Source organism: Psychrobacter sp. CX16, assembly GCF_057396245.1.
In genome coordinates this window covers 1-55441 of record NZ_JBXYJF010000022.1, presented here as the reverse complement: position 1 = coordinate 55441, position 55441 = coordinate 1, and the positions used below count along the sequence as shown (strand labels likewise).

Below are 55441 nucleotides of genomic sequence, written 5' to 3'. Positions count from 1 at the left end.
AGATGAGCTAAGAGTGCTCGTTGATGAGTCGGTTTATATTTATAATCATATGAGACCGCATTTAAGTTTGAATATGAGAACGCCTTTCGAGTTTCATCAAAGTTATGGGTGTTCTGCATAGAAAAAACCAGATACACGGGGTATCTGGCTTGTTTTAAATCATCAACCTATTTTAGGACGAGACATTTAAACAGCGATACTATGGTGTCATTTAATCAAAAGTCGGTAATCAGAAGTTAGAAAACAGAATTTAAAACAGAAGATAGGTAGGAGACGGTATGGCACACAAGAAAAAGAACGTCCGTAAAAAAGAATGTCCCATCTGCCAGCGTGAATTTAGCTGGAGCAAAAAGCTTGATAAAAACTGGGATAGTATGGTCTATTGTTCGGATAGATGCCGACGGGTGAAAACCTATGAGGGTGTTGAGAAGCCAGATTAGGGGTGTATAGTAGACAAATAAACCTAAAAAAATTTGCCGCGAAATATGCGACAACTTAAACGCTTAAAGACCATTAAATACTAGCCAATCAATCCTTGCCTCTATCTTGACGCACAAAGAAGTTTGCCACCAGCGCACCACTAAAGTTATGCCAAACGCTAAATAGCGCACTTGGTAGGCTAGCCGCAGGATTAAAGTAAGTGGCTGCTAGTGCCGCGCCAAGTCCAGAATTTTGCATACCCACTTCTACCATAATAGCGCGTCTTTGCGCTTCGCTAAAGCCACTTATGCGTGCGATCAAATAGCCTAAGGCGTAACCAATACAGTTATGCAGTGCCACTACAATAAAGACCAAAACGCCGCTGGTTAAGATCGTGTCTCTAGACACCGCTACTACTGCAGCAATAATTATCGCAATACCAACGACTGACACTGTTGGCAAGATATCATTTGCCATTTTAGCCTTGTTACCCAGTAACTTATGAAACAATAACCCCAGTATTATTGGAATAATAACCATCTTAGTGATAGATATCATCATGCTGGCTAGCTCTATCTCGATCAATTGTCCAGCAAAGATTTTAAGTAAAATAGGGGTAAGTATCGGGGCTAGCAGAGTAGAGATTGAAGTAATAGAGACGCTTAAAGCCACATCGCCCTTCGCCAAAAAGGTAATGACATTACTCGACGTACCCCCTGGACAACAACCGACCAGTATCACACCAACGGCAATTAAAGGGTCGAGATTAAAAGCGATGGTTAATAGATATGCGATTAACGGCATTAAAGTAAACTGAGCCAATAAGCCAACCAATACCAGCTTAGGACGCTTAACTATTTCAACGAAGTCGTCTGTCTTAAGCGTCGTTCCCATACCAAACATAATTATGCCCAAAATTGGCACTATGAATTTGGCTAATGATGCAAAAAACTCAGGGAATATAAAACCTAACACAGCACTAACCAGCGCCCATATTGCAAAGGTTTTCCCTATCCACTGCGAGGCTGCGGCAATTTTACTCAAAATCGACTCCTTTCAAAGTATCAGTCATTATTTTAATCATCGTCTCGTTAAAGATAGATAAAATTACCATATATTCAAAGCATAAGTCATAAAATATAGTTATATACAAAGTGAAGGTTAGCTTATTAGTTGCATACAGAGTAGATTTATTTGTTAAGCTATAGCAAAACAATAAAGTACTTATCCCAAAATGCCTAAAATGGTTTTAATCTCAATTCGTTTGTCAGGAATACAACGCTTGCATACTTCGCGATAGTTCAATTTTTACTCAGTAACTCAACAAAATCTCCTCGCTTAATAGGTCTAAATAGCCGCATAACCAGAGATAAAGTATGCCCTTTAAAAAAACCTCATCAAACATCAAACCGAATAAAAAGTTAAATAAAAGCAAGACTAAAACGTTTAACTATAAAAAAAAGACCCTCTTTGATTTCAAAAATAAAACATCATTTAAACCATGGTCTAATTCTTTATCTCAATCGCTATCTCAATCGTTATCTCAATCACTATCAAGTCGCTGGTCTAAAAAGGGTCAGGTTGCTAGCGATTTAAACGGCAATCACTTAAAAGCGATTAGCCAAAAGTCAAACGTTAAGCCTCAATCGTTTTTGTTAATTGTTATGGTTATTTTTGCGTCGTCGGGAATGGTATACAAGGCTTATGCTGACTGCGACTGTTTAATAACAGACGATAGAACGGCTGAACCGTTAGACACCCAAAGCAAGTTAAATATACAGGGCAATAACGGTGAAAAGGTTCACAACGAAGTATACGCATCAATACAAAAATATGCTGAGAAGGATCCCGTCCTTGTTCAACAGCACGTGGCGACCCAGCAAATATTTCATTCAGACACAACCACCGATGTTGATACAGGTGTCGCAACCTTTACAAAGCTTGCCAATGAAGGCGATGTGGGTATGCAATTTGCCCTTGGCATGATGTACAAAACGGGTAGTGGGGTCGAGCAAGACTATGACAAAGCACTACACTGGTTTAACAAAGCTGCCAATGAAGGCGATGCAGGCGCGCAACATTTCCTCGGCGTGATGTATCAAGAAGGGGAAGGCGTACCTCAAGACTATAGTAAGGCAAGGGAGTGGTACTACAAAGCGGCTATACAAAACGAAGGCATCTCTTTATACAACCTTGGTTTGATGTATTTAAACGGTGAAGGGGTCGCCCAGAATTATGACCATGCTATTGACTGGTTTGAAAAATCAGACAGCGTAGGTTATGTCGGTGCCCAATATAAATTAGGTGAGTTATATGAGCAAGGACTAGGCGTCCCTCAAAATTATGAGACGGCTATTCGCTATTATCAAAAAGCTGCCGATGATGACTACCCAGAAGCCGTCTACAGATTAGCTGAAATGCATGAGAAGGGTATTGGCGTCGCGCAGGATTATACCCTTGCCAAAAAGATGTATCAGCAAACGTGCGATATTCAATATGAAGCAGGATGCGCCAAGGTTGAAGCATTGGTAAATAAGGGATATTAGCGCTCTATTTATCTAATACCTTTTCTATAAAATACCCTATCCTTTTTAAGCTCGGTCAGGCTTACTGAACCTACTATTTGTAGGGTTTGATTTGTTTCGTTGGTAAAGGCCTACCTCGATAGGTTAATTTCTAGATTTGGCATAACTGGTTATGTAGCTAATCCTGCTATCCGCTACTATCAGGGCTGAACCGCACCTAAGGCAAGGTTCTATAACTGTTTAGCTGTCTGGTTTGCTCTTATAAATGGATAAAAAAATGGTGCGCGAGGCGCACCCTACATAAACTCTATTCGATTTGCTCCTAATTATCACTTTTTTTGAAAAAGTGTACGTTAGCCCTGCGTTATGTATATAATTAATCTTATTAAATTTGCTAAAAATTGAGGGTTTCTATGGGTTTATATATAATAATATTGTTAGTATCACTAGTAGTAGTTTGCTTTGTAACATACATGGTTTGTATAGCATTAGATAAATTTATCCCAATATTTAGCTTTTTATCCCCTTTAATTGCTGGCATTGTAATACCTATCTATGCACTATTATACGCATATATATACCAACTATTTGTATCATTACCTGAGAATCCTTATTCATATAGTAATTACGGCTTGGTGGGTTTTTCTATACTTCTTGTCCTTATGGGATTTACTGATAATAATACAAGAACAACAAAATCCGGAAAAGCTGATAAACGTTTCAAAGAGCAGTATGATAGTGAGGGGATGGCGGTAAGCCTATGGTGCTTTGTTGCAGGACTTTGTAGTTTAGGAGTTTCTTATGGAATTAATACATATTTAGATGGTTTAGGGGTTATTTTAAGTTAATATTTCACTTTTATTTAAATTTGTAAATTATTATTTAAGATTATTTAAAATTTTAATTTTTTATCTACTGTGCTTTAATCAAAGTTTTAATGTTAAGCCAAGTTACAAGCAATATGACAATTATAGTTCCAACTACATATTCATAATAAAATCTCTTGATTATCAAGATCTCTAAGTAACTATAATAAATTCAAAGCTTTCGATTTTAGTCAATTAATAGGGAAATACCCCTAAATTTAAAACACTAGATAAGTAGAACTAAGCTGCCATATTAAGTTTCTAAATCGGCGTAAAGCCACCATTACCCATATTGGGTCTCTCGTTATTATAGTGATTGATCCAAGCTTCAGCCTGCTGTCTCACTTGATCTAAACTTTCAAATAATTCCTGATTAAGCCAATCATAACGTACTGTTTATTAAAGCGCTCGACATAAGCATTTTGCTGAGGGATTACCAGGCTCGATATACTCGATAACGATACCTTGCTTAGTTGCCCAGTCCTTTAAATCATTGCTAATATATTCAGGACCATTATCACATCTGATTTGATCAGGTTTACCACGGCATTCTATCAGCTGATTTAAACTGCGTATCACTCTTTGATCGGGTAGTGAGAAGTCGACTTCTATGGTTAATGCTTCACGATTAAAGTCATCAATGACATTAAAGAGTCTAATAGACCGACCATCGGTTAAGGCATCGTGTATAAAGTCCATACTCCAGCTTTGATTGACGCAAGTGAGTACAGCAGGCTTTTTTGGTTTGTCTCGTTTAATACGGCGGCGAGGCTTGATTCTCAGGTTTAATTCAAGCTCACGGTAGATACGATAAACACGCTTATGGTTGTAAGGTAATCTGAGTACATTTCTTAAGTATAGAAAGCATAGCTTAAAGCCCCAGTTTTTATGGTCGTTTGTCAGATCAATCAATAGCTTGGCTATCTGCTCATTATCATCCGCTGTCTTTGGCTGATAGTAATAGCAGGTTATGCTGATGTTAAAGATCAGACAGGCTAAGCGTACGCTAATGGCTCTGGCTTTGATGTAATGCTGATCAAGCTCTTTGCGCCTAGAGGGCGCTACCACTTTTTGACATAGCATCCTGTAAGATGTCTGATTTAAGCCTTTCCTCGGCGTACATCTTCTTTAAGCGAGCGTTCTCAGCTTCTAATTCTTTAAGACGGGTAATCAGTGAGGCGTCCATATTTGCTTCGAATTTCGCTATCGCTACGTCTTGCATCGCTAAAACAGTCTCCCAGACTGTTTCTTAACGTTCCTCATTATAAAAGTGCTCTGACTTATATTACTACGAGCATAGCTCTTCGTCTTGCACTTCGGGTTACTGTCCACTGGACAGTAACTTATCCTCGCTCATCACGAAGTATGTCACTGACTGGTACGCCTTGTTCTGCCTGTTTGAGAATATTAACGATCTGAGTGTCGGTAAATCTTGATTTTTTCATGTCGAAATCTCTTGCTAGTATTTTAGCAGTTAGTTTCTACTTTTACGTGTTATTATTTTTTGGGGTGATTACCGAAGTTTTCACAGATTGGTGAAAGAGGGCAGTTATCCAACGGATTGGGAGCGGAAAGGTTGAGTTTCCCAAAAGTTTTGCGACAAGTTTAGAGTAAGGGGTAGGGTGCGCCGTGCGCACCATTTAAGGTATGATTGGTGCGCGAGGAGCGCCCTACGGGGGCTACAGTAATATCGTTAAGAATTAAGTATTTACAATAATGTTAAAAGATATACAGATAGAAGGAATGTACTATGAATACAGATACAGTTGATATGATAGTTGAATCAACAAAAGGTTTTTATAAGGATCTGCAAGAAGACCCAAATGGTAGATATCGTTCTTGGGAACATTGTTATTATGATTTTTATCATGCTCGTGGAAACAAAATTGCAGATATTGACCATCTGAGCCTTCAACTTGCTTTTTATCTTGCCAGTTGGGGAATGTATCGTGGGTCATCGTTTTTATTATGGAAAGACTATAAAGTTCACACACCAGTTGTTGAGGAAATATTGAAAGAAAAATATGATCCTTTAATGGGAATAAAGAGTGTAGTACTAAAAGAAGCTTACAATCAAAATTTACTTAGTAAATTGTATGACTTTATAAATGATTATTATAAAAATATTAGAGAAACTATAAAAGAGGGGGTGAAAAGCGATGTTTCACCTATTCTTATTACAAAAGTATTAATGGGAACAATGGGGTGTGTTCCAGCATACGATAGGTTTTTTATTGCTGGAATAAAAAATCAAAAAGTGGCATCAGGAAACTACAATCTTAAATCTGTTTTACAGCTGGTTGACTTTTATGAAGAAAATAAATCTATACTAGAACCTGTTAGAACTGAAATGAAAGTAGATGATGGTTTACTATACCCACAAATGAAACTGTTGGATATGGGATTTTGGAAGATTGGCATTGGTTTAGAGGTTAATAAAGGCACGGAAATACCCCCAAATTTAAAACACTAAATAAGTAGAACTAAGCTGCTATATTAAGTTTCTGAATCGGCGTAAAGCCACCATTACCCATATTGGGTCTCTCGTTATTATAGTGATTGAGCCAAGTTTGGGCTTGCTGTCTCACTTGATCTAAACTATCAAACAACTCCTGATTAAGCCAATCATAACGTACTGTCTTATTAAAGCGCTCAACATAGGCGTTTTGCTGAGGATTACTAGGCTCGATATACTTGATGATAATCTCTTGTTTATCAGCCCAGTCCTTTAAGTCATTGCTGATATACTCAGGACCATTATCACACCTGATTTGATCAGACTTACCGCGACTTGCTATTTGGATTTAACTTTAACGACCCTATTAGGTAAAGCAAGTTAATTTAGATTATAAAGTTCGCTATACGCGATTATTTATTTGCAAATAGCGAATAAAAATAGTTGACATAATCTTTTTTATATCTATAATTAGCTGTGTTAGTTGATGTATAGACGAATAACTCATCATGAATACTAGGTAAGATTTTTACCTGCGGAGAATTAATTTTCTCTACCTCTTACTGGGCTCATGCGTTCTCGACTCGACGTATCATAATAGCTCGGTATATAGTGCTTACTTGCGATGAGTGCTAGCAAGCACTCTGTAAGGATTGACCGCTGATTAAGTCTATCTTTCTAGTTACGATGAGGATGCTAGTAATTCCACTAGCATTAACTAGGAGAAGCTTATATGAAGAAATCAACTAATAATCAGCACCCGCCTAAGAAAAGCAAAAAATGGTCAAAAAGATTTCCCTTTTGGTTAATAGAAGCTTTTAAGGTTATTTCAAGTATCCTCAATATCTTTAAGTTTATTGAAAGATTCTTTGACGAATAGCCCTTAGGCGTTGTCCTTAACAGTTTTGTTATGGAGTCTAATATGCTTAGTAATGCGTTAAAAAAAATACGTTTGTTTCATAACATGAAACAAAATGAACTTTCTCAACAGCTAAATATCTCTAACTCTTATCTTTCTGAAATTGAAAACGGAAAAAAATCTCCAAGCATCGAACTCTTACAGAGTTACGCGACAGTTTTTGATATACCTGTTTCCTCTCTTATATATTTCTCAGAACAGCTAGAGAATGAAGGTAAAATCTCTAAAAGCTTTAGAATAAAATCGGCAGGATTTGTCTTAAAGCTATTAGATTGGAGCATTAAAAATGAGCAAAAGGAAACTAAAAGTAAAAGCTAATAAAACGTATCCTTTAAATCAATGCAGGCTATATAAGGTTACAAGCTTAAGAAAACTTTGTTCAATTCTGGAAATAACTAAAGAAGAGTTACTTTCATTGATAGCAGATTCTGAAAAAAATGATTTCTATAACTGCTATAACAATAAAGAAGGACGCCTAATTCAAGAACCTAGAAAATTGATGTATCGTGTGCATAATCGAATAGCTAACTTATTATCACGGGTTGAAACACCAGGATATATTCATTATTCAAAAAAGGGTTACTCTCATATCAGTAATGCAGAAGTACATCTAAATTCGAATCAACTTATGACATTTGATATTAAATCTTATTATCCAAGTATTAGTCTTGAGTCAATAAGAAAGTTTTTTAGACATCAGCTTAAGTGTGAGCAGGATATCGCTTACCTTTTATCCAAGTTATGCACTCTTGATGGTTCATTACCGACAGGTAGTCAAATTAGTGTTTATCTATGTAATTTAGTTAATTTAGATATGTTCGATGAAATGAAACTACAATGTGAAAGGTTTAATCACAAATTTACAGTTTATGCGGATGATATTACGATATCAGGAGAGTCTGTAGATGAAAGCCATTACAATGTAATGAGGAAAATTCTAGAGCGTTATGGTTATAAGATTAAAGATAGCAAAACCAAACGATATACCTCAAACCAAATCCCGATAGTTACAGGTATAGCGCTCACAGAAAAACTAGATGTAAAGAATGATTTTTATATGGAATTAAGGCAGTTATGCGAAAGTATTAATTTTAATATAGATAATACGTCTTATGCCCAACTTAAGGACGAATATTACTCTCTTAAAGGCAAAGCTCAGTATGTGAAGCAATTAAAACAAAAAGTCCCAGGTTTTGTATTTGAGACTCAAAAGAAGTTGGAAAAGATACTAGAAGGACAGCTTTGACTTTAACCTATTAAAATTAATGATATAGATTTCAATATACTAGCTTATAAATAAAAAAGCAGGATTAGCTACAAAAACCAATCCCGCTTCAAAAATAGGATAGAAAAATCTAACTGACACCTAAGCTAAATTCGGATTTAACCACTTCTCAGCCGTCTTCATATCCCAATCCTTGCGTTTGGCATAGTCCTCTAACTGATCACGGTCAATTTTACCAACATTGAAATACACACTTTCAGGATGCGAGTAATAGAAGCCACTAACCGAAGATGCTGGCCACATCGCATAGCTCTCAGTCAGATAAGTGCCGATGGCGTTTTGGGTATCGAGCCAATCAAATAGCTTACCCTTTTCGGTGTGTTCAGGGCAGGCAGGATAGCCGGGGGCAGGGCGGATGCCGACGTATTTCTCTTTAATCAGCTCTTCATTGGTCAGCTGTTCTTGTGGCTGATAGCCCCAGTATTGGGTACGAATCAATTCATGCAGATGCTCAGCAAAGGCTTCTGCAAGGCGGTCACATAAAGCCTGAACCATAATGGCGTTGTAGTCATCACCCGCTTCCTTAAAGCTGTCAGATAGCTCTTGAGCACCTTCAATAGAGACGGTAAATCCACCCAAATAGTCGGTGTGATCATCCAAAGGAGAGATAAAGTCTGCTAAGCTAAAGTTCGGTTTGCCACTGGCTTTGTCAGACTGTTGGCGTAAGTGCTCGAACACATGAGTCGGCTTACCTCCCTCAGATATTGGTTTATCATACACGGTGACGGTATCAGGTGCGGTACGCTTGGCCGGCATGATTTTAAACACGCCTTTTGCGGTGACCAATCCCTCATCAATAAAGCGTTCGAGTAATTCTTTGGCATTGCCAAATAGGTCTTTGGCCTCGGCGCCTACGACATCATCGTCAAAGATTTTGGGATATTTACCGACCAAGCCCCATGAGATAAAGAAGGGCGTCCAGTCAATATAAGACAGTAGGTTGTCGATAGGGTAGTCGTCTAGGATGACTTGCCCTTGCTGGTTTGGTGTGGGCGGCGTGTAGTCTGCCCAATCAAACTGAAAGCCTTGTTCAATCGCTTCCGCATAGCTTAATTTGGCTGCTTTAGGTTTGCGATTTGCCAGACGTTGACGTACTTTTTCATACTCTTCACGGGTCTCTTTAATCAAATCGACTCGGTGTTCTTTTGACAGCAGTTTGGTGACGACACCAACAGAGCGTGAGGCATCGGTGACGTATATCACCGCATCATTTTGATAATGGGGTTCGATTTTGACCGCGGTATGGGCTTTAGAAGTGGTGGCACCACCAATCATTAGCGGCAGGGTCATGCCACGCTCTTGCATTTGTTTGGCGACATACACCATTTCATCAAGGCTTGGGGTAATCAGCCCAGATAAACCAATGATATCGGCTTTTTCCGCTATGGCCGTGTCGAGGATTTTATCGCAAGGCACCATCACCCCAAGGTCGACAACGTCATAGCCGTTACAGCCAAGTACCACGCCGACGATGTTTTTTCCGATATCGTGTACGTCGCCTTTGACGGTCGCCATGACCACCTTACCTTTGACCTCACCTTCCACTTTTTCAGCTTCGATATAGGGGTTTAACACCGCCACTGAGCGTTTCATCACACGGGCGGATTTGACCACTTGCGGTAGGAACATTTTACCGGCACCAAATAAGTCACCGACCACGTTCATGCCGTCCATCAAGGGGCCTTCGATGACCTCTAACGGCTTGGCATATTTTTGTCGGGCTTCTTCGGTATCTTCATCAATATAGGTGGTAATACCTTTTACTAGCGCATGTTCAATCCGTTTTTCAACTGACTGCTCACGCCACGATAAGTCAACGGTGCCATCATTCTTTTTGCCGCCAGCCACATAGCCTTCGGCGACGGTCATTAAGCGTTCGGTGGCATCTTGTCCGCTGTCACCTTGATTGCGGTTGAGCATCACATCTTCGATGGCATCACGGGCTTCTTTTGGTATTTCGTCATACACCTCTAGCATGGCAGGATTGACGATACCCATGGTAAGGCCCGCCTTAATGGCGTGATATAAGAACACGGCATTGATGGCTTCACGAATTGGGTTGCCTCGGAAGCTAAACGAGACGTTTGACACACCCCCTGATACCATCGCATTAGGGAGGTTATCCGTGATCCATTTGGTGGCATTAATAAAGTCAGCGCCGTAGTTGTTATGCTCAACGATACCTGTGGCGACGGCAAAAATATTCGGGTCAAAAATGATATCTTCACTAGGAAAGCCGACTTCATCGACTAAAATGTCATAACTTCGCTTACAGATATCAATTTTGCGCTCATACGTATCGGCCTGACCCTCTTCATCAAATGCCATAACAATGACCGCGGCACCATAGCGCATACATAGCTTGGCACGTTCGACAAACTCTTCATACCCTTCTTTTAAGGAAATTGAGTTGACGACTGCTTTACCCTGAGTGCGTTTTAAGCCCTCTTCAATGATATCCCATTTTGAGGAGTCAATCATTAGTGGTACACGGCTGATATCAGGCTCGCCAGCGACTAAGTTTAAGAAGTGAATCATCGCCCCTTTGGAGTCGAGCATGCCCTCATCCATGTTGATATCGACGATTTGAGCGCCGCCTTCCACTTGGTTTAAGGCGACTTCTAATGCTTCGGTAAATTCGCCCGTTTTAATGAGGCGTAGGAATTTTTTTGAACCTGTTACATTGGTACGCTCACCAACGTTGACAAACAAGCTGTCTTGATTGATAGTAAAAGGCTCTAAGCCAGATAGACGGCAGGCAGGGGGAATGGTTGGGATTTCACGCGGCTTATACTGCTGCATCACATCATGAATGGCTTTGATGTGCTCAGGGCGAGTACCACAACAGCCCCCGACGATATTAAGCAGTCCTGATTTACCAAAGCCATCAAGCAGGGCAGCGGTCTCCTCAGGCGTCTCATCATATTCACCAAATTCGTTCGGCAAGCCCGCATTGGGGTGAGCAGACACATAAGTGTCGGCAATATCCGATAAGGTTTGGATATGTGGCTTAAGGGCATCGGCACCTAACGCACAGTTAAAACCGACGGATAAAGGCTTGGCATGGCGAATCGAGTTATAAAACGCTTCGGCAGTTTGTCCAGATAGCGTACGCCCAGAGGCATCGGTAATCGTACCCGATATCATAATCGGCAACTCAAACCCGATAGTTTCGAACACACCGGTTACAGCAAATATAGCGGCTTTGGCGTTTAGGGTATCGAAAATGGTCTCGATTAAAACCAAATCAATACCGCCTTCAATTAGGGCGTATAACGCTTCAGTATAGTTATCGACCAGTTCATCAAAGGTCACATTTCGATAGGCAGGGTCATTCACATCAGGTGAGAGTGAGCAGGTGCGAGACGTGGGGCCAATAACACCCGCGACAAATCTGGGTTTATCAGGATTTTCAGCCGTGAATTCATCGGCAACCGAGCGGGCAAGGCGCGCCGCTTCTCGGTTAATCTCTGGGACCAAGTGCTCCATGGCATAATCCGCCATAGAAATCTGGGTAGCATTGAAAGTATTGGTCTCGATGATATCGGCACCGGCAGTCAAATGATCACGGTGAATACTTTTGATAATATCAGGCTGAGTTAGTACCAATAAATCGTTATTACCCTGTACATCTTGCTCAATATCAGCAAATCGCTCACCACGATAATCCGTCTCTTGTAGCTTAAAGGTTTGGATTTGTGTACCCATTGCGCCATCAAGCATCAAAATACGCTGTGCCAATTGCTCAGTGATACGGTCACGAACGGTGAGCTGTTGCTCTTTAAAGGGGAACTCTGAAGGTGGCACTAGATTAAAATTATCAGGATTGTGTTCTTTTTTCTCAGGTGCGTCTGAGTTGGCATTTTGGGTATTGGGCTTTTCGTTATGTTCGGGGTGTGAGCAATTCATGGGTTAGATTTCTTATACAAGTAGGTGAAGTACAGTGGGTTAGATTTTAGGTGATTAGATGCTATATTAGCAAATTAGGCGAGCGTTCAAGTCGTACGCTTGGGTCACTGTCGCTCTATATAAGTCTGAGCAATTCTGAGCAATAATGTGCCACGCCTTATTAATCATCAGAATGGACACAGGATATTTGTTATGACAAAAAGTGCTAAAGGACTGTCACTGTTAGCAATGGCAATGACCTCATTGCTATCGGCAGGGTGTCAAAGTGCCCCGCAAGCAGCCGATAATAACAACACCCAATCAGTGTTGACGAGTACCAATACTCAAACGACCACAAAGCCAAAAACTACGGCCAATCAAGGGATAGCGCGAGGCGGTGCGACTCATATTGTTAGTAATAAATCAACAGTCCAATCGGCTACAGCGGTCAATACGCAATACGCGTCAATGAGTGCACTGGATATGGCACGGATGGATCCAAATTTATCTATTTTGGTAGAAGCGGTTGAGGCGTCTGGTATCGCAGGTATGCTAAGATTTGCTGGCAATGATTATACCATCTTTGCTCCAAGCAATGCGGCGTTTGAGGATCTGTTCAGCGAGACCACCTTGACCAAGCAGAAGCTATTAGCCGATAAGTCTCTCATCCGGTTGCTATTAGCTTATCACGTGATTAAGACCAACGATCCACTACTGGCCTCACAATTACCCAAAGGTAAGGTAACAACTTATGGCAAACGAGTTTTAACGGTGACCCCACAAGGCAGTTTACTTGATGGTAAAGGACGTACCGCGCATATTATTTATCCCAATGTGATGACTAAAAACGGCTCGGTGCATGTGATTGATAAGGTGATGTTCCCACCCAATCCTTCTTGATTCCAAACGGTCTAGTTCTTTTAAATTAGGGCAGGATTGCTCTACCATTATTAATCATGACGCACAAAAAAACCGATAGCCTAAGCTATCGGTTTTTTATAGATATTGAGGTTAGTTAATAACTATTTAACATCAATATCTTTTTTAGCTTTTAAGCTGTCTTGATGACACTCTTCCCAGTAAGTAGCACCTTTAATGCCAAACTTAGCAGGATCAAACACAAACCGCTTAGCGGTTGTACCACCGCCCGCTTTAAGCTGAGCTTCGTAGTCTTTAAGGATATCAAGTGCAGGACGCGCCACGAAGAATACGATGATAATACCAACGATGTTCAACCATGCCATCAGACCAACACCAACGTCGCCAAGGCCCCAGATATAACCTGAGCTGTTCAATGCGCCGTAAGCAACCATAATCATAATGACCACTTTAACGGCAAACAGACCAACTTTACTAATACTACGGCCCATAAAGCGGGTTAAGTAAGCAATGTTCACTTCAGCGATGTAGTAGTAAGCCAAGATAGTCGTGAATGCGAAGAAGAATACAGCGATAGCGATGAACGAATCACCGAAGGTACCGTATACTGATTCCATAGCCATCTGAGTGAACGATGGTGAGCTAATAGCAACATCAGCAGCAACGTTTTGTACGATGAATTGACCGTCAGGCAGTGTACCCTGAATGTTGTACATGCCAGTTGATAAAATCATGAATGCTGTTGCAGAACAAACCAATAACGTATCAACGTATACTGAGAATGCCTGTACTAAACCCTGCTGTGCAGGATGGTCAACGGCAGCAGCAGCTGCTGCGTGAGGACCTGTACCTTGACCGGCTTCGTTAGAGTAAACACCACGTTTAACACCCCAACCGATAGCTGCACCAAAGCCTGCTTGAGCCGTAAAGGCATCACCAATAATCATACCAAATACTTCAGGTACTTTACTAAAGTTAGTGAACATGATCAGTAGGGCTAGGATAATATAACCCAGTGCCATGAATGGAACAGCATATTCAGTGAAATTTGCAATACGCTTAATACCACCAAAGATAATAAAGCCAAGTACCGCTAGAATGATAACCAAAGCGATTAGACGGGTTGAACCCACGTCCATGCCTAGGAAGTTCATTACTGAGCCTTCACCTGCGACCTGCGCTACAGCGTTAACAACACCGTTGGCCTGTACACCGGGTAAGAAGACACCACAAGCGATAATGGATGAGATGGCAAATAAGATGCCGTACCATTTTTGACCCAATGCTTTTTCGAAGTAGTACGCAGGGCCACCACGGTATTCGCCGGTTAAGGTGTCACGTTCTTTATAAATCTGACCCAGTGTTGATTCTACATAGGCGGTTGACGCGCCCAAGAAGGCCACAATCCACATCCAGAATACAGCGCCAGGGCCACCAAAGCCGATAGCAGCGGCAACACCAGCGATGTTACCCATACCGACACGGCCGGCAAGTGAAACAGCTAGAGCCTGGAATGACGAAATACCATCATTATCTGGCTTGCCTTTAAATAGCAATCTGATCATTTCACCAAATAGGCGAACTTGAACGAAACGGGTTAAAATTGAATAGAATAAACCTGCGCCCAAGCAGAGATAAATAAGCGCAGGGCTCCAAATTATATTGTTTAAAGCGCTAACAATGCCTTCCATAGTGTACTTTCCTGATTTTCAGTAATACTGAATCGGTTTACCTGTTATATTGTGTCACTAAATACATGTCACTTAAAATCTTAGGCTGTGTACAGTGCTTATTTAATTAATGGGTAGGCATGCAAGCAAATCTGACCGCGACAATTAAATAAGTACAAACACCTGAACAGACTTTACGAGAGTTCAACTGTAATGCAGCTTAGTTAAATGTTACACAATCGTATGTCTTAGTAACTGCAATTTGCCACAAAAAAAGATAAATTGCTAGATTATTTTTTATGATTTTTTTAATTATCAATCCTAAGGCAGGGGTAATTGCAGCCGATTTATCACAAAATTTAGTTAAATTATTATTGTTATTCTGGTTGTAATTAGGTAACAATAAATTGTATTAATTATGCTTTAGCCTCATACACCAGTACAATTGCAGACATTCAGCATTTAATTTTAATCACTCTAAATTTGTTGACTTGTGGCGCCTATGGTCTTTGTTATTAGCAGTTAAAAATAGGCGTAATTGTATAGTCATATTTTTTTAGGAACCTTGGAGCACATATCTATGTCACGCAAATCAATAGCGAAACCTATTTTATTATCGATGGTTTTAGCGACCTCAACAGTCGGTTTATCAGGCTGCGGTTACAACAACCTACAAGCTCAAGATGAGCAAGTGACCGCTGCTTGGTCAGAGGTCGTGAACCAATATCAGCGCCGTGACGATTTGGTACCAAACTTAGTACAGGTTGTGAAGCAGTATGCGCAGCAAGAGCAAGATGTGTTCACTCAAGTGGCAGAAGCACGCTCAAGAGCGGGCAGCATTCAGCTAACGCCTGAGGTGTTAAATGACCCAGAAGCGATGGAGAACTATCAAGCAGCGCAGGCTGAAATGACCGGTGCTTTATCTCGCTTAATGGCAGTCTCTGAGCGTTATCCTGAGCTTAAATCAGACCGTTTGTTCCAAGATTTACAAGCGCAGTTAGAGGGTACTGAAAATCGTATTGCTGTGGCGCGTAACCGTTATATTCAAGAAGTGCAGAGCTATAACACTTCGGTACGCCAGTTCCCAACAAATATTACTGCCAAAGTATTCGGTCTAGATCCGAAGCCAAACTTTAGCGTTGAGAACGAAGATAAGATTTCAACGGCGCCAGAAGTTAACTTTGGTGACTAGTTCTTTAACACCAACAACTAACGACTAACGACGCTAACCGTGATGGATTAATTAGCCTAGTATGTTCGCCTTAACAGTTCAGGTTAAGGCGACCTTTATTTCATAAGTGAATCAGAATAAGTGGTGATGATGCACATGCAAAACTTAAAACGTAGCTTGTCAGCAGTTTCGATAATAGGGGCTAGCTTGTTAGCCATGCCTATAAGCTTTGCGGCTACCGACGAGGCCAGCAGTGCAGCATCCACTCAGTCAGCGCAGCGCTTTACCGACTCGAGCGTTGAAGATATGGTAGCGATTGCTAAAGCCGGACAGCAAAATGAAGCGATTAACGATGCGGTCTTAGGTAATGAGGCAATTCGTGATAATTTACCGAATATTGGTGAAGCCAGTGCCGATGATGAAGCACAGAACGGCCAATCTCAAACCGGTTCAGTTGCTAGCGCACCGCCACGTCAATCTACGGCGGAAGCGGTTGAATCAGATAAGCTGATATTAAATTCGCCCGTGGTAGACCAAGCCAATGTATTAACCCCACAAGAAAAGCAAATGCTTAGCCAAAGGCTGCGTCATATTTATGACCAAGGCTTGGCACAGGCAGCACTGGTATTGGTACCAAGTACCAATGGTATGGATATTTTCCAGTATAGCTTAGAGGTTGCTGAGCGTTGGGAGCTAGGTGAGGCGGATACCGATGATGGTTTGCTCATTTTAGTCGCCGTGAATGACCGCAATATGTATATTCTCTCAGGTTACGGCCTAGAGGGCGTGCTACCTGATGCGGTATTAAACCGTATTATCGATACCGAAATTATGCCGTCATTCAAGCAAGGCGATTACGCCGGCGGCTTAATTAAAGGTATCAATCGTATTGAGGAGCGTTTGGTCGCTGACCCCGATATCCTTGCTCAGTCTGATGCCGCTGCTGAGAAACGTAGCCAAAATCAGTCGGCCGATGCAGAAGCACCGTCACTGTTCGGAACTTTCTTAATTGCGCTAATTTTTGGTATGTTTATCACGGCGGTGCTTGGGCGTATCTTAGGCTCTCTAGTTGCGACCGGTGGTTTTGTTTTATTATCACTTGGTAGCGGTGGCAGCTTTATTATGACGCTGTTCATGGCAGTATTCTTGTGGCTGTTCCTTATCTCACGCGGCGGTGGCGGCGGTAAAGGTAAGGGCGGCGGCCGTGGTGGACGTCGTGGCGGTGTTGTCTTCTTCCCTGGTGGAGGATTTGGCGGCGGTGGAGGCGGCGGCTTCGGTGGTGGTGGATTTGGCGGCGGCGGTTTCGGCGGTGGGGGCGGCGGCTTCGGTGGCGGCGGCGCTGGCGGCTCTTGGTAGACGGTTGATAGTGGGCTGATTTTTAATATAAGTATACGGTTTGAGGTAAGATATCTATGCAACACCAAGCGAAGCCTGACATGATACCTGAGCATCCCAACACTGCCGAGGGTCATACCAATAGCAGCCAGCCTAGCTTTGCTAGATTGTGGCGTCAGGCTATTTTTATTCCTATTTTGCACAATCGTTGGCTAAACGATGCAGTGACCGACCGCTTAACTCAAAGGGTTACTGAAGCCGAGAAGGGGCATCGCGGTGAAGTATTCTTAGTGATTGAGAACCATCTGCCGATTAATATTGCTTACCATGTGGGCAGCCGTGAGCGGGCGATTGATTTATTCAGTACCTACCGTGTTTGGGATACCGAAGAGAATACCGGCGTACTTGTCTATGTCAACGTTTGCGAACATACGCTTGAGATTGTCGCTGACCGCGGTATTAACTCACACGTCAGCCATACTGTTTGGCGTGCTATGTGTGATAAAGCCTTAGCCGGCATGTCAAAAGGTAAAATGGAGCAAAGCTTGTCAGATTTATTAGATGAAATTGGACAATTGCTGCGTCAACATTATTATCTGGAGCATGATCCAGAAGGTAACGAGCTGTCTGATACGGTGGTATTTTTAAAATAGCGCACTCATATTCTTATTGATCAAATATAAGTCAATAAAAAAGCCAAACTTTAAGAGTTTGGCTTTTTTATTATAGACTTAAGCGTGTAATTAGTAGTCTGCTACAGACAATTGACTCAGTTAATTGATTAGTGAATCAGCCAGTTTGGGTAATAGTTCACCGGCCTTCCCTTCTAAAACCACATCAATGAAACTGGACTGTGTGGGATTTAAATTAACCTCAATAATATGTGCGCCGTTTTGTTCGGCCAATTGTGCCAATCCTGCCGCAGGATAGACCAAACTTGAGGTGCCAATACTGAAAAACACATCACAAGTCGCTGCGGCCGTCTCCGCATATTGCCATGCACCTTGCGGCAACATCTCTCCAAACCACACAATATCAGGACGAATATAACCATCACACTGCGGGCAATGTAATAACTGCTGCTGCGTATAGTCGATGGCCTCGTTATACGCCGCCGCACACTGACTGCATTTATTTTCCCATAGATGGCCATGCAAATGCGTCGCCATACTGCCAGCTTGCTCGTGCAAATCATCAACATTTTGGGTAATAAGGCTCAGCGTTTTACCTTGCTTATCTGCCCATTGCTGCAGCTGCGTTAATGCATGGTGAGCAGGGTTTGGCTGTTTGTCTTTGACCAAGCCGCGTCGCCATTGATACCAAGACCAAACCATCTTTGGATCACGCTCAAACGCATCAATACTTGCCAAATCCTCAGCACGATAATTCTCCCAAAGCCCTGTTTGCTTATCCCGAAAAGTAGGAATGTCGCTTTCAGCTGAGATGCCAGCACCGGTCAAGATACAGATATGTTCAGCATCTTTAAGTAGCTCAATAGCCTGAGTCATGGCAGAGTCTAAAGCATTTAAATCAGTCATCATGCATTGTCCAATAATTGTTATTTGCAAAGTGTCTTAATGATTAAACAGACGTAATCTCTCTATCAGTATTATAGATTATGTATCATAATACAATATCAAGCCTAGGAGGATATATGAATCAGACGATAAGTGGCACCGTGCTGCTGGCAGCGGTTGTGTTGTGTGTACTGGTATTATTTATGATTAGTTTTATCAAAAAGCCAAAGGTAGCAGATGCCAAAAAAGGTAGCAAGCCATCAAGACTGGGTAAAGGACGTAATGCAACCGACACAGCAAAGCCGAAGTTCAACAGTAAGCATGGCGCCTTTAGTGGTAAACCAAACAGTCAAATTAGTAAGCTTAAAGAGTGTATCTCAAAGCACTTTCCTGACTTTACGGCTATTGCACGCGAGAATCATTTGATATTAGAGCGCAATGCCAGAAAAGTAGCCATGCTCACTTTGGATACCAATGCCGCTCTGGGTCGACGTCGTCTTGGTGATGTGGCGGTGATTAACTTTCATCAATTACCCAGCGTGGAAGAATTAAGAATCGAGTTAAGCGGTGTATAATAAAAGTATATAAAATAAGTCTTTTATTCAAAATATTTGCACATGCCTTGACTCGCGTGGGTTTGACTTTATAAAAGATGTGTGGCTAGATTCAGGATTAATAATAGAGTGTAATTGTTATTGTTAATGGCTCTGTTATGTGTACGTCTTTATATACGCTCTTATTGATGGATTGATGCTGATTGTGACAGCAGGGCGTTTGAAACTCGACTTTTTCTTTATTATCAAACAAATGGATTTATTATGGAGTGGCAAGATGAAACTACTTTTCAGGACGTTAAATCAAGAAATGAGAACAGACCTGATACAGGTTTCTTATCTTGGTCAAATTATATCAAGCAGTACAGAGATGATCCTGCCATGCGTTTTGAGGCCGCACAAGAGTTTTTACCTTGGCCACTAGGATTTAAAGAGTCTATTTTGGCATTACGTGCAATTATCCGTGATAAAAAGAAAGACAATGTCGATTTTGAGCCAGAGCTGCAAGCCCTCTATAAACTAGCGGCTTGGGATTCCTTTTGTCCAAAGCAGTCACAGCGAACAGGCGAGACAGGATTTAAAGTCTTCGATACCATTCCAGGTGGTAATGTTGCGAGTCTAGAAATTGATTATGACAAGCTTGGCTATAAGGAGCTTAAGCTGCTTAATAAAACTGATGCAAAGCTTTTAGTACAATATTATGGCGAACCACAGCAGCATACGACTTTAAATCATCTGTATCTAGATAACTGGCAAAAAGCCGAAGATCGATATCTTGAGCAGCAATCCGTACAAGCACCTGATGACTCAAAAGAAGAATCGAATGCTCATGTAAGTGCATCGGTTGAATCTGAGCTAGGTCAGGAGTCTGATTCTGGTTTAAGTAGTGCATCGACCCCTGCACCCGGTCAGCCTGCCAAAGTACTCAGCTATGATTCGAAAAGGCAGCGTTCAGATGATAGCCAGTCAGCAAATAAACAGTATTCTGTAATGGCTGTATCTCAAAAACGAGCAAAGGCGCAGCGAGTGGCTGGATTTGTAAAGCAACTATTGCAAGACAAAGTGCTTAGTAAAGCGGCACGTGGCATTAAGCGCCTATCTTATAAAAAGAAGCTTTGGGCTATTCTTAGTGTGGGCTGTCTGGTGGTCGCAAAGAGGGTGGGGGCGAAGTAAAGCATTAATACTTTTATAGAGCCTTAGAATATGAGAGGCGTGGTAAGATAATATAGAGCCAAGAAATAATGGTGCGCTTGGCGGGAATCGAACCCACGACCCTCGGCTTCGGAAACCGATACTCTATCCAACTGAGCTACAAGCGCATATATTGAACGGTTAAATCACACGAACCATCCCGTGTAGCTGCCTAGATTTAGATAGACGGTTAGCGATGGTTCAAGCCCGCTAGTCTAGCAAAATCCACCAAAAAAACCAATGCTATTGACTTTAATAAATGGCATAGGCGGCTGTAATTTGATACATTACTGTTTATTAACCGACATAAAATTGCAATAAATAGCTAAAAACAGGTCATTTGTCGTAATAGTCACTATTCAAGCATGGCTTTTAGTCCCTGTTTTCCCCTATAATATCAGGGAAAAGAATTTCCTACTAATTTTATATTGCTAAATTAGAACAATTCAATCAATCATACACGACGGCTTAAGCCTTCTTAGCCATTATTACGCCATAGAAGCCTGGGTACGTCGCTCTAATAAGAGATTGTGACGCATGAAAAAAATCGTGATGTTATCCGCTGCCGCCATCCTTGGTCTATCAAGCATTTCTTTTAGCCAAGCCGAAGACGTCATTGATGCAGCCGCTGAAGGCGATGCTGTAGAACAAATAGCTGCCACAAGTGATGACGCTGCCACCGACGAGGCAGCCACTGATGAAGATGCTGCTACAGAAGACGGCGCTGAAGCCGAAGAGGGTGCCGAAGGTGAAGAGGCTGAAACAGCCGCCGCACCTGCTGCAGAAGAAGAGCCTATTCCACAAGATACGCCGCAAGTTCAGAAGCTTATCGCTTTATACCCTAAGCTGGTTCAGCGTATTCAGCCTTACGGGCAGGTTTGTTTTGACGGCGAAGAGTGTGATATTACATTGACTGCATCTGGCGCTTCAGCTGATGGTGAGCCACGTGATGGTAAAGCAGTTTATGATGCGATTTGTCATACTTGCCATGCCTCTGGTCTATTAGGCGCACCAACAGTGGGTGACGCTGGCGCATGGGGTGCTCGTATCGGTAAAGGTAAAGAGACCTTATATAACCATGCTATTAACGGCTTTAATGCAATGCCTGCAAAAGGTGGTGCTGATATCCCTGATGAAGAAGTACACAACGCTGTTGATTACATGGTAGAGCAATCTAGCTAATCTGACTTTATGTAACCAAACGCTTTACTTAGTTAATTAGATACTCTCAAAGAAAAGACGCTTACCGCAAGGTGAGCGTTTTTTGTTGTTTTTATTTTAACTATTAACCTGCGCTGATAAGCCACTACGCTTAACCAGTTCAGTTATCAAGCCAACAATTAAAGCCAATCAGTTAACTGATTTATTGTCGCTAGAATTGTCTGGGTTTAATTATCAGATTTTGTCGCCATATAAGGAGTCAGATTTCTGTAATATAAACAGCCACTGGAGCAGACGTCTACTCATTACCTACAACTAATGGGATTGGCGCTGCTTTCATGTTAATAAAATGTGATTTTATGACAAATTCAACGCCTGCGTTACACATCGAAAATCTCTCTAAAGTCTATGATAATGGGTTTGCTGCCTTAAAAAATGTCAATCTGACTGTTCCTCAAGGCGGATTTTTCGCTTTGCTTGGGCCAAATGGTGCCGGTAAATCCACCATGATTGGTATTATCAGCTCTTTATTTAAACCAACAGAGGGCAGTGTACAAATTTTTGGCACCGACTTATTAGCCAACCCCTCTATTGCCAAGCAGTACCTAGGTATTGTGCCGCAAGAGTTTAATTTTAACCAGTTTGAGAAGGTGCAAGACATTTTAATCACTCAAGCTGGTTATTTTGGTATTCCAGAAAAAGACTCTAAACCACGTGCCAAAAAGCTACTGACTGCGCTGGGTCTTTGGGATAAGCGTAATAATAAGGCACGAGAGCTGTCCGGTGGTATGAAGCGCCGCCTGATGATTGCAAGGGCGCTGATTCATAAGCCAAGATTATTGATATTAGATGAGCCAACGGCAGGGGTCGATATTGAGCTGCGCCGCTCGATGTGGGAGTTTATGCAGCAGATTAATGAGGAAGAGAACACCACTATTATTCTGACCACTCACTATCTAGAAGAAGCAGAGCAGTTGTGCCGCTATATCGCCATTTTGGATCATGGCGAAATTCGCATTAATACTGAAATGAAAGAGCTGTTGGCGCAGTTGTCTATAGAAACATTTGTGTTTGATTTAGAACAGCCGGTGGATGATCTGCTACAGATTACAGGTGTGACCTCAGTATCACAGCCTGATAATCAGACGCTAGAGATTACATTAACTGAAGGCGAGTCGCTCAATGGCGTGTTTGAGCAGTTAAGCAAGCAAGGCATCGAGGTCTCTAGTATGCGCAACAAAGCCAACCGCCTAGAAGAGCTGTTTATGCGCTTAGTGGAGCAAGGTATAGAGACCAAAAATACAATGAAGGAGGCTGGCTTATGAGTACGTATCTAAACGAACAAAGCAAACGACCAGTTTCTCATCACGATGGCCTGACCTTGGCGCAAAAGTGGATTGCGTTTCGCACCATTTTAATTAAAGAGATACGCCGTATCTTACGTATCTGGCCGCAGACCTTACTGCCACCGGTGATTACTATGAGCCTTTATTTTGTCATCTTCGGTAAGATGATAGGCTCGCGTGTGGGCGAGATGGGCGGCGTGCCTTATATGCAGTTTATTGTGCCAGGTTTGATTATGATGTCGGTCATTACCAACAGCTATTCGAACGTGGTCTCAAGCTTTTTTAGTGCCAAATTTACCTCAAGTATTGAAGAGCTTTTAGTATCGCCAGTCTCTAAGCATTCTATCTTGCTTGGTTATATTAGTGGTGGCGTGTTCCGCGGGCTGATGATTGCAGTTATCGTCTCGATAGTAGCGCAGTTCTTTACCAGCTTAGGTATTGCTCACTTTTTTGTGATGTTATTCACGGTATTGGGTACATCTATTTTATTTTCATTGGGCGGTTTTATTAATGCGGTATTCGCGCGCTCATTTGATGATATCTCGATTATTCCAAGCTTTGTGTTAACACCGCTGACGTATTTGGGCGGCGTGTTTTATTCGCTCGAAAACCTATCACCATTTTGGCAAAACGTATCGTTATTGAATCCTATCGTATATATGGTTAACTCGTTCCGTTACGGTATTTTGGGATATTCGGACGTGAACGTCTGGTATTCGATGGTGGCGATATTTGTTTTTTGTGTAATTTTCTACAGTATTGCTTATCGCTTACTACAAAATGGCTCACGTCTAAGACTGTAATAGATTAAGGTCAATAGTTTAGGCAGCTTTAAGCCATAGAATTAAAACACAGCAACAAAATAAGCTAAAGCCGTAGCATGAGCGCTTTACGATAAATGAGGTAAGAGATTATGAGTATTCACGGAGTATTAGGCGAGACTACCAGTTATCCAAAAACCTACCAACCTGATACCTTGTATGCGATTCCGCGTCAATTAGGACGTGATGCCATTGGCTGGCAGGACGAGAAGCTTCAGGTCGGTGTGGATTGGTGGCACGCGTTTGAGGTGTCTTGGTTAAATCCACAAGGCATTTCACAAATGGCGATTGCTCGTTTTTCTGTGCCAGCAAGCTCATCAAATATTGTTGAGTCAAAATCTCTCAAGCTGTATTTGAATAGCTTGAATTTTACCGAGTTTGAGAGCAAGCAAGCCGTTGAGCAGACCATTAACAAGGATTTATCAGCTTGTGTGGGCGCTGAGGTCAGCGTTGAGCTGTTTGATTTAGATGCGATTAGTTCAGGCGCTGCTGCTGAGTCAGGTTTTATGATTTCACATCCACAAGGTCTATGTATTGATCAGGCGTTACAGAGCTCAGGCATTAAAGTGGCGCCAGTCGAGCACCCTGATGCCAGTTTGCTAGCGCAAGGTCAAGGTGATTCGGATGCCACTAATAATATAGAGCAAGACTATCAGCTGTATTCCAATCTATTACGCAGTAATTGCCCAGTTACCAATCAACCAGATTGGGGTACTTTATCTATTGAGATGACCACAAATGTGCCAGTCAATGAAACTAATTTATTGACCTATATTTTAAGCTTCCGTCAGCATAATGGCTTTCATGAGCAATGTGTTGAGCAGATATTTACCGATATCAGTCAATACTTCAAGCCAACTAAGCTAATGGTACGTGCATGGTACACCCGGCGAGGCGGTATTGATATTAATCCTTGCCGTGTTAGTGATGACAGCCTACTACCAGCGCCGAGCCGCTTAGTGCGTCAGTAATTAGTCTTAACTATTAGCCTAAGCCATTATTGAAAATTGGGTCAGGACTAGTTAAGAGTCAGGTAAAACTAGGCAAGCATTAAGTCGTTATCAAGGGCGCGTATTGGCTTTATATAACCCATACTTTACCTTATTTTTTAACTGATTAAAATTAGTAAGGTATCTTATTCATTTTATTTGGTTGACATGACCTGTAAAACATTGGATTATAGTATTTTGATTAGTCAGTTAACGTACTCTACCGAGTCAGTTAACTTTAAAGTAGCAATTACGGCAGGATTACCGTCCGCCCGAGGCTGGCTACTTTTAATGTGATGAGTTAGACAGTGTGAGGATTACCGCTGGCTTAACTCAAGGACTTATCGGTCTACAGTGACTAAGTGATTAATCTGATGGTTATAAGGTGTTTGATCTGCTAAATTTAGCAGTTTAAATAGAATGATAGTCAGGTTAATTGGTATAAGTTTTTATACTATATTTATTGATAGGGGTATCCACTACCTGTTCTTTGAAGTTTGAATAACAGAATTCCTCCCTATGGTTAAATACTCTTCCTATCTTGCAAATCCTGCAAGGGGCTGCATTTAAGCCCACCGGTCATCCTACTGTTACCTTTAAGTGCTTATATCACATGGCTAATGCCTGTTGGTATTTTTTGTCATGTCTGTCTGGTTATTTAATTATATAGATGTGACTTATAAAAAAAGCTTAAAATAACAAATTGACTGCCATTTTAAGTGTTAGTGAACTGATTAAATCATGGTAAGCTGACTGGCAACTCTTATTAAATATGGCTTGATATCTGAACAGGGTATGGCGTAATCCAAATTATTTAGCTTATTATTGTTCTATACTGCTTTTGCCAAGATTCTGAATTGATGGTAGAGGTGATAAGAGCCATAACCACATCCCGCAATAAAAAAGGTGATGACAGTGACTCAAACAACCCAAAGCCCGAACATGACAGGGCACACTCAAACAGCGCACGCCGCCATTAATTTTGGTAAAAAGCGTGAACTTCTAGAAAATGGGGATAAGCCTATTATGCTCTCTGGCGGTGAAATGCTGATCCAGTCTTTAATTGATGAAGGCGTCGAGTATATTTTTGGTTATCCAGGCGGTGCGGTATTGCACATTTATGATGCTATCTTCAAGCAAGATACCATTGAGCATTTGCTAGTGCGTCACGAGCAAGCTGCGGGTCATATGGCCGATGCTTATTCTCGTAGAACGGGTAAAACTGGTGTGGTATTAGCAACATCAGGTCCAGGCGCAACCAATACCGTGACTGCAATTGCCACTGCTTTTATGGATTCAATCCCGATGGTGGTGATCTCAGGTCAGGTACCTAAGTATCTTATCGGTGATGATGCATTCCAAGAAACCGACATGGTTGGTGTATCACGACCTATCGTGAAGCACAGTTTCCAAGTACGTCATGCCAGTGAAATCCCAGAGATTATTAAAAAAGCCTTCTATATTGCTCAATCAGGTCGCCCAGGCCCTGTGGTTATTGATATTCCTAAAGACACCACGGCGCCCCATGAAAAGTTTGAATACCACTATCCAGAGTCGATAAATATCCGCTCATATCAGCCTTCTATCAAAGGTCACAGTGGTCAGATTAAAAAGGCGGTTGAAGCCTTGTTATCTTCACAGCGTCCTGTTTTGTATGCAGGCGGCGGTGTGATTTTGGGTAATGCTCATAAAGAGCTGACTAAGCTTGCGCATAAATTAAACTTACCGGTTACTAATACCTTAATGGGTCTTGGCGGTTTCCCAGGCTCTGACCGTCAGTTCCTAGGTATGCTTGGTATGCATGGTACTTATGAAGCCAACATGTCAATGCATCATGCGGACTTGATTATTGCGGTCGGCGCACGTTTTGATGATCGTGTGACCAACAATGTTCAGAAGTTCTGCCCAAGCGCGACCATTATTCATATCGATATCGATCCGGCCTCTATTTCAAAGACCATCATGGCCGATATCCCAATCGTGGGTGACGTGAAGTCAGTATTGAACGATATGCTTGAGCTATTAGAGGGCGATGATAAACAATTAGATCAGCGCGCTTTATTGGATTGGTGGTCACAGATTAATGAATGGCGTAAGCGTCATGGTCTGCTTTATGACACCAGTACCGAACATGGCATGAAGCCGCAGTCGGTGGTTGAAAAACTATATGAATTAACCGAGGGTAAAGCGATTATCACCAGTGATGTGGGTCAGCATCAGATGTTTGCTGCTCTGTATTACAAATATGATGAGCCGCGTCAATGGTTAAACTCTGGCGGTCTTGGCACCATGGGTGTTGGTCTACCTTATGCGATGGCAGCCAAGTTGGTTGAGCCTGAGCGTGATGTGGTTTGTATCACCGGTGAAGGCTCTATTCAGATGAATATCCAAGAGCTATCGACCTGCTTCCAGTACGGTCTACCGGTTAAGATTTTATGCTTAAACAATGCTCAGTTGGGCATGGTGAAGCAGTGGCAAGATATGTTGTATGAAGGTCGCCATGCGTCATCGTATATGGAGTCGTTACCTGACTTTGTTAAGCTTGCCGAAAGCTATGGTCACGTGGGCGTTAAAATCACGGATCCTGAAAAGCTTGATGAGCAGTTAGCAGAAGCACTTGCAATGAAAGATAAACTGGTCTTTATTGATGTGTATGTTGACCGTCATGAACATGTTTATCCAATGCAGGTTGCTGGTCAATCTATGCGTGATATGTGGTTATCGAAGGGGGAGCGTACCTAATGCAACAACATCTAATCTCTGTACTTATGGAAAACGAAGCTGGGTCGCTTTCACGCCTTGTTGGATTGTTTTCACAGCGCGGCTACAACATCGAAACCTTAAACGTGGCGCCAACTGAAGATCACACTATTTCACGCTTAACGCTAACCACCAATGCCAGCGTTGAGAAAATTGAGCAAATTACTAAGCATTTGCATAAATTAATCGAAGTGGTTAAAGTCATTAACTTGACAGACAACGACCATGTTGAGCGTGAGCTGATGCTGATTAAAGTACGTGCTACTGGCAGTGCTCGTGATGAAGTCAAACGCAGTGCAGATATTTTCCGTGCTCAAATTGTGGATGTAACCTCCAATCTTTACACTATTCAGATTGTCGGTGATGAAGCAAAGCTTGACGGATTTATCGAAGTGATTGGCCGTGATCGTATTTTGGAAGTAGTACGCTCAGGGGTCATCGGTATCTTACGTGGTGAGCGCACGCTTAGCATTTAGTTAGGGTGATTCTAGTTGGGGTAAGCGATACGCTTATACCTAAATTTTTATAACAGTAAAAGGTTGCAACCCAACCCTTATTTATTAATCAGAAATACTTAAAAGGACGAATTTATGAACGTTTATTATGACAAAGATTGTGACTTATCAATTATCCAAGGCAAAAAAGTAGCCATTATCGGTTATGGTTCACAAGGCCACGCACACGCGCTTAACCTACAAGATTCAGGTGTGGACGTAACTGTTGGTCTACGCGCAAGCTCTGGCTCTTGGAAAAAAGCGGAAAACGCAGGTCTTAAAGTTGCTGAAGTAGCTGATGCGGTTCAAGCGGCTGACGTGGTCATGATCTTAACGCCAGATGAGTTCCAAAAAGCGTTATATGAAGACGTGATTGAGCCAAACATCAAAGAAGGTGCGACTTTAGCTTTTGCTCATGGTTTTGCGATTCACTACAACCAAGTTGTACCACGCAAAGACTTAGACGTTATTATGGTTGCGCCTAAAGCACCAGGTCACACTGTACGTTCTGAATTTACTAAAGGCGGCGGTATTCCAGATCTAATTGCTATCTATCAAGATGCGTCAGGTCAAGCGAAGCAAGTTGCTCTATCATACGCAGCCGGCGTTGGTGGTGGCCGTTCAGGTATTATCGAAACCACGTTCAAAGATGAAACTGAAACTGACTTATTCGGTGAGCAAGCAGTACTTTGCGGTGGTGCAGTAGAGCTTGTTAAAATGGGTTTTGAAACCCTAACTGAAGCAGGTTACGCTCCAGAAATGGCTTACTTTGAGTGCTTACACGAGCTTAAGCTTATCGTAGACTTGATGTATGAAGGCGGTATCGCTGATATGAACTACTCAATCAGCAACAACGCTGAATACGGCGAATATGTGACTGGTCCAGAAGTAATCAATGAGCAGTCTCGTGAAGCGATGCGCAATGCACTAAAACGCATTCAGTCTGGTGAATACGCGAAGATGTTCATCACTGAAGGCGCGACTAACTATCCTTCAATGACTGCACGTCGTCGCAACAACGCTGAGCATGAAATTGAGAAAACTGGTGCTAAGCTTCGTTCAATGATGCCTTGGATTGGTGGTAACAAGATTATCGATAAAGAGAAAAACTAATTTTGACTCTTTAATATCAAAATCAGTGTGTTGAGATAGCTGTTTTATACTCAGCATAGGCCCATATGTTACTTAGCATGTGGGCTTTTTTATGCCAGTGCTTTTATGCGTATGAATAATGAGCGTATTGGCGTAGGGATGCGCTATCGCTATAAGAATACCTAAACTTAGTGATAGATATTGTTGATTAGCAGGTTCTATTTAGTCACCATTATCTGAAGTGGTATACTGATTTGATGCGAGAAGAGTCGCGTACTATAAACCGATGATGATTGAGTCTTAAAAAGGATACGAGTTATATAATGGATACCCAGTGGTTCGCCGATATCAATATACAGACCTTTTATGTGTTAAGCAGTGCCGTGGTGGCAGTATTAATTTATATCGAAGGGCAAATGCTAAAGAAGACCCAAGGTAAATTGCCGCAGTCTAAATTTTTTCATGTCAGCTCTGCTATCGATACGCTATGGGCGCTAGTCTCGACAGCGGCTATTTATTTTGCTGATTTGCAATCTATTGCCATGGCAGTGCCGGTCGCTTATTGTATTTATACCTTAGCAGGCTGGATATACGGCAGCCGCTTGTTAAAACGCAGTGGTATGCCAGAATCGCCTGACAAGTTGGTTATCCCCAGATCTTACGTGGCGTATAGTCAGTCTTTTGCCCTAATTTTCTTCTCTTTATGTCTATTGGTGCTAGTGATGCCTTGGTTACCACTGCCTCAAGCCGCTTAAGAGTCGATTAATGTTTGTTAATGTGCCTAATAGATAAGAATCAGTCATCAAAAGCTATATTAAAGAGACATTGATTACATCAAAGTAACCAAAAGCTATAATATAATTAGGACAACCGAGTTAAAACTGTTATACTACTATTTAGTAAGTAAGTTACTTTTTGAATGAATAGCACAGCTAGATATTCAAACATGACTGCATTCAAATGTAGATGTGTAGAGAAGTATTTATTTATTAGAGTGAAGATTAGTCAACATTCTAATCGATAATGCTCGATTTTACGCTTCTATTTACCCAATCCCCTGTGGTTGAGTAAGGAAGGCATCATGACTATAGTTAAATCAATTTTATATTAGGAAAAGTTATGTCAGAACGTGTACAAGGTACTGTTAAGTGGTTCAACGAAGCTAAAGGTTTTGGTTTCATCGCACAAGACGATGGCGGTCAAGACGTATTTGCTCATTACAGTGCTATCCAAGGCAGTGGTTTCAAAACCCTAGCCGAAGGTCAAAAAGTTACTTTCGTATTAGGTCAAGGCCAAAAAGGTCCACAAGCTGAACAAATCGAATCAGCTGAATAATTCTTTGTAGGCTAGTCCTACAAAATTAAGCATTAATTATCTATAAAGGTGATGATGCTTGAAGAAGGCAACCCATTGGGTTGTCTTTTTTTTTCGTTCAGATTTTAGCTTAAATAGGGTGCTTTAATCATCAAGGGTTCATTGATAATAAATTTATGACCCTTTATTCACGCCCACGGCTTGACCTTAATAGGCTGCTAACGCAATATAATACCGTTTGATAATTTATCTTTATTTATACTGCATCAAAACCAAAAAATTGGTTAGTATAAGTTTAAGTAATCTAAGTAAATAGGGCGGTTATCATAGTATTACTGTGTTAATTAAATCCCTACAAATTGTTATACATCTTAGCTGCTATACTGGCTAATATATACAAGAGTTACTTACATTGGTGCTATGTAATATAAATTGAGCACTTGCCACGTAATGGTTATTTTAATAATTCATAACATTAATAAACGAGGAACGTATGAAAGCATTAGTCGCTGTAAAGCGTGTGATTGACTATAACGTAAAAGTACGCGTTAAAGCTGATAATTCTGGCGTAGATCTTAGTAACACTAAGATGTCAATTAACCCATTCTGTGAGATTGCGGTTGAAGAAGCTGTTCGTTTAAAAGAAGCGGGCGTTGTAGATGAAGTTATCATTGCTTCTATCGGTCCTAAAGAAGCACAAGAACAAATCCGTGCAGCCCTAGCATTGGGTGCTGACCGTGGTGTTCTAGTACAAACTGATGAAAAGCCATACCCTTTACAAGTAGCTAAAATCCTTAAAGGTATTGCTGAGCAAGAAGGTACTGACATTATCCTACTTGGTAAACAAGCCATTGATGATGATAACAACCAAACTGGTCAGATGCTTGCAGCATTAATGGGTATTGGCCAAGGTACATTCGCATCAGAAGTAAAAGTTGAAGGCAATACTGTTAACGTTACTCGTGAAATCGATGGCGGTCTACAAACAGTTGCATTACCTCTACCAGCGGTAATCACTACTGACCTTCGCTTGAACGAACCACGTTATGCAAAACTACCAAACATCATGAAAGCTAAGAAGAAGCCTCTTGATGAAAAAACACCAGCGGATTTCGGTGTAGAAATGGCATCTAAGCAAGAGATTCTGAAAGTAACGCCACCACCTGAGCGTTCAGCGGGTGTTAAAGTAGGTTCAGTTGATGAGCTAATCGACAAACTTAAAAATGAAGCGAAAGTTATTTAATTATAAAAATAACTGCTTTATTATTTAATTAGTATCGAGCGTTAACTGGTTAGCGGTTGGGTTTAATAAGACTGTCTATGTAATAAGATTTACTTTAAGAGCGGCTTAATAAGAACAACAAGCCCAACTTAGCTAACAGAGACCAAAGTTACCAAATCACAATCTCATACCATTATTTGAAAGGATAATATTCTCATGGCAATTTTAGTATATGCAGAACATGATAACGCTGAATTAAAAAAGGCGACTCTAAGCACGGTTACCGCTGCGTCACAGATGGGTGATGATATCCACATATTAGTAGCAGGTTCTGGATGCAAACCAGTAGCAGAGCAAGCTTCTAAAGTAGCGGGTGTTAGCAAAGTTATTTGTGTAGACAGCCCAGCATACGAATATCAATTGGCGGAAAACGTTGCACTATTGGTTAAAGATTTAGCCGGCGACTACAGCCATATCGTTGCTCCAGCAACGACTAACGGCAAAAACTTCATGCCACGTGTTGCTGCTTTATTAGACGTTAGCATGATTACTGACATCATGAAAGTTGTTGACGCTAACACTTTTGAGCGTCCTATCTATGCGGGTAACGCACTAGCAACTGTTAAAACTTCTGAAGACAAAGTATTAGTAACTGTACGTACTACTGCGTTTGATCCAGCAGCTGCTGAAGGCGGTTCTGCACCAGTTGAAGAGCGTGACGATACTCAAGACGCTGGTAAATCAAGCTTCGTTAGTGAAGAGCTTGCTAAATCTGACCGTCCAGAACTAACGTCTGCTGAAATCGTTATCTCTGGTGGCCGTGCATTAGCAAACGGTGAAAACTTCACTACATACATTGAGCCACTAGCAGACAAGCTGGGCGCTGCTATCGGTGCATCACGTGCTGCGGTTGACGCAGGCTATGTACCTAATGATATGCAAGTTGGTCAAACAGGTAAAATTGTTGCTCCTAATTTATACATCGCTGCCGGTATCTCTGGTGCTATCCAGCATTTAGCAGGTATGAAAGACTCTAAAGTGATCGTTGCTATCAACAATGACCCAGAAGCTCCAATTGCTAGCGTCGCTGATTACTTCTTAGAAGCTGACTTATTCACAGCACTTCCAGAATTAACCAGCAAGCTGTAATCGTTCTATCTTTGAGAATCAGTATCATTGATTCATAAGAAGAATAGACAAGTTAAAAAACCTTCAGCTTGATGCTGAAGGTTTTTTTGTTGGTGTTTGTATTCTTTTGGCATATATTTTATAGATAATTAGGCAAATGATGCGGAGGCTAAGTGTGAAGGAGAGTACCGAATATGATATTTGTTCTGTCACAGATGCTAGTTATGATATAGATTTAGTTCGCCAAATCGCTAATATAGAAGCATTGATTCAGCCCCATGACGCATGGTCTAAAGAGGCAATAGCTTCTCTGCTGAGTCAACAAAGCAACCAGTGCTGGGCAGTCATTGAGGGTAACTTAAAAGCGAAGCTTGGGGATGAAAATGAGACCAAAGTAGTCGCTTATTGTATATATAGCACTGTTTTTGAAACAGCAGAAATACTAAGAATTGGTACACACCCAGAATACCAGCGTCAGGGGCTGGCCACGCGTTTATTAAGACCGCTAATAAAGCACATGCCTAATAAAGGTTTAGATAGAATGTTGCTTGAAGTTAGAGAAGGCAATCATGCGGCCATTTCGCTGTATAAAAAGATGGGGTTTGAGATTATTCATACTAGAAAGGGCTATTACGCTACAGTGGATGAGCAAGGGGCCATTCAGCGCTGTGATGCATTGATTATGGAGTACAGCTATTCCGCGGCTGAATAAATCGCATAGGGCATAGATAGTAAGGTTCATTATAAAAATAGCAGCGGCTTAAAACAGTGTTTGAACCGGTTTGCTCGTTAGTATATGCAGAATCTCATCGCTATCCGGTTGCTCATCAAAGCGTAGCCAGTGATTGTGAATCAGTAGCTCAATGGGCGAATAATCGGTTTTGTAATTCATCTTTTTAACACTTGGTATCCAAAAACCAAGATAAGCGTAGGGAAGTCCTAGACTTTTGGCAGTTTCGATTTGCTTTAATATGCTGTAGACACCTAAACTGCGTGAGTTAAAGGCAGGATCAGGGTCAAAGAAGGTATAGATGCAGGATAACCCATCGTCTAATTTGTCAGTGACAGCTACGGCAATAAGCTTATTATTAGGCTCTCGAAACTCCATAAATACCGTATCTGCTGGGCTTTCGACCAAAAAATGCTCAAAGGTATGCAAACTCGGTGGATACATATCTCCATCTGCATGACGCGCACTGATATAACGCTGATAAAGGCTATAGTGTTCTTGATGGGCAGTAGCAGCAGGCTTAATACTTAGTGTCACTTGGCTATTGCGATTAAGTACTCTACGATAACGACGCGATAACTTAAATTCATCGACAACAACTCGGCTTGAGATACATTGCACACAGTTTCCGCAGTTAGGCTTATAAAATGCATTACCGCTGCGTCTAAAGCCTTGCTGACTTAAGCTGGTATACAAAGGCTGCGATATACGCTCATCAGCATCGATTAATATAAATGCCAATTGAGAGGCGCGTTCAGGTAGATAGCTGCATAAGCTTGGCGGTGATAGGCGTAGGGTATATGTTTTCTCGGTGTCTTCACTAGAGTGACGCGGTTGATTGGGCTGGTGAGCGCGGCTCATTGACTGTCTCCACTAGATAATGTTGACTCTATAGCGGTGTTATATACTAAGTCCTGAACGGGGTTTTTATTATCGGCAAAGTCATGCCAAGAGATACTATTTTTAGTAACCAAATCGGCTAAAGTCTGTAAAAACACATTACGCGGCATAATCTTAGCACCCAAGCTTTCTAAATGCGGATTAGGTAATTGACAGTCGATTAATTGGACATCGGTCTGTTGGCAGAACCGATTTAGTGCCCAAAAGGCGACTTTTGAGGCGTTACTTTGAGTATGGAACATAGATTCTCCAAAGTAGATTTGCCCGATTTTCAGACCATACAAACCGCCAATTAACATCTCATTATCCCAGACTTCAATGCTATGGGCGTAACCAAGCTTATGCAGCTGAGTATAAGCCTCTATCATCTCATCATGAATCCAAGTGTCATCCGTATAGCTGCGCGGTAGGCTACAAGCATGGATAACGTCTTCGAAGGCGTGATTAACGGTCCAATGCCAGTTGCTAGATTTGACCAAACGTTTCAATGATTTACTGGGTTTAAAGGTTATGGGGTCTAGTACGCAGCGCGGCTCAGGGCACCACCAAGCAATCGGCTCATCTTCATTAAACCAAGGAAACAGTCCTTGAGAGTAGGCAGACAATAAGGTTTGTGGTGCTAAATCACCACCCATACCGACTAAGCCCACCCCATCTGGATCGACGGTTTCGGGGTTAGGGAAGAGGTAATCACTTTCAAATAAAACGCTATCTTCGGTAGTCATGTGAGTAGAATCAGTCTGTGTAGAGCCAGCTTGTGTGTATTGAGTGTTAGGCTGAGTATCTTGTTCGGAGTTGCTTTGATTGTCTGGGGTCACAAAGGCATCCATAATTGCTAAAGATTGAGAGTATTTAAAAGGTTAAACGGATAAATAGATAGCATAACGACAAGGCTTTATAGTACCAAGGCTAGTGCTGTATGTATATCTTAGCCTATATCGTCTGCCAAACATAAAAAAGGCGCCACTCTATGAGCAGCACCTTTATTCGCATTCAAGTCAGTAGTAGACTCTCATTGATACAGTTAGCGGTATTAGCGTTTAAACCGCTTAAGCATCTGCATCATTGTCTTTGGTCAGCGTTGAATCGTAAGTGTGATCCGTCGCTGTTGTTTCACCGATAGAGTCTAGGTACTTCTCTGCATCCAGCGCCGCCATACAGCCTGTACCCGCTGATGTGATGGCTTGACGGTATACGTTATCGGCGACGTCACCAGCAGCAAATACACCTTCAATACTGGTCTGAGTCGCATTGCCTTTAGTGCCGCTATTTACCACTAAATAGCCATCTTTCATGTCTAATTGACCATTGAACATCTCAGTGTTTGGCTTATGACCAATGGCAACGAACATACCGTGGATATCAAGCTGTTTGGTGCTGCCATCTTGGGTCGATTCGATAATCAAGCCATTAACGCCCATGTCATCACCAAGGACTTCTTTCACTTGATGGTTCCATTCGATGGTGATGTTACCATTTTTAGCTTTTTCAAAGATTTTATCTTGAAGAATTTTCTCAGAGCGTAGACTATCACGGCGATGCACCAACACCACTTCTTTGGCAATGTTAGACAGATATAACGCCTCTTCAACAGCGGTATTACCGCCACCGATGACGGCTACTTTTTGATCTTTATAGAAGAAACCATCACAGGTTGCACAGGCTGATACGCCTAAGCCTTTAAATTTCTCTTCCGACTCAAGCTGTAAATATTGTGCAGAGGCACCGGTTGCAATGATTAGCGCATCGCAAGTGTAGCTGCCAGCATTACCTTCAAGTTTAAAAGGACGCTCAGTTAGGGTCACTGAATTAATATGATCATTAACAATCTCAGTGCCAAAACGCTCAGCATGCGCTTTCATACGAATCATTAAGTCTGGACCGGTTAAGCCATGCGCATCACCAGGCCAGTTGTCTACTTCTGTGGTTGTGGTTAGCTGACCGCCAACTTGCATACCAGAGATAATCACTGGCTTTAGGTTTGCACGTGCCGCATAAACAGCAGCTGAGTAACCGGCAGGGCCTGAGCCTAAGATGATAAGTTTGTGATGACGTGGCGCGTTTGCATCTTGAGTCATTGATTTTCCTTAATGGTTTAAAATGAACAATAATATTTTAAAAGAGTATCAGTATAACAAGGGCAAATGACAATGAAAGCCGCTAATAATAGCGGCCAAGCCTGTTTATTTGCCATACTTATCAATATCTATGCCCTTTACAATGAGGGCAGACGGTAACAATAACAAATCAGTTTAAGTTATCATATTTATTTATGTGATAAATAAGCGTGAAGATGCTCGAAAGTAGAGCGCAATTTGCTATTATAGAGGGTTATATGGCTCGGGTTAAGCAAAATTGCGTCACGGCTCGGTACCATAATCAATTGACGTTTTTTATAAGTTCTAAGTTGGGAAATATTAATGATAACGGCACACCAAATTCACACCGCAAAAAAAGCCATGTTCACCGCACTTGCCGTCATATTATCCGCATTTGTGTTCGTTATTCTTATCACTTATAGCCCGAATGACCCGAGTTGGTCACGTATCAGTAGTGATATGGGTGATATCAGTAACATGGGCGGGGCAGAGGGAGCATGGATTGCCGACTTTCTATATACCTTTTTAGGGTGGTCAGCATGGTGGCTACTGATATTTTTGGCGTATGAAGCGTTATGTCAGTGGTGGCAGCGTGATCAAGCCTTTGGTGTGCTGCGTGTTATTAGTTATGTGTTTTTATTACTGGCCAGCTGTGGGCTGATTGCAATTGTGCCACATGTACTCGGATTTGCGTCTCAAAGTGATGCCCGTTATGGCGGTATTTTGGGTGCAGAAGTAGCCAGCCGTTTAACAGGTCTGATTACGCTCTATGGCGCTGGTCTGTTTTTATTGGTATTTACCTTACTGACCACAACCTTTGCCTTTGATATTCACTGGATGCGAGTATTTAAAGAAGTGTTTAGCCTGTCTTGGCTTGGCAGTGGGCTGCGCGAACGTCGAGCACAGCGTGAAGATAGTCTAGCCGAGCAAGCCTTTGAGTTGACAGAAGAAGGCATCAACAGTGAGGCAGCTAACGCAACAGTCGAAACAGACAAGGACTCAGAAAAAGACAATAGTTCGCCATTATTTAGCCAGTTAAAATTGAATTTGCCTGAACAGACAGAAGAAGAGCGTTTAAATGAAGAGCAGGCGCAGAATGAGCAGGCTACTGTCAAAGAGACAGGTGATTCTGGTCTGAGTAATGTGCTTGATGAATTCTTGGTGAATTCTGGCCTGAGCGAGAGTATTTTGGCGCTGCGTGAGCAGGAGCAGCAAGAAGCACGTGCTGAGCAGCAGCGATTAGACCAAGCAGAGTTTGAAGATGCGCAAGCAGCGAACAATACAGCACCTAAAAAACAAGAGCCAAGTTTTGCTTGGAACGATCAAGAAGCTATTGATGAACTGCTTGATGAGCAAGCCTTACCGGTTGCAGTGGCTAATAATAACCAAACGCAAACGACGCTTGGAGTAGATGCAAATCCTGAGCAAGCAGAAGCCTTCGAGCAAGTGATAGACATCGCACCAAATCGACCAGAGACTGTAATAGAAAGCACGGTTGATGCTAATGAGACTTCAACTATGGTGAGTGTCGTAGAAGAACAAGCGGCTGAAGCTACTATTGATAAGGCTGAGCAGCAAGACACTAACTTTGTGGCGCATAAAGACAATGAAGCAGTTCAGTTAGAGACTCATGACAAAGCAGAACAGAAAAGCAGCTGGGTTGACAATCGCTTGGTCGATATATCAGATAATGCCAAAAGCATTGTAACCACCTCAGTAGCCGCCGCATCGACAGCGGCAGTGGGCTCGAGCACAGTGTCTGAGTCAAAAAAAGAACCAGAACCGGAGTCTGCTTATGAAGCGCCTGTAGAGCCGGAAGAAGAAGTTCAAGAGGTAGAGATTGAGCAACTAACCGTTGATTTAACCCCAACCAATACACCGCCATCGAATCCAAAAGAGCCGCATAAGCCTGAAGACAAGTCGGCTTCCACTCAGCCAGTAACGCCAACGATTCGCTTTGCAACACCGGAAGGCGATTCGGGTAATCATATTGAAGATATGGTACCGGATGTCGATGATGAGCCAACACTGCCGCAGATTCACGATGATGCCGCTTTTGCGTCAAGCAGTCGTGCTATGCAAACCGCCAAACACCGTGAAAGCTTAAGCCCAATTCCTGAATTGTCGATTTTGGACAAGCCAGACCCTGATCGTAAGCCAAGTTATACGCAACAAGAGCTGGATCAGTTGTCTGAGTTATTAGAAATTAAACTACAAGAGTTTAATGTTAAAGCACAGGTCGTCAATGCGATTCCAGGTCCAGTAGTCACAAGATTTGAAGTTGATTTAGCGGCAGGTATTAAGGCCAGTAAAGTAACCGGCATCTCACGTGACTTAGCACGTTCGCTATCAATGGCATCACTGCGTGTAGTAGAGGTAATTCCAGGTAAGCCGTACATCGGCATCGAAGTACCGAACAAAAAACGTGAAATGGTACGCTTAATTGAGCTATTAGAAACTGAGAAGTTTAAAGATCCAAAAGCTCAAATTAGTATGGCAATGGGTAAAGACATTGGCGGCAATCCAATTATTACTGACTTAGCCCGCGCGCCACATATGCTTGTAGCTGGCACGACAGGTTCTGGTAAATCAGTACTGGTTAACTCAATGCTGCTGTCGATGCTATTAAAGTACAAGCCCTCAGAGCTGCGCATGATTTTGATTGACCCTAAGCAGCTAGAGCTTGCTAACTACAACGATATTCCTCACTTATTAACACCGGTCGTTACCGATATGAACGAGGCGGCCAGTAGCTTGGCATGGTGTGTGGCAGAAATGGAGCGTCGTTATCAGCTGATGAGTTTGCTAAAGGTTCGTAAGTTAAGCGAATTTAACAAGAAGGTAATTGCCGCAGAGAAGGCTGGCAAGCCAATGATTGATCCATTGTGGCGTCCGAATGACAGCGTGAGTATTGATAAAGCGCCAAAGCTTAAAACGCTACCGATGATTGTCATCGTCGCAGATGAGTTTGCCGATATGATTATGCAAGTTGGTAAACAAGCTGAAGAGCTGATTACTCGTTTGGCACAGAAATCACGAGCGGCAGGTATTCATTTAATGCTAGCAACCCAGCGCCCATCGGTTGACGTTATTACCGGTCTGATTAAGGCCAACATTCCAGTTCGTGCAGCACTGCGTGTGAACTCAAAAGTCGACTCACGAACTATCCTTGACGCTGGCGGCGCTGAGGACATGCTTGGTAACGGTGATATGTTGTTCTTAGGCCCTGGCCAAATTGAGCCTGACCGTGTGCACGGCGCTTATGTCAGTGATGAGGAGGTGAACCGTGTTTGTGATGCGTGGCGTGAACGCGGCGCACCAGATTATATTGACAATATGGCCAGTAATTTTGAGCTAACCAGTCCAAGCAGTAGCGGTGTAGGTAATACTTCTGGTGAGGATGATGCGCTTTATGATGAGGCTGTGGCCTTTGTGATGGAAACTCGAAAAGTATCTGCATCGAGTATTCAGCGTAAATTTAGTATTGGCTACAACCGAGCCGCTCGAATTGTCGACTCAATGGAGGAGGCCGGACTGGTAAGTGCCATGGGTAAAGGCGGTAAGCGTGAACTGCTGATGTAAATGAGTTTGTTGAATTGATCTAAATACTGTTATAAATAACCAGTTATCTGACTTTACACAATTAAACTTAAATTAACAATAGCACCTTACGGTTAAGTATATGTGTATGATACAATAGCTGCGTTTAATCGATATGACATTAAAAATAAGGATTAATTATGAAAACTATCGTACATAAAGCAGATACTCGTGGTGATGCAAATCATGGCTGGTTAAAAAGCAAACATACTTTTAGCTTCGCTAATTATTACAATCCTGAGCGTATGGGCTTTGGTGCTCTACGTGTGATTAATGACGACCATGTTGAAGGCGGTAAAGGGTTTGGTACTCACCCACACCGTGATATGGAAATTATTTCTATTCCAACATCAGGTAAATTAGCGCATAAAGATTCTATCGGTACCAACGGTATTATCGAAAGCGGTGAAATTCAGGTGATGTCTGCTGGTACAGGTATTGTACACAGTGAGATGAATGGTCAAACTGGCGAGCCTGTTAAATTCTTCCAAATCTGGGTGATGCCTAACAAGCAAGGTGTTCAGCCACGTTATCAGCAATTAAAAATTGCTGATATGTTAAAACCAAATGAATTTGGTCAGATTTTGTCACCAAACCCTGATGATGCTGGCGTATGGATTCATCAAGACGCTTGGTTCCATATGGGCAACCTTGATAAAGGTGTCACCGCACATTATGACCTAAAAGGTTCACACCATGGGGTGTATGCATTTATCATCGAAGGTAAAGTAAAAATCGGTGATGAAGTATTAGATACTCGTGACGGTATGGGTATTGTTGATACCACTGGTTTTGATGTAGAAGCACTAGAAGATTCTCGTGTACTACTAATGGAAGTACCAGTTCAGTAATTATCAGTAACCCACTTATAGACTCGCTCAGATGTAACCAGTGAGTGTTATATAAACTAAAAAAGCCAAACCTTCGGGTTTGGCTTTTTTGTTGTCTTTTTCTTGCCCTAAAATAAGTTTACCAAAAGAAAGCTTATAAATGGACAAGTCACAGACTACAAGAATTAAGCGTACACAGAAAGATTACACACTAGGCTTTAAATTAGCACGGGATAGTTCCTTCGCTTAGTCTTTCGCTGACTATATTAGCGTAGCGCATTAAAAGCAGACTGTGAATAACCATTATTAGAAGTAGCAAAGCTTGCGTGTTGAAAACTACCCTCGTTGCTGCCAGCTAGGTTAGCATTAGAGGCACCGGTCAGATTCGAGTCATTTTTATATAGGCTGTTATAACGGCCCAATACTTTTTTAACATAGTTGCGGGTTTCTTTAAATGGAGGGATACCGCCGTATTTATCAACGTTGCCTTCGCCGGCATTATATCCAGCAACCACGTGCTCAATATTACCTTTAAAGCGTTTGCTCAGCCACGCTATATATTTGGCTGCGCCTTCGATATTCTCACTTGGGTTCCACGCATTTCGTACTTTAAAGCGGCGCGCAGTCGCTGGCATTAGCTGCATTAATCCTTGTGCCCCAACGGGAGAGCGGGCATTGGGGTTGAATGCAGATTCGGTATGCATCATTGCTTTCATTAAGGCAGGGTCAACGCCATGACGGGTAGCAGACGCCATAATATATTGGTCATACGCGTTGTTCTTGCTGCTGGTGCTTGGAGCGCTGAAACCGTTATAGCTATTTAAAGAGGAACCAGAAGATGCATCAGGGAGCTCAGAGGCACTTGGATAGTAGGTGACTTTAACTTTCTGGGTGAACTTGTCAAAATTACCAGAAGGATTAACATTAGTAAGCAGTACCTGTCCAGAGTCATCTTTATAGATATACATATTGCCTGCGTGCGCTGCCATTAACGAGGATGAGATTAACGCTGTACCAACAGCAAATTTGGCTGAACGAGAGAGTACTTTATTCAACAATTCAGTCATAGTTGTTTTCACTTTATAAACGCCGTATTAATTAAGAAGGCAAGAAAAATATCTTGCAGTATAGTCGCATAGCCAAATTGCGTCGCTAATGGTGATTCGTCAGAGACTCATCAATCATTTATTGTTAGCGATGCCTTATAGAATTTGGGTTTGATAGACCTGATTAATGACTATCGATTATAGGCTTGCCTGTTCGAGTGCTGTACCGATCACTTGTCACTTATGTCACGCCCTATCATTTATTTACGCTTAGATGCTGCTTTTTTATATAGCAAAGTACGCTAGTAAAGCATCACTCACGCACAGATAATCAATCTCTTATCATCGATAACAAAGGAGTGATAAGAGTGGCTTAGCTATGTGTAAGAAAGGGTAGCCGTTTGACGCGGCATTAGAATTGTACAATGTCCTATTAAGAATCAAGTTGAAAATGACCTTAGGGTTTAGAACAGGCTATTAGCATCCTTAATATAGCATTTATCAGGACGCGTATCTAATGCTTATGTCCGCTCGTATCCTTTTGACAGCACTATAGAAAGAATAAGTAACAATATTTCTGTTATTGTGCTACTGCTTTTAGCAGCGCCCTCAACTTAAATCAAAGCACATTAATTGAGGGATTAGAGTAACTAATAAATATGACGCTGATATTAATAATAATCATTTATAGATATCGGACTATCGTTTGGTTATCAAAAGTATCCTATAACCAAGCAGCTAAGAAAATAGGTACCCAAACCGCAGTCACTAAGCCATTTACTGCTAAGCCAAAAGCAGCATAACGACCAGCGGTATGACTAATTTGCCATGCCTCAACCGTACCAAAAGCATGAGCGGCAAGACCTAATGCTAAACCTTTGGCTCTGTCATCATCGACACGGCGGAATAAGAAGCGTGCCACCGCACCGCCAAGTAGTCCAGAGACGATAATAATAAGGTTAGCCAGTGCCAAAGGTGCTTTGATGATTTCTGCAATACTAAGGCCAATAGGAGTAGTCACTGAGCGTGAAGCAAACGCCAAAATAGTATCATGACTGAGTGCGAAGCCGTAAGCCATGCTCATGGGTAATAGCGCACCAACCACACTGGCGATAACAACAATGATAGTGAGCTTTTTGATGGGCAGCCCTTTGAAGTTCATGGTCGCTAGTGGGATGGCCAATAGCACAGTCACATAGCCCAGTAGGTGATCAAAAATAGGTTTGGCGACCGCATAATAATGGTCATAATCCCAGCTAAAGGTAAATAGAAATACCAATACTAACACTAGGGCAGTAATTACCATAGGCAGACCAGGGATACGCTTGGCAAGAATCCGGGCAAGCGTATGCGCGACTAAGGTAAGTAAAAAGGCAGCGGCAATAGTCATATACGTGGTACCCACAGGCATTTGGTCAAGTAATGTCATAGTAAGCCGCCTTATCTAATGGTTATCATTTGAAGAAGAAGAGTGCGAGCTTGATTCGTTATCTTGCTTATTCTCACCAAGCCAATAATTTGCTAAGGTAGCCAAGCCCCATAACGGTAGCAAAGTACTAACCACCATGGTCACGATAATACCAAGCAGCTCATCACCTAATCCAAATAGTAATAATCCTGCGCCAGCTGAGACTGGTAGAAAAGCAAAGCCACTATCGACCAATAAGGTATTACTGGCAGCAGTAATCCATTCAGGCAGTCCAATAGTAAACCGCCATATCATTAGTAAGACAAACAAGGTAATCATGCCGACGATGTTAGCCGCACTGGCATAGCCAAGCGCTTGGCATACCAATAGTGCACCTTCACGAATAAAGATGACAATTGCCAAAGTTAATAAAATAGCAATCGGCAATGACAGCTTCTTTTTGGCGGTAGAGGAGGCATGAGAATGTGACATAGCGTTTTATTACCCGTTGACGTTGATAGAAAAGCGAGCAGATTTATTCATAGAGCTTTCAAAGAGCCATAACTATAATTTATGACCTTGTCTCTTTGAATAAATTATTATGATAGTGGGGCAAAGCAGGATTGGCAATAGCTTGAGGATTTAAACTAAATATACTGACTATCTCAATAATACTTATGGGCGTCAATGTTTAACCTTACGTTGATTTGACTAGGGTATGGAAAATCATGCAGCTAATAAAAAAGCAGCAACCCTTATGGATTGCTGCTTTTTTATTAAACAGCTGTCTTATCAAGCTAATTATAGTAAGTAAGTCAGACTTTAAATCTAAGCTCGCTTAGTATATAACCTATGCTTAAACATTATTGTTATCTTTCGAGGTTAATAAGCTATCATCAAATGACTCTTCATATAGACGGTCGGCTTCTAAAGCTTCTTGCTCATCTTGTTCGGCTTTTAGTTGCTTCTCAAAAGGCTCAAGCTTAGGAATTAACAGCTCAGCTTGCTCGGTCGGCAGGACATCCATTGGGTCAATATCGGCTTCACCCAATAACTGCTGCAATATATCTGCAGGCAAGCGAATGGTTAATATTTCATGGCCCGATTCATCATAGCCTTCTTGCTCGACGACATCTAGACGATACAGCTCATTCTTAAAGTTGCCGGCATCAAAGGGTAGGGTTAGCTCAAAGGTATTTAATTTACCGGTTAATAACTGCTGAACCGCTGTGCTCAGCATGCTCATACCAAGGTCAGCTTTGGCAGATACATAGACGCGGCTTGGCACATTCGGCTTACGATAATTGATTCGAGCCGGTTCACCGGTTAAATCAATCTTGTTATAAACATTGAGCACTGGCACATCGTTATTAATCTCTGCCAATACCTCTTTTACCGCTTTAATTTGCTCATGCATCTCTGGGTTAGCAGAATCAATGACGTGCAGTAATAAGTCAGCTTCAAGCGTCTCTTCTAACGTTGCATGGAACGACTCAACCAATTCGTGAGGTAAGTGACGTACGAAACCAACGGTATCAACTAAAACCACACGGCCAACGCCTTGCCAGTCCAAACGTCGTAGCGTTGGATCAAGGGTTGCAAACAATTGGTCAGCAGCGTAAATATCTTCATCGGCTAAGCGATTAAATAATGATGATTTACCAGCGTTGGTATAACCTACCAGTGAAATGGTCAATACATCTGACTTTTGACGTTTTGCACGGCCTTGCGCTCGGGTTTGTTTTACTTTATCCAAGCGATTCTTTAACTGAGTCACTCGCACTTGCAGTAGACGTCTATCCGTCTCAAGCTGAGTTTCACCTGGACCACGCAGACCAATACCCCCTTTTTGACGCTCCAAATGCGTCCAACCACGTACCAATCGAGTTGCTAAGTGGTTTAGCTGAGCTAATTCTACTTGCAGTTTACCCTCATAAGTACGAGCACGCTGAGCGAAAATATCCAAAATCAGACCGGTGCGATCTAGCACGCGGCACTGAAATAACGCCTCTAAGTTACGCTCTTGCGAGGGTGATAAACTGTGATTAAAAATCACAATATCTGCACCTAATGCTTGCACTTGCTCTGCAATCTCTTGCGCTTTACCACTGCCCACGAAATACTTGGCATCTGGCTTTTGCCTTGAACCCTTAATAATTTCCAGCTGGTTTGCGCCTGCTGAATCAACCAATAACTTAAATTCTTCTAAGTCATCAGGGTCTGAGATTTGTCTAACATCTAAATGTACTAGGATGGCACGCTCGCCACCTTTGTGTCTCTCAAAATACTCCAAAAATATCCACCTATCTTATTAATTTATGTTGTACGGATTATAAATGATTTGGTCATTATTTATACCAAACTATTTCCCGTTACTGTCTATTAATGACGGTAACAGTGGCGAATTAAAAGGCCAAACGTTTAAATTAATACAAATATAAGACATAACAGGGCACTAATGAGTCATTATAATTTCAGTGAACACTTGATAACTGGGATTGATTGTTTGCTATAATCCTGATGTTATTGGTATTTATCCATTACACCGCAATGAATGAAATTTCTCCAATAGATAACTCATAAATAGGGCAGTGTGGGCATATGTTGAAGCAAACGACACAATCTAATAAGACAGACGATAATAAATCAGCACAATCAGATCACGCTTTTAAATCATCTGAATCGAACGAGTCAACCTCTTCTAAATCACTTAGGAGCAAATTGGCACATAAGCTTAAGCAACAAGCCAGACGCGGTAAAGTGGTATTGGGCCTTAGCAATACTATGATTGGTGGTTATAGAGCCGCAACCAAAATTGACGCTTGGCGTGAACCACCACGTGAGATTTTGCCTAAATATATTCAAGCGTTTTGTCGTCAGGCAGCCGGTGTGTTCGGGGTGCAAGTCGTTGAGGTTGAGCCAGTGCCGCAAAGACATGCACTATGGGTGTGTAACCATATCTCATGGATGGATATTCCGGTTATGGGCACGGTAACGCCTGCTTTCTTCTTATCAAAAGCGGAAGTGGAAAAGATGCCTGTATTTGGGGTGTTGGCCAAAGCGGCCGGTACGCTATTTATTAATCGTGGCTCTGGTGATGCTGCTTCTGTTGCCACACAGATGACGACCTTTTTAAAGCAGGGCTATTCGGTGCTGTTTTATCCTGAGGCGACTACCACAGATGGCACTCATATCAAAAAGCTACATGGTAAATTACTACAGGCGGCTATCGATGCAGACACACTCGTTCAGCCCATGGTTATCTGCTATGTCAATCATAAAGGCAAGCTTGATGAGACCGTACCTTTTTACGGCGGTATTTCTTTAAAGCACAGTCTATTTAGAGTGATTGATAGTGAGCCTGTGACGGCTTTCGTATTGCCCCTTGAGCCGCTATCTCCTACAGGTAAAACGCGAGAGGAGTTAACAGCGGAGCTGCAAGATCATATGCAGGTAGGTCTAGAAGAGCTGCATAGCCGCGTGTTGAACAAAAAACAAGATTCTGCGTGATAGCCACACATTTATTAGCAAAAGTTATTCAAACTGGCATTGTCTAGATAGATTCAAAAGATATAGTGTGAGGCTAATTTAGTAAAGTATGCTGTCAGCATTTTACTTGATACAGATAAATACTGATATAATCGATGCTATCAGCATAATTGCTGACCACACACTATTTTATATTTAAAGTGCTACTGCACTGATTTAACTAAGGATTTATATGACGCAACCAGTGTCAGGTAAGGATACTACCAAAAACAAGCCCAGTCTTAATTCGAAAGGCAGTCGCCTGTTAAAAGTACGCAAACTACGTCAGTTTCTAGCCACACCAGTGAGTACGCAGCTCAAACGAGGTCAGGTGCTTAAAGGCATGACCACCACCATGGTCAATGGTTATAGAGCCATTAGCAAAATTGATGGTTGGGGCGATGAGCCAAAGCGTGACAAGGTACTGCGCTACAATAAGATATTTTGTAGCAAAATGGCAGGCGCGTTTAATGTCAAGGTGGTTGAGGTTGAGCCGATGCCAGAGACGCAAGGTCTGTGGGCTGCCAACCACGTATCTTGGATGGATATTCCCGTAATGGGTAGCGTAGTGCCAGCGTTCTTTCTATCTAAAGCAGAAGTGGAGGCCATGCCGGCCTTTGGCCGCTTAGCGCGTGCTTGCGGTTCGTTATTCATCAAGCGCGGCTCTGGTGATTCAGGCAAAGTATCTGATCAAATAACTGACTTTCTAAAAAAAGGCCACTCGGTTATCTTTTATCCAGAAGGTACCACTAACGACGGCAGTTGTATTAAACCTTTGTATGGCAAATTGCTGCAATCAGCGATTGATGCGGACAAACCCGTGCAGCCCATTGTTATCTGCTATGTGAATGCTGAAGGTGAGCTCGATGATACGTTACCTTTTGTCGGCGAGACTACCTTTGTTGAAAGTTTTTTGAATGTGATGGATAGCCATCTAGTAACCGCTTATATCCTACCTCTAGAGCCTTTATCTACTACTGGTAAAACACGCGAAGAGCTTACCCAGGAGCTCCAAGAGCATATGCAGCAAGGTTTAGATTCACTCAAATTGCGTGTCTTGACCAAATCTGATAAGACCTCAGCTTAAGACAGTTGTGTTCCGTCCTAAAATAAGGTGCGTTAACAAATGATGTCATCAACTAAGGTGATGGGTTTGGTTGTCTAGTATGTACCGCTTCAATCGCCTGTAATACATCATCGCTTAACTCAAGATTGATACTGTCAATATTGGACTTTAATTGATTCATTGAGGTTGCACCAATAATATTACTGGTCACAAAATGATGGCTGTTTACAAATGCTAGCGCCATTTGTGCCATATCTAGTCCCGCATCTTTGGCAATTTGTGCATATTGCTCTGTCGCTGACTTGGCTTCTTCATTAATATAGCGTTGGAAACGATCATACATAGTCAAGCGCGCACCCTCTGGTTTTTTACCATCTAGGTATTTACCAGATAAGACGCCAAATCCAAGAGGCGAGTAGGCAAGCAGTCCAATATTCTCACGGTGAGACACTTCAGCTAAGCCAACCTCATACAGGCGATTAAGTAAGCTATATGGGTTTTGAACCGTTATAGGGCCTTGCAAGCCATTTTGTTCAGCTTCCCACAAGTAGCGCATCACGCCCCAAGCGGTATCATTGGATAAGCCCCACGCTCTAATACGGCCCTTTTTAATCTCGTCATTTAACGCTTCAATGGTTTCTAAAAATGGCGTCAACTCACTTAAATCTTGCTGAGCCATCTCTTCGGTATAGCCTCGAGTGCTAAAAAAGTTGGTTTGACGCTCTGGCCAATGCAGTTGATATACATCAATATAATCGGTCTGTAGGCGTTTTAGATTACCATCGAGTGCCTCACAAATATGTTTGGCGTTAAAGCGAGTATTGCCGTCACGCAAAAAACTCATCGGTGATATCTTACTGGCAAGCACGACCTCATCACGGCGTTTATTTTTAGTAAACCAAGTGCCGATGAAACGCTCGGTGTCACCTTGTTTGTCTTCTGCAGGCGGTGATGGATACATTTCAGCAGTATCCCAAAAGTTTACGCCTTCAGATAATGCAAAATCCATCTGTTCATGGGCTTGCGCTTCAGTATTTTGTTGGCCCCACGTCATGGTACCTAAGCAAATCTTTGACACTTTATCGCCAAGCTTTGGCAGGGTGGTATATTTCATCAGTAACTCCTTACGGTATTTTTATAATAATTTAATGGACTCACATTAATTGAATGCCGGTTTGACCTGGCGGCGTTACCTTAAAGATTTGAACTTTAAACAGAACAGTTTGTCCCGCCAGTGGGTGATTAAAATCAACCTCGACATCATCGTCGGTCACTTTACTGACTACGCCCGGTAAAGTGTTTTTACCTTTGTCTTCAAACTCAATCATCATGCCCACTTCTGGATTTGGCTCTGATAACGCAAATTGGGTACGGGTAAAGGTTTGTACGTTATCTTTGTTCCACTCTCCAAACGCTTGTTCCGGCTCTAGATGAGCAGTACGCGTATCACCGGCGCGAAGATTATTTAACACACTCTCAAATCCTGGCAGTAAGCTGCCATCGCCAACGGTTAGGCTCACAGGTTCAGGACGGTTAAAGGTTGAATCAATGACTGTACCATTTTCAAGAGATACCTCAAAATGTAATGCTACTTGGCTGCCTTGGGTAATGCGGGTGTCATGATTTGGATTAATAAAATCGGTATTAGCAGAAGATGAATTACTCATAAAATAGTCGCTTATTGGAATGATGTAAAAGGTGTTTCAAGGGTAGAGGGACCCTTAAAATAATGCGCCTAGTTTATCATAAAGCACAATTAGCAGTGAGAGGGTTATAAAAGAGGATTATAAAGGAGGGTTATAAAAAAATAGTGAAGATTGGCTAGCGGATTAGTGAAAGGTAAGTAGGAAAATAGATTCTTAGATGTTATAAGCTATTTTCTTAAGATAGGTTGCCTAAAATAGAGAAAGAGTCAGGCGTAAAATAAGACAATATTTAATCACTCCCTTGAAAGTTAGCAACAGTGACCTAAAATAGGCAATCTCACAGCGGGTTAATGCTGATGAGATAAAGTCAATAGGCACTTGAGTATTGCTCAATAAGTCTATATAATATAGTGTCCGAAAAATGGGTAAGCTGTCATAGCTTTAAATGCTTATTTTGGTCTCAAAGTGCCGATGCTTTGATGTAAACAAGCGTTATTAACGTGAATGGCTTAATGACCCATTTTTTTGTATTTAATAAACGGGAGAAGGATGCCTTATGGCAACAACTAACCAATTGATTCGTAAGGGTCGTAAAGTAATCAAGGAAAAGTCAGGCGTTCCTGCATTACAAGCGTGCCCACAACGTCGCGGTGTATGTACTCGTGTATATACAACCACACCTAAAAAGCCTAACTCTGCAATGCGTAAAGTTTGCCGCGTTCGCCTAACATCTGGCTATGAAGTTTCTAGCTACATTGGCGGTGAAGGCCATAACTTACAAGAGCACAGTGTTGTACTAATCCGTGGTGGTCGTGTTAAAGACTTACCAGGTGTACGTTATCACACTGTTCGCGGCGCACTTGACTGTGCAGGCGTGAAAGACCGTAAACAAGGTCGCTCTAAATACGGTGCTAAGAAGCCAAAATCTTAATTAGCACATTACTTAATTTAATGCATGGGCTCGGTGTCTCATTAGAGAACATACCACCATGCAGTAAGGCTGGCTGGTAACCACTTTTAAACCTATTAATATGGTTATGAATGCCAGACAACCCTGAAGACAAGGAAATTTATTATGCCAAGACGTCGCGTCGTCGCTACCCGTGAGATCCTACCGGATCCAAAATTTGGTAGCCAAACCATTGCTAAATTCATCAACCACGTGATGAGCCATGGTAAAAAATCTACTGCTGAGCGTATCGTTTACGGTGCACTTGAGCAAGTTTCTGAAAAGCGTAACATCGAAGATCCAGTTGCATTCTTCGAAGAAGTTCTTGAAAACGTTCGCCCAATGGTCGAAGTTAAAGCTCGCCGTGTTGGTGGTGCTACGTATCAAGTACCTATGGAAGTACGCCCCTCCCGTCGTACTGCTCTAGCGATGCGCTGGCTTGCAGAAGCCGCTGCGAAGCGTTCTGAGAAATCTATGGCGTTACGTTTAGCTGGTGAATTAGCTGATGCCTCTGAAGGCAAAGGCGCTGCTATGAAGAAACGTGACGAAGTTCACCGTATGGCAGATGCTAACAAAGCATTCTCTCACTACCGCTTCTAAGTTTAGATTTAGTGAAATGGCTGATTAACTTATTCATCAAGTAGCCGAGCATCAGTTCAATATATCGCTATTAATAATCTAGGTTATTAATAGTACCCTATAAAAAATTACATAAACTATCGTTTGCTTACTTGCCTAATTTGGTAAATTGGTACTAACGGTATTCACGTAATAACGATTAAGTTTTTGATAAGGGTTGGAGAGTTTGAGTCACTGTTGATCTAAAGCACAACAATAATCAACAACTAGGTGGTTTATTAAAGTACTAGGCACAGGCAGTCGCCGAACAGGTATCATAAAAATGTCATCTTTAGTGGTTACTCTACCATTCTGCCTATCATTAACACGTAATACGAAATAAATTATAAAGACATTCCATTAGGAAAAAATTATGGCACGTTCAACCCCCCTAAACCGATATCGCAATATTGGTATCTCAGCACACATCGATGCTGGTAAAACAACGACTACTGAACGTATTTTATATTATACTGGTGTAAGTCATCAGATTGGTGAAGTACACGATGGTGCTGCTACTATGGACTGGATGGAACAAGAGCAGGAACGTGGTATTACAATTACCTCTGCTGCAACCACTTGTTTCTGGTCAGGTATGGGGCAGCAATTCCCTGAACACCGTATCAACATTATTGACACCCCAGGTCACGTTGATTTCACGATTGAAGTAGAACGTTCAATGCGTGTACTTGACGGCGCGTGTATGGTTTATTGCGCAGTTGGTGGTGTACAGCCACAGTCTGAAACAGTATGGCGTCAGGCTAACAAATATAAAGTTCCTCGTTTAGCGTTTGTTAATAAAATGGACCGTGTTGGTGCTGACTTCTACCGTGCAGTAGAACAAGTTAAAACACGCCTAGGTGGCAACCCAGTACCTGTTGTTATTCCAATTGGTAAAGAAGATGACTTCGAAGGTGTTATCGACCTAGTTACTATGAAAGCCATATATTGGGATACTGAATCTCAAGGTATGAAGTTCGAAGAGCGTGAAATTCCAGCTGAACTTCAAGAAAAAGCGGAAGAATACCGTAGCCAGTTAGTTGAAGCTGCTGCTGAAGCTAACGAAGAGCTAATGAACAAGTACTTAGAAGGCGAAGAGCTAACTGAAGACGAAATTCATGCTGCTATCCGTGAGCGTACTATCGCTAACGAAATCATTCCAATGCTTTGTGGTACTGCCTTTAAGAACAAAGGTGTACAGAAAATGTTGGACGCGGTAATTCGTTATATGCCAGCACCTCCAGACGTTCCAGCAATTCGTGGTATTTTAGACGATAAAGACGAAACTGAAGGCACTCGTGAAGCGTCTGATGATGCACCATTCTCAGCGTTAGCATTTAAAGTAATGAACGACAAGTTCGTTGGTAACTTAACCTTCGTACGTGTTTACTCGGGTGTTATCAAACAGGGTGATAGCGTTTATAACCCAGTTAAGATGAAACGTGAGCGTATTGGTCGTATCGTTGAGATGCATGCTAATGAGCAAAAAGTACTAGACGAGATTCGTGCTGGTGACATTGCTGCACTAGTTGGTATGAAAGACGTTGGTACTGGTGATACATTATGTGATGAAAACGAAGTAATCACTCTAGAGCGTATGGAGTTCCCAGAGCCAGTAATCAGTCTAGCTGTTGAGCCTAAGACTAAAGCTGACCAAGAGAAAATGTCTACTGCGCTTGGCCGTCTAGCTAAAGAAGATCCTTCATTCCGTGTTCACACAGATGAAGAATCAGGTCAAACTATCATCAGTGGTATGGGTGAGCTTCACTTAGAAATTCTTGTTGACCGTATGAAACGTGAATTTAAAGTAGAAGCTAACATCGGTGCACCGCAAGTTGCTTATCGTGAAACTATTCGCAACTCAGTTGAACAAGAAGGTAAATTTGTTCGTCAGACTGGTGGTCGCGGTAAGTTCGGTCACGTTTGGTTAAAACTTGAGCCAATCGATCTTGATTCTGGTATTGACTATCAGTTCGAAGAACAAATCGTTGGTGGTGTTGTACCTAAAGAATACCATGGCGCTGTGGATAAAGGTATCCAAGAGCGTATGAAGAACGGTATTCTTGCTGGTTACCCAATCGTTGGTGTTAAAGCGACTTTATATGATGGTTCTTACCATGACGTTGACTCGGATGAGCTATCGTTCAAAATGGCAGGTTCTATCGCGTTCAAGAAAGGCTTCATGAATGCTAACCCAGTACTTCTTGAGCCAATCATGAAAGTAGAAGTTGAAACGCCAGAAGAATACATGGGTGATATCATGGGTGACTTAAACCGTCGTCGTGGTATGGTTCAAGGTATGGAAGATTTACCTGGTGGTAACAAGCAGATTCGTGCTGAGGTGCCATTATCAGAAATGTTTGGTTATGCAACTAATGTTCGTTCACAGTCTCAGGGCCGTGCAACCTACTCAATGGAATTCGAAAAATACGCTGAAATTCCAAAATCTGTTGCTGACGACATTATCAAGAAATTCTCTGGTAAAGACGAAGACGAAGAGTAAGTCTATTTATTCAGCCAATGATAATAGGCTACGGTGGCAAAATGCTACCGTAGCCTAAGAATAAAATAAGCAATATAATCAAGTCGTTGCTATTCCTATCAGAAATGTATTGTAATTAGTTGATGAAATTATGACCAATTACGTATCAAGGGCTTGTCATATGCTTATGTTTTCTTATATCATTTGCTACTGACTTGATCATCACTTTCAAGATATTTTAATAATTTGACAGAGGATGGATGAGTAACCATTAATGATTACGACATCTCATCATTTGTTTTAACTGAATTTAGATTTTAAAAGAGGACACACACATGGCAAAGGCCAAGTTTGAACGTAACAAACCGCACGTTAACGTTGGTACCATCGGTCACGTTGACCACGGTAAAACCACACTAACAGCTGCTATCGCAACTGTCGCTGCTAAAACTTCAGGCGGCGAAGCAAAAGACTACGCGTCAATTGACTCAGCACCAGAAGAAAAAGCACGTGGTATTACCATTAACACCTCACACATTGAGTATGACACTGAAGCACGTCACTACGCACACGTAGACTGCCCAGGTCACGCTGACTATGTTAAAAACATGATTACTGGTGCGGCACAGATGGACGGCGCTATTCTAGTAGTATCTGCTACTGACGGCCCAATGCCACAGACACGTGAGCACATCTTGTTATCACGTCAGGTTGGCGTACCATACATCATCGTATTCATGAACAAATGTGACATGGTTGATGACGAAGAATTACTTGAGCTAGTAGAAATGGAAGTACGTGAATTACTTTCTGACTACGACTTCCCAGGTGATGACACCCCAATCATCAAAGGTTCTGCACTAGAAGCTCTAAATGGTAACGACGGTAAGTATGGTGAGCCAGCAGTTATCGAACTACTAGAAACTCTAGACACTTACATCCCAGAACCAGAGCGTGACGTTGACAAAGCATTCCTAATGCCAATCGAAGACGTATTCTCAATCTCAGGTCGTGGTACTGTTGTAACTGGCCGTGTTGAGTCTGGTGTAGTACGTGTTGGTGACGAAATCGAAATTGTTGGTATTCGTGATACTCAAAAGACGACGTGTACTGGTATCGAGATGTTCCGTAAGTTACTAGACGAAGGTCGTGCTGGTGAGAACTGTGGTGTACTATTACGTGGTACTAAGCGTGAAGACGTACAACGTGGTCAAGTACTTGCTAAGCCAGGTTCAATCACTCCACACACCAAGTTTGACGCAGAAGTATACGTACTATCAAAAGAAGAAGGTGGTCGTCACACGCCATTCCTAAATGGTTACCGTCCACAGTTCTACTTCCGTACTACTGACGTAACGGGTGCTATCTCATTACAAGACGGTACTGAAATGGTAATGCCAGGCGATAACGTTGAGATGAGCGTAGAGCTAATCCACCCAATCGCTATGGACAAAGGTTTACGTTTCGCAATTCGCGAAGGTGGCCGTACTGTAGGTGCGGGTGTTGTTGCTAGCGTTAAAGACTAATATCTTTAATC

The 55441-nt window shown here is 42.0% G+C and carries 45 protein-coding genes, 1 tRNA gene and 2 pseudogenes; 32 read left to right on the top strand and 16 right to left on the bottom strand.

All coding sequences use genetic code 11. The annotated features are described in order from the left end of the window. Window positions 1-278: 278 nt before the first annotated feature. The gene (locus AC2SLM_RS09165) at window positions 279-440 is read left to right on the top strand and encodes a DUF2256 domain-containing protein (protein ID WP_296404418.1); all 162 of its coding nucleotides are present in this window, start codon (window positions 279-281) and stop codon (window positions 438-440) included. An 88-nt stretch (window positions 441-528) separates the two neighbouring features. Here the strand turns inward: AC2SLM_RS09165 and AC2SLM_RS09160 are convergent, their stop codons facing one another. After that, entirely contained in the window at window positions 529-1464 is a 936-nt protein-coding gene (locus tag AC2SLM_RS09160) for a bile acid:sodium symporter family protein (RefSeq protein WP_486553379.1), read from the bottom strand. 332 nt (window positions 1465-1796) lie between these two features. Here AC2SLM_RS09160 and AC2SLM_RS09155 point away from each other — a divergent pair, with 332 nt between their 5' ends. Both AC2SLM_RS09155 and AC2SLM_RS09150 read left to right on the top strand, forming a co-directional pair. Beyond that, the gene (locus tag AC2SLM_RS09155) at window positions 1797-2966 is read left to right on the top strand and encodes a tetratricopeptide repeat protein (protein ID WP_486553377.1); all 1170 of its coding nucleotides are present in this window, start codon (window positions 1797-1799) and stop codon (window positions 2964-2966) included. A gap of 392 nt (window positions 2967-3358) precedes the next feature. Then, entirely contained in the window at window positions 3359-3793 is a 435-nt protein-coding gene (locus tag AC2SLM_RS09150) for a hypothetical protein (RefSeq protein ID WP_486553375.1), read from the top strand. A 279-nt stretch (window positions 3794-4072) separates the two neighbouring features. On the opposite strand, the pseudogene AC2SLM_RS09145 reads toward AC2SLM_RS09150, so the two are convergent. Continuing rightward, a pseudogene (locus AC2SLM_RS09145) lies at window positions 4073-5256 on the bottom strand (IS3 family transposase). A gap of 305 nt (window positions 5257-5561) precedes the next feature. On the opposite strand from AC2SLM_RS09145, the gene AC2SLM_RS09140 reads away from it, so the two are divergent. After that, on the top strand, window positions 5562-6284 hold the full coding sequence (locus AC2SLM_RS09140) for a hypothetical protein (RefSeq protein WP_486553373.1): 723 nt from the start codon (window positions 5562-5564) through the stop codon (window positions 6282-6284). 10 nt (window positions 6285-6294) lie between these two features. Here the strand turns inward: AC2SLM_RS09140 and AC2SLM_RS09135 are convergent. Beyond that, window positions 6295-6609, bottom strand: a pseudogene (locus tag AC2SLM_RS09135) (transposase); the annotation flags it as partial. A gap of 579 nt (window positions 6610-7188) precedes the next feature. On the opposite strand from AC2SLM_RS09135, the gene AC2SLM_RS09130 reads away from it, so the two are divergent. Then, complete coding sequence (locus tag AC2SLM_RS09130; RefSeq protein ID WP_486553371.1) at window positions 7189-7503, top strand: helix-turn-helix domain-containing protein; 315 nt, start codon at window positions 7189-7191, stop codon at window positions 7501-7503. Continuing rightward, complete coding sequence (locus tag AC2SLM_RS09125) at window positions 7472-8431, top strand: reverse transcriptase family protein (RefSeq protein WP_486553370.1); 960 nt, start codon at window positions 7472-7474, stop codon at window positions 8429-8431. The genes AC2SLM_RS09130 and AC2SLM_RS09125 overlap by 32 nt, the downstream gene beginning before the upstream one ends. A gap of 120 nt (window positions 8432-8551) precedes the next feature. Here the strand turns inward: AC2SLM_RS09125 and metH are convergent, their stop codons facing one another. Next, the gene (gene metH / locus AC2SLM_RS09120) at window positions 8552-12379 is read right to left on the bottom strand and encodes a methionine synthase (RefSeq protein WP_486553368.1); all 3828 of its coding nucleotides are present in this window, start codon (window positions 12377-12379) and stop codon (window positions 8552-8554) included. Between the two features lie 192 nt (window positions 12380-12571). On the opposite strand from metH, the gene AC2SLM_RS09115 reads away from it, so the two are divergent. After that, complete coding sequence (locus AC2SLM_RS09115; RefSeq protein WP_486553366.1) at window positions 12572-13258, top strand: fasciclin domain-containing protein; 687 nt, start codon at window positions 12572-12574, stop codon at window positions 13256-13258. A 122-nt stretch (window positions 13259-13380) separates the two neighbouring features. Here the strand turns inward: AC2SLM_RS09115 and AC2SLM_RS09110 are convergent, their stop codons facing one another. Further along, window positions 13381-14928 (bottom strand): alanine/glycine:cation symporter family protein, encoded by a 1548-nt coding sequence (locus AC2SLM_RS09110; protein ID WP_486553365.1) that lies wholly within the window; start codon window positions 14926-14928, stop codon window positions 13381-13383. A gap of 559 nt (window positions 14929-15487) precedes the next feature. Between AC2SLM_RS09110 and AC2SLM_RS09105 the strand changes: the two genes are divergently transcribed. From AC2SLM_RS09105 to AC2SLM_RS09095, 3 genes are all read left to right on the top strand, one after another. Continuing rightward, window positions 15488-16099: a LemA family protein gene (locus AC2SLM_RS09105; RefSeq protein ID WP_486543448.1), complete on the top strand. Its 612-nt coding sequence runs from the start codon at window positions 15488-15490 to the stop codon at window positions 16097-16099. 135 nt (window positions 16100-16234) lie between these two features. Further along, a complete protein-coding gene (locus AC2SLM_RS09100; RefSeq protein ID WP_486553363.1) occupies window positions 16235-17434 on the top strand; it encodes a TPM domain-containing protein in 1200 nt (399 codons plus the stop codon). Between the two features lie 56 nt (window positions 17435-17490). Then, window positions 17491-18066: a TPM domain-containing protein gene (locus tag AC2SLM_RS09095; RefSeq protein WP_486543446.1), complete on the top strand. Its 576-nt coding sequence runs from the start codon at window positions 17491-17493 to the stop codon at window positions 18064-18066. 120 nt (window positions 18067-18186) lie between these two features. Here the strand turns inward: AC2SLM_RS09095 and AC2SLM_RS09090 are convergent, their stop codons facing one another. Then, window positions 18187-18954 carry an SIR2 family NAD-dependent protein deacylase gene (locus tag AC2SLM_RS09090; protein WP_486553361.1) on the bottom strand — a complete coding sequence of 256 codons (768 nt, stop codon included), beginning with the start codon at window positions 18952-18954 and terminating at the stop codon, window positions 18187-18189. 113 nt (window positions 18955-19067) lie between these two features. Here AC2SLM_RS09090 and AC2SLM_RS09085 point away from each other — a divergent pair, with 113 nt between their 5' ends. Both AC2SLM_RS09085 and AC2SLM_RS09080 read left to right on the top strand, forming a co-directional pair. After that, a complete protein-coding gene (locus AC2SLM_RS09085) occupies window positions 19068-19505 on the top strand; it encodes a hypothetical protein (protein WP_486553359.1) in 438 nt (145 codons plus the stop codon). A gap of 243 nt (window positions 19506-19748) precedes the next feature. Further along, window positions 19749-20657: a hypothetical protein gene (locus AC2SLM_RS09080; protein ID WP_486553358.1), complete on the top strand. Its 909-nt coding sequence runs from the start codon at window positions 19749-19751 to the stop codon at window positions 20655-20657. A 69-nt stretch (window positions 20658-20726) separates the two neighbouring features. Here the strand turns inward: AC2SLM_RS09080 and AC2SLM_RS09075 are convergent. Then, a tRNA-Arg gene (locus tag AC2SLM_RS09075) sits at window positions 20727-20803 on the bottom strand. 409 nt (window positions 20804-21212) lie between these two features. Here AC2SLM_RS09075 and AC2SLM_RS09070 point away from each other — a divergent pair. From AC2SLM_RS09070 to rimI, 12 genes are all read left to right on the top strand, one after another. Beyond that, on the top strand, window positions 21213-21857 hold the full coding sequence (locus tag AC2SLM_RS09070) for a c-type cytochrome (RefSeq protein WP_486553356.1): 645 nt from the start codon (window positions 21213-21215) through the stop codon (window positions 21855-21857). A 338-nt stretch (window positions 21858-22195) separates the two neighbouring features. Then, window positions 22196-23161 carry an ABC transporter ATP-binding protein gene (locus AC2SLM_RS09065; protein WP_486553354.1) on the top strand — a complete coding sequence of 322 codons (966 nt, stop codon included), beginning with the start codon at window positions 22196-22198 and terminating at the stop codon, window positions 23159-23161. Then, a complete protein-coding gene (locus AC2SLM_RS09060) occupies window positions 23158-23985 on the top strand; it encodes an ABC transporter permease (protein ID WP_486553352.1) in 828 nt (275 codons plus the stop codon). The genes AC2SLM_RS09065 and AC2SLM_RS09060 overlap by 4 nt, the downstream gene beginning before the upstream one ends. Before the next feature lie 110 nt (window positions 23986-24095). Continuing rightward, window positions 24096-24974 carry an NADPH-dependent 7-cyano-7-deazaguanine reductase QueF gene (gene queF, locus AC2SLM_RS09055; protein WP_486553350.1) on the top strand — a complete coding sequence of 293 codons (879 nt, stop codon included), beginning with the start codon at window positions 24096-24098 and terminating at the stop codon, window positions 24972-24974. Between the two features lie 1044 nt (window positions 24975-26018). Continuing rightward, window positions 26019-27734 carry an acetolactate synthase 3 large subunit gene (locus tag AC2SLM_RS09050; RefSeq protein WP_486543809.1) on the top strand — a complete coding sequence of 572 codons (1716 nt, stop codon included), beginning with the start codon at window positions 26019-26021 and terminating at the stop codon, window positions 27732-27734. After that, complete coding sequence (ilvN, locus tag AC2SLM_RS09045; protein ID WP_486543789.1) at window positions 27734-28228, top strand: acetolactate synthase small subunit; 495 nt, start codon at window positions 27734-27736, stop codon at window positions 28226-28228. Before AC2SLM_RS09050 ends, ilvN begins: the two co-directional genes overlap by 1 nt. A 114-nt stretch (window positions 28229-28342) precedes the next feature. Next, complete coding sequence (ilvC, locus tag AC2SLM_RS09040; protein WP_486543790.1) at window positions 28343-29359, top strand: ketol-acid reductoisomerase; 1017 nt, start codon at window positions 28343-28345, stop codon at window positions 29357-29359. 302 nt (window positions 29360-29661) lie between these two features. Further along, window positions 29662-30093 (top strand): hypothetical protein, encoded by a 432-nt coding sequence (locus AC2SLM_RS09035; RefSeq protein ID WP_486553348.1) that lies wholly within the window; start codon window positions 29662-29664, stop codon window positions 30091-30093. A gap of 364 nt (window positions 30094-30457) precedes the next feature. Further along, complete coding sequence (locus AC2SLM_RS09030; RefSeq protein ID WP_007394029.1) at window positions 30458-30673, top strand: cold-shock protein; 216 nt, start codon at window positions 30458-30460, stop codon at window positions 30671-30673. Between the two features lie 472 nt (window positions 30674-31145). Continuing rightward, window positions 31146-31895, top strand: a complete 750-nt coding sequence (locus AC2SLM_RS09025) for an electron transfer flavoprotein subunit beta/FixA family protein (RefSeq protein WP_486543792.1) — start codon at window positions 31146-31148, stop codon at window positions 31893-31895. A gap of 195 nt (window positions 31896-32090) precedes the next feature. Continuing rightward, window positions 32091-33023 carry an electron transfer flavoprotein subunit alpha/FixB family protein gene (locus AC2SLM_RS09020; protein ID WP_486553346.1) on the top strand — a complete coding sequence of 311 codons (933 nt, stop codon included), beginning with the start codon at window positions 32091-32093 and terminating at the stop codon, window positions 33021-33023. A gap of 154 nt (window positions 33024-33177) precedes the next feature. Continuing rightward, the gene (gene rimI, locus AC2SLM_RS09015) at window positions 33178-33714 is read left to right on the top strand and encodes a ribosomal protein S18-alanine N-acetyltransferase (RefSeq protein WP_486553344.1); all 537 of its coding nucleotides are present in this window, start codon (window positions 33178-33180) and stop codon (window positions 33712-33714) included. Window positions 33715-33762: 48 nt separating this feature from the next. Here the strand turns inward: rimI and AC2SLM_RS09010 are convergent, their stop codons facing one another. The 3 genes from AC2SLM_RS09010 to trxB form a co-directional block, all read right to left on the bottom strand. Then, window positions 33763-34593 carry an arginyltransferase gene (locus AC2SLM_RS09010; RefSeq protein WP_486553343.1) on the bottom strand — a complete coding sequence of 277 codons (831 nt, stop codon included), beginning with the start codon at window positions 34591-34593 and terminating at the stop codon, window positions 33763-33765. Beyond that, a complete protein-coding gene (aat, locus tag AC2SLM_RS09005; RefSeq protein ID WP_486553382.1) occupies window positions 34590-35357 on the bottom strand; it encodes a leucyl/phenylalanyl-tRNA--protein transferase in 768 nt (255 codons plus the stop codon). Before aat ends, AC2SLM_RS09010 begins: the two co-directional genes overlap by 4 nt. 324 nt (window positions 35358-35681) lie before the next feature. Further along, window positions 35682-36710 (bottom strand): thioredoxin-disulfide reductase, encoded by a 1029-nt coding sequence (gene trxB / locus AC2SLM_RS09000; RefSeq protein ID WP_486553341.1) that lies wholly within the window; start codon window positions 36708-36710, stop codon window positions 35682-35684. 342 nt (window positions 36711-37052) lie between these two features. Here trxB and AC2SLM_RS08995 point away from each other — a divergent pair, with 342 nt between their 5' ends. Together AC2SLM_RS08995 and AC2SLM_RS08990 are read left to right on the top strand one after the other, a co-directional pair. Beyond that, complete coding sequence (locus tag AC2SLM_RS08995; protein WP_486553340.1) at window positions 37053-40313, top strand: DNA translocase FtsK; 3261 nt, start codon at window positions 37053-37055, stop codon at window positions 40311-40313. A gap of 158 nt (window positions 40314-40471) precedes the next feature. Continuing rightward, window positions 40472-41182, top strand: a complete 711-nt coding sequence (locus AC2SLM_RS08990; protein WP_486543798.1) for a pirin family protein — start codon at window positions 40472-40474, stop codon at window positions 41180-41182. A gap of 245 nt (window positions 41183-41427) precedes the next feature. Here AC2SLM_RS08990 and AC2SLM_RS08985 read toward each other — a convergent pair whose 3' ends face one another. The 4 genes from AC2SLM_RS08985 to hflX all read right to left on the bottom strand — a co-directional run bounded on the left by AC2SLM_RS08985 (window position 41428) and on the right by hflX (window position 45908). Then, a complete protein-coding gene (locus tag AC2SLM_RS08985) occupies window positions 41428-42228 on the bottom strand; it encodes a lytic transglycosylase domain-containing protein (protein ID WP_486553339.1) in 801 nt (266 codons plus the stop codon). A gap of 703 nt (window positions 42229-42931) precedes the next feature. Continuing rightward, window positions 42932-43636, bottom strand: coding sequence for an LrgB family protein (locus AC2SLM_RS08980; RefSeq protein WP_486553337.1), 705 nt, complete (start codon window positions 43634-43636; stop codon window positions 42932-42934). A 15-nt stretch (window positions 43637-43651) separates the two neighbouring features. Beyond that, window positions 43652-44107, bottom strand: coding sequence for a CidA/LrgA family protein (locus tag AC2SLM_RS08975; RefSeq protein WP_486543801.1), 456 nt, complete (start codon window positions 44105-44107; stop codon window positions 43652-43654). Between the two features lie 364 nt (window positions 44108-44471). After that, window positions 44472-45908 carry a ribosome rescue GTPase HflX gene (gene hflX, locus AC2SLM_RS08970; RefSeq protein ID WP_486553336.1) on the bottom strand — a complete coding sequence of 479 codons (1437 nt, stop codon included), beginning with the start codon at window positions 45906-45908 and terminating at the stop codon, window positions 44472-44474. 428 nt (window positions 45909-46336) lie between these two features. Between hflX and AC2SLM_RS08965 the strand changes: the two genes are divergently transcribed. Further along, on the top strand, window positions 46337-47125 hold the full coding sequence (locus AC2SLM_RS08965; RefSeq protein ID WP_486553381.1) for a lysophospholipid acyltransferase family protein: 789 nt from the start codon (window positions 46337-46339) through the stop codon (window positions 47123-47125). A gap of 211 nt (window positions 47126-47336) precedes the next feature. Next, on the top strand, window positions 47337-48230 hold the full coding sequence (locus AC2SLM_RS08960) for a lysophospholipid acyltransferase family protein (RefSeq protein ID WP_486553334.1): 894 nt from the start codon (window positions 47337-47339) through the stop codon (window positions 48228-48230). Between the two features lie 52 nt (window positions 48231-48282). Here AC2SLM_RS08960 and AC2SLM_RS08955 read toward each other — a convergent pair whose 3' ends face one another. Further along, a complete protein-coding gene (locus AC2SLM_RS08955) occupies window positions 48283-49323 on the bottom strand; it encodes an aldo/keto reductase (protein WP_486553333.1) in 1041 nt (346 codons plus the stop codon). A gap of 40 nt (window positions 49324-49363) precedes the next feature. Then, on the bottom strand, window positions 49364-49876 hold the full coding sequence (locus AC2SLM_RS08950) for an FKBP-type peptidyl-prolyl cis-trans isomerase (RefSeq protein ID WP_486553331.1): 513 nt from the start codon (window positions 49874-49876) through the stop codon (window positions 49364-49366). Window positions 49877-50411: 535 nt separating this feature from the next. Here AC2SLM_RS08950 and rpsL point away from each other — a divergent pair. The 4 genes from rpsL to tuf all read left to right on the top strand — a co-directional run bounded on the left by rpsL (window position 50412) and on the right by tuf (window position 55430). Beyond that, complete coding sequence (gene rpsL / locus AC2SLM_RS08945) at window positions 50412-50786, top strand: 30S ribosomal protein S12 (RefSeq protein ID WP_486543806.1); 375 nt, start codon at window positions 50412-50414, stop codon at window positions 50784-50786. 144 nt (window positions 50787-50930) lie between these two features. After that, complete coding sequence (rpsG, locus tag AC2SLM_RS08940; protein WP_486553329.1) at window positions 50931-51404, top strand: 30S ribosomal protein S7; 474 nt, start codon at window positions 50931-50933, stop codon at window positions 51402-51404. 391 nt (window positions 51405-51795) lie between these two features. Continuing rightward, the gene (fusA, locus tag AC2SLM_RS08935) at window positions 51796-53925 is read left to right on the top strand and encodes an elongation factor G (protein WP_486553327.1); all 2130 of its coding nucleotides are present in this window, start codon (window positions 51796-51798) and stop codon (window positions 53923-53925) included. 314 nt (window positions 53926-54239) lie between these two features. Beyond that, window positions 54240-55430 carry an elongation factor Tu gene (tuf, locus tag AC2SLM_RS08930; RefSeq protein WP_486543348.1) on the top strand — a complete coding sequence of 397 codons (1191 nt, stop codon included), beginning with the start codon at window positions 54240-54242 and terminating at the stop codon, window positions 55428-55430. Window positions 55431-55441: the final 11 nt, after the last annotated feature.

Bases quoted from the DNA above. Each gene is read 5' to 3' on its own strand.
- AC2SLM_RS09165 (WP_296404418.1), top strand. From the start codon at position 279: ATGGCACACAAGAAAAAGAACGTCCGTAAAAAAGAATGTCCCATCTGC.
- AC2SLM_RS09155 (WP_486553377.1), top strand. From the start codon at position 1,797: ATGCCCTTTAAAAAAACCTCATCAAACATCAAACCGAATAAAAAGTTA.
- AC2SLM_RS09150 (WP_486553375.1), top strand. From the start codon at position 3,359: ATGGGTTTATATATAATAATATTGTTAGTATCACTAGTAGTAGTTTGC.
- AC2SLM_RS09140 (WP_486553373.1), top strand. From the start codon at position 5,562: ATGAATACAGATACAGTTGATATGATAGTTGAATCAACAAAAGGTTTT.
- AC2SLM_RS09130 (WP_486553371.1), top strand. From the start codon at position 7,189: ATGCTTAGTAATGCGTTAAAAAAAATACGTTTGTTTCATAACATGAAA.
- AC2SLM_RS09125 (WP_486553370.1), top strand. From the start codon at position 7,472: ATGAGCAAAAGGAAACTAAAAGTAAAAGCTAATAAAACGTATCCTTTA.
- metH (WP_486553368.1), bottom strand. From the start codon at position 12,379: ATGAATTGCTCACACCCCGAACATAACGAAAAGCCCAATACCCAAAAT.
- AC2SLM_RS09115 (WP_486553366.1), top strand. From the start codon at position 12,572: ATGACAAAAAGTGCTAAAGGACTGTCACTGTTAGCAATGGCAATGACC.
- AC2SLM_RS09110 (WP_486553365.1), bottom strand. From the start codon at position 14,928: ATGGAAGGCATTGTTAGCGCTTTAAACAATATAATTTGGAGCCCTGCG.
- AC2SLM_RS09105 (WP_486543448.1), top strand. From the start codon at position 15,488: ATGTCACGCAAATCAATAGCGAAACCTATTTTATTATCGATGGTTTTA.
- AC2SLM_RS09100 (WP_486553363.1), top strand. From the start codon at position 16,235: ATGCAAAACTTAAAACGTAGCTTGTCAGCAGTTTCGATAATAGGGGCT.
- AC2SLM_RS09095 (WP_486543446.1), top strand. From the start codon at position 17,491: ATGCAACACCAAGCGAAGCCTGACATGATACCTGAGCATCCCAACACT.
- AC2SLM_RS09090 (WP_486553361.1), bottom strand. From the start codon at position 18,954: ATGATGACTGATTTAAATGCTTTAGACTCTGCCATGACTCAGGCTATT.
- AC2SLM_RS09085 (WP_486553359.1), top strand. From the start codon at position 19,068: ATGAATCAGACGATAAGTGGCACCGTGCTGCTGGCAGCGGTTGTGTTG.
- AC2SLM_RS09080 (WP_486553358.1), top strand. From the start codon at position 19,749: ATGGAGTGGCAAGATGAAACTACTTTTCAGGACGTTAAATCAAGAAAT.
- AC2SLM_RS09070 (WP_486553356.1), top strand. From the start codon at position 21,213: ATGAAAAAAATCGTGATGTTATCCGCTGCCGCCATCCTTGGTCTATCA.
- AC2SLM_RS09065 (WP_486553354.1), top strand. From the start codon at position 22,196: ATGACAAATTCAACGCCTGCGTTACACATCGAAAATCTCTCTAAAGTC.
- AC2SLM_RS09060 (WP_486553352.1), top strand. From the start codon at position 23,158: ATGAGTACGTATCTAAACGAACAAAGCAAACGACCAGTTTCTCATCAC.
- queF (WP_486553350.1), top strand. From the start codon at position 24,096: ATGAGTATTCACGGAGTATTAGGCGAGACTACCAGTTATCCAAAAACC.
- AC2SLM_RS09050 (WP_486543809.1), top strand. From the start codon at position 26,019: ATGCTCTCTGGCGGTGAAATGCTGATCCAGTCTTTAATTGATGAAGGC.
- ilvN (WP_486543789.1), top strand. From the start codon at position 27,734: ATGCAACAACATCTAATCTCTGTACTTATGGAAAACGAAGCTGGGTCG.
- ilvC (WP_486543790.1), top strand. From the start codon at position 28,343: ATGAACGTTTATTATGACAAAGATTGTGACTTATCAATTATCCAAGGC.
- AC2SLM_RS09035 (WP_486553348.1), top strand. From the start codon at position 29,662: ATGGATACCCAGTGGTTCGCCGATATCAATATACAGACCTTTTATGTG.
- AC2SLM_RS09030 (WP_007394029.1), top strand. From the start codon at position 30,458: ATGTCAGAACGTGTACAAGGTACTGTTAAGTGGTTCAACGAAGCTAAA.
- AC2SLM_RS09025 (WP_486543792.1), top strand. From the start codon at position 31,146: ATGAAAGCATTAGTCGCTGTAAAGCGTGTGATTGACTATAACGTAAAA.
- AC2SLM_RS09020 (WP_486553346.1), top strand. From the start codon at position 32,091: ATGGCAATTTTAGTATATGCAGAACATGATAACGCTGAATTAAAAAAG.
- AC2SLM_RS09010 (WP_486553343.1), bottom strand. From the start codon at position 34,593: ATGAGCCGCGCTCACCAGCCCAATCAACCGCGTCACTCTAGTGAAGAC.
- aat (WP_486553382.1), bottom strand. From the start codon at position 35,357: ATGACTACCGAAGATAGCGTTTTATTTGAAAGTGATTACCTCTTCCCT.
- trxB (WP_486553341.1), bottom strand. From the start codon at position 36,710: ATGACTCAAGATGCAAACGCGCCACGTCATCACAAACTTATCATCTTA.
- AC2SLM_RS08995 (WP_486553340.1), top strand. From the start codon at position 37,053: ATGATAACGGCACACCAAATTCACACCGCAAAAAAAGCCATGTTCACC.
- AC2SLM_RS08990 (WP_486543798.1), top strand. From the start codon at position 40,472: ATGAAAACTATCGTACATAAAGCAGATACTCGTGGTGATGCAAATCAT.
- AC2SLM_RS08985 (WP_486553339.1), bottom strand. From the start codon at position 42,228: ATGACTGAATTGTTGAATAAAGTACTCTCTCGTTCAGCCAAATTTGCT.
- AC2SLM_RS08980 (WP_486553337.1), bottom strand. From the start codon at position 43,636: ATGACATTACTTGACCAAATGCCTGTGGGTACCACGTATATGACTATT.
- AC2SLM_RS08975 (WP_486543801.1), bottom strand. From the start codon at position 44,107: ATGTCACATTCTCATGCCTCCTCTACCGCCAAAAAGAAGCTGTCATTG.
- AC2SLM_RS08960 (WP_486553334.1), top strand. From the start codon at position 47,337: ATGACGCAACCAGTGTCAGGTAAGGATACTACCAAAAACAAGCCCAGT.
- AC2SLM_RS08955 (WP_486553333.1), bottom strand. From the start codon at position 49,323: ATGAAATATACCACCCTGCCAAAGCTTGGCGATAAAGTGTCAAAGATT.
- AC2SLM_RS08950 (WP_486553331.1), bottom strand. From the start codon at position 49,876: ATGAGTAATTCATCTTCTGCTAATACCGATTTTATTAATCCAAATCAT.
- rpsL (WP_486543806.1), top strand. From the start codon at position 50,412: ATGGCAACAACTAACCAATTGATTCGTAAGGGTCGTAAAGTAATCAAG.
- rpsG (WP_486553329.1), top strand. From the start codon at position 50,931: ATGCCAAGACGTCGCGTCGTCGCTACCCGTGAGATCCTACCGGATCCA.
- fusA (WP_486553327.1), top strand. From the start codon at position 51,796: ATGGCACGTTCAACCCCCCTAAACCGATATCGCAATATTGGTATCTCA.
- tuf (WP_486543348.1), top strand. From the start codon at position 54,240: ATGGCAAAGGCCAAGTTTGAACGTAACAAACCGCACGTTAACGTTGGT.